Below are 57,671 nucleotides of genomic sequence, written 5' to 3'. Positions count from 1 at the left end.
GGAACGGCGTACAGAATATGCTGAGGAACCGAGACGTACTCCGCAAAAGCTCCCTGTCGTTTGAAATCCGGTGTCGATACACCCACAACTTCCCGGCCATCGCTGAGGTTATAATGCCCCCGGCGGCTGTACCAGTCGTCGAGTGCATACACAGTCGAATCGAAGGTCACCCGGTCTCCTACCGACCAGTCGCGTACATCGGCACCCACCTCGGCAATGATGCCACTGGCTTCGTGTCCCATTACAATGGGCGGAATGCGTCGACCACTGCTGCCATCCATGCCGTGAACATCAGAACCGCAAATACCTACAGCCTGTACGCGAACCAGAACGTCATTAGGCCGAATACCTGGCTTCGGCAGATCCTGCAAATCGAATTGATTGTATTGGGTAAGAACGAGTGCTTTCATGGGTAGAACGGGTGGGAACCCGCTTAAATGATTACTAAAAAGCGGTTTTCCACCCGCTCTACTTATAGTTTTTGATAGATCCTGATAAACGCATCAACAGGCACTTGATCGTAGTTGCCTTGCTGAAGATTTGGGTTGATCTCATAGGTCACTACTTCATCCATTGAATCGGGCAGTTCGCCAAATAACTTACTGGCAGTATTGGCCGTATATTTCTTTTTGGTTCGAACGAGCCGATGATCGGGGTCTTTGCCCCAGGCGATATTGTCGCCTAGAACCAGTTGGATTTTGGCCCAGTCGTTGAAAAAATATTCCTGCAACAACGGGATGATCCGGTCGCGAAATGTCTGGCAAAGATCGGCAAAGGTTTCAATAGTAATTAGATACGCATGGCCAAGCTGATGATCGCGGTCGAGTAAATAGTCGATACGCTCATTTATGGTCCGAAGCAACTGCGCTAAATCGACACCATCGACCGTCGGCAGAAGGGATGGGTCGGGCTGCATTTCCCGAAACGAAAACCGCCGACGGAGCGCAATGTCGAGCAGTGCAATGGATCGGTCGGTGGTGTTCATGGTTCCGATCACAAACAGGTTGATGGGCACACCAAAGCGTTCCTGGGAGTAGGGGAGGGTTAGCCAGAGTTCATGGTCAGCCCCCAGCCGTTTGTCCGATTCGAGCAGCGTGATCAGATCACCAAATACACTGGCAACATTGGCCCGGTTGACCTCGTCGATGAGCAGGTAATGTGCCGGTGCCCGTTTTAGTTTTTTGCTTCGGTTTTCAGCTGAATCATTCAGGCAGTCGGCCAGGGTTCCATAACCTGCCTGCTGAATAGCCGTCAGACAAGCCCGGTGAAAAATACCCCGTCGAATTTTGTAACTGATCTGCCCATTGACAACCTCCGGCCGGATTCCCTCCACAAACTCTTCGTAGCTATACGACGGATGAAAGGTAATCAGACTTGCATTTTTATCGGTCAGGTAGGGTTGTAGAGCAAACGTTTTACCTGTACCCGGCGGGCCAAACAAGATGAGGTTGTGCGGCTGATTGGGTAGTGATGGCTCCGGCTCATACGTCGCTTCCGGCTCTTCGAGCAACTGTCCATTGGTCAGCCGCTCCCCCAAACTAGGGTCATCAGCCAGCCGAATCATGTCGCTCAGGAACGCTTCGTCTTCGGCTGCTTGGTACACATCGGCATTATGCCGGGCCAGGTGAGGGCCTCGTTTGGTACTTTCGACCAGTTCCAGCAGACAGTCTTCCCAGCAGGTACGCAACGTAGGGTTATACAGCAGATGAGCCGTTGATTGCCCAATGATCACCGCCAGGTAATCGGACTTTTCGGTCAAAGGCTCAAAGCCTAGTTCTTCCAGATTCTTAAGCCGGTCCTGACACGATTTCTTGATTGTCAGGTGATACTCAACCTCTCCTCGACGGGGTTTCTGAATTCGTAAAGCCTGAAAAAAGTTGATGTTAGCCGTGATAGACGCTTTATCGGGTTTTACGACAAACGCCAGCCGGGCATCGCCATTGGGCAGGTTGACCATATCGATCAGGTCCTTGAGCAAACCGAAAAACCGACGGATGGCTTCGGCATGGCCAATGTCGCGAATACGATCAATAAGGGCTTGCTGCTGGGAGTCGGCGGTCACAGAAAAGGTGATAAGTATGGCCTACGAAGATACGATTTTTTAGCCGATTTTATAAATAAAGGCTATGTCGTTAAGCCAGATAACTCCCGATACTGACTACATCGGCAAATACGCCAGAAGCGGTAACTTCGGCACCTGCACCAGGCCCTTTCACGACCAATGGCCGATCTTTGTACCGTTCGGTGGTGAACGAAACGATGTTGTCGGCACCCGTTAGTTGATAAAATGGGTGCTCCTGACCCACCGGGCGCAGGCTGATGCTTGCCTTGTTGTTTTCGAAGCTGGCGACAAAACGGAGCTTTTCACCGTTGGCTTCGGCTTCGGAAAGCAGGTTTTCGAAATAGGCGTTGTTTCGTTCCAGCTCGTTAAAAAAGGCGGGAACCGTTGGCGCCAACTGGCAGGCTTCAGGCAGTAGGGGGGTAATCGTGATGTCTTCCGGTTCGAGTGGGAAACCGGCTTCACGAGCCAGGATCAGGATTTTTCGGGCTACATCCAGGCCACTCAGATCGTCGCGAGGATCGGGTTCGGTATACCCTTTTTCCTTCGCTTCGCGCACCACATCGGCAAAAGAGGTTCCAGGGCGGAAGGTGTTGAAAATGAACGATAATGTTCCCGATAGAATCGCTTCGATTTTCAGGAAACGATCCCCTGCCGTCATCAATCCCTGCACGGTGTTGATGATGGGCAATCCTGCCCCCACGTTGGTTTCGTACAGGAATTTAACCCCCCGGTTCAGGGCTGTACGCTGCAAACGCCGATATTCACTATATGGGCCTGAGTTGGCTACTTTGTTTGGGGTTACAACGGAGATGTTGCTATCCAGCAGCGATTCGTAAAACTGCACAATGTCTTTATCCGAGGTACAGTCGATGAAAACAGAGTTGGGCAGGTTGTAATCTTTAATTCGGTCCACAAAGGCGGGCAACGAGGTGGTTACACCTTCGGTCAGGAGCCGTGCGTGCCAGTCTTCCAGCGAAATGCCTTTAGGGTCGAGCAGCATTTTTCGGCTATTCGACATCCCTACCACGCACACTTTCAGCAGCTTTTCGGTCCGCAGAAATTCCGACTGGTCATGGATTTGTTTTAGCAATGTTTTGCCAATCAGGCCCGTACCGACCAGATACAGATTCAGTACGCGGGCTTCGGATTGGAAGAAGATATTATGTAGGGAGTTGAGTGCCTTCGACAGGTTGTTCTTGTTGATGACTACCGAGATGTTGATCTCCGAGGAGCCCTGCGCAACAGCCACAATGTTTACCCCATTTTTACCCAGTACTGAAAACAGTTTTCCGGCAATACCGGAGCTTTTTTTCATGCCTTCGCCTACCGTGGCAATCACCGACAAATCGCGCTCGATAGCGATGCTGTCGATGTGTCCGTGTTCGATTTCGGTGGCAAATTCGGCTTCCAGAATGGCCTTTACGTTGTCGGCTCCGCGTGGGTCGATGGCAAAACAGATGGAGTGCTCCGACGAAGCCTGCGAAATCAGAATGACACTGATCCGGTGAGCAGCCAGTACACCAAATAACTTGGCCGATACACCCGCTACACCGATCATGCCCGAACCTTGTACGTTGACCAGAGCAATGTCATCAATGCTCGAAATACCCGTAATGGTGTACTGCCGCCGTTCGGCTGTCCGGCTCACAATGGTGCCATTATGGGTAGCATTGAACGTATTGAGTACTCGGATGGGTATGTTTCGGGCGAAGGCTGGTTGCAGACTTGGCGGGTAAATAACTTTCGCGCCGAAGTGGCTGAGTTCCATGGCTTCGGCATACGTAATAGTTGGAATGTTGAACGCATTAGGGACTTTGCGGGGATCAGCCGTCATCATTCCATCCACATCCGTCCAGATGTCGATCACTTCCGCATTCAGCGCAGCCCCGATAATGGAGGCCGTATAATCCGAACCGCCCCGGCCGAGTGTGGTCGTTTCGTTTTTCTCTGTAGAGCCGATAAAGCCCGTAATTAACTGTAAATCCGTTGTTTTGGCAAAGTACTCCTGAATCAACTGATTGGTAAGCGTATAGTTGACTTCGGCATGACCAAACTGCGCGTCGGTTTTGATCAGCTTGCGGGCATCACAATATTGTGCTGCTATCCCGCTACTTTTTACACATTCAGTAATAACCGTTGTGGATAAGCGCTCGCCAAAGCTGGTTATCAGGTCATGGGTGCGGGCTGATAGCTCCCGAATGAGCGAAACGCCACGCAGTAGGTCTTCCAGTTCGTTGATGATTCCCCGAATGTGGGCAAACACCTTACTCTGTTCCTTGATAGGAATGAGGGCTTTTACCACGTTGAAGTGTCGGTCTTCTATCCGCCGAACCAGTTCCATATAGTCTGTTTCGCCGGTAGTGGCCATGCGTCCGATTTCGATAAGCTGGTTGGTAACGCCCCCCATTGCCGAAAAAACTACAGCAATCTGGTCGCCGTTTTGGCGGTGGTTATCAATGATTTGGAGAACCAGTTTTATACTCTCTACGGAACCGACGGAGGTGCCACCGAATTTAAGAACCTGCATAAGCGAATGTAAAATGAATAATGTAGAATGAATAATGGTACGGCTGCTCTAGTGCACATTTGTCATTGTGCATTGTCCATTATTCATTTTCAGGAGGCTATTGATGAGGTAATTTTTAAGGACGCAAAGATAATGCCTATCCTAAACATTATAGAATTCTTCGAAAGAAAGCCGTTCTGCCTTGTGGTTGTTATGTATACAATCACTGCTTTCGCAGGCGTATCACCTGCCCTCCACCAGCCGCTAATGTCAGCGACACGACTTCCAGCCGACCGACCGTCTGGGTTTGTTGGATGAGGTGGTTCGGATGTTGGGCTACATCTGGCGCATCTGCGTATAGTTCGGCTGTGTAATTGCCGTCGGACAGGAAATCCAGTTTGACGGATAGCTCGCGGGCGGTTGAGTTGGTAATGCTGCCAATAAACCAGTCGGTCCCTTTGCGACGGGCTACCGTAATGTATTGGCCTACTTCGGCATTCAAAACGCGGGTTTCGTCCCAGGTAGTAGGCACTTGTTGGATGAATGCAAAACCTGGTTGCCCTTTGTAGGCGTCTGGGTAATCGCATACCATATTGAGGTAGCTTTCGAGCACAACGTACATCGCCAACTGGTGGCAGCGGGTGCCGTGCATAAGCGGTCGGGTGTACTGGATTTTGTACTGTTTATCGGGGACAGCCCGAAAGCCACCAAGGTGCATATCCGTCGGGCCAGCCAGCAATCGGGTAAATGGGAAAACAATGTCATGGTCGGGCGTGTCGAGCCCACTCCATTTGTTGGTTTCGTAGTTGAGGGTAGCTTCGCGGGTGAGTTCGTTAGGGTAGGTGCGGTGTATACCCGTCGGTTTATAGGCCCCGTGAAACTGGATGTGCAATTTGTGCCGGGCTGCTGAGCGCAGAATCTCATTCTGAATGTTGACCATCTCCTGGTCGTCGCGGTCCATGAAATCGACCATCAGACCGCTTATCCCCCATTTTTCGTACTGGGTAAAGACTTCTTCCAGTTTTGGATAAAGGGCTGACCAATATACCCATACTCTGATACCAACACCTTTGCTTTTGGCATAATCGCATACCTGTTGCATATCCAGCCCTGGTACGGCTTTGGCGGCATTAACGTTCAGGCCCGGTACGAAACCTGCCCCATCATTGACGTACCATTCGTGTAATCCATATTCGACCACGGAGTGATAATTGATGTGATTAGCGGCACAGAAATCAATGTAATACTTCTGGGTTTCGAAGTTGTTGCCGGGGGCAAAGGTGGTGTCGGGGGTTACGTTTCCGTTCCACCAGGGGAAAGTCGTTTTGCCAGGTTTTAACCAGGAAATGTCGTCGATCTTATTGGGTTCATTGAGACTGGTCAGCATGTTTGATTCGATCAGTGCACCGATGCGGTCGCTGATGAGCATAACCCGCCAGGGCGTTTGATGGGGTAATGTGGCTTTTACCTTTACCGCTGTCTGGTTCGGTAAGGGCGAAAGCTGACTGGTCAATACATTATTCCTTTTCACCAGGTACATGCCTGCATAGTTGACCAGTGCCGCTTCGGTGATAGCCAGATAGGTCTTATTGGGGAACTCAAACAGCGCGGGCATGTCCATCAGGGTATCGTTTGCGATCTTCGCTAATGGAATGGTCGTATAAACTCCCTCGTGCGAGGTGGTAAAGTTGGGCAGAAACAGAGCCCGGACGGTTGGATTCTGTGGTAGCTGAAACGTGGTATGCTCATCGGTGAGTACATACGATTCCCAGTTAGCCTGCTTCGGAAATTCATATCGGAAGGCTACCCCATCGTCGAATACGCGAACCCATAAAATAATCTGTCGACCCGATTTTCCTGCTTTATCCCGTTCAAGCAAGGGTATGGCCGCTTCCCGATAAACCGTATGCACTTTTCTGGCCTTACCCACGACGAGTTCATAAGTATCGTCGATGGTTTCAATAGTCGGCTTTTGCTGAACCAGATTGGGGCCAAACAGGTCATCGTTCTGAAACGTAAGTGTCAGCGTGGAGTTTTCGACCAGAACCTTTTTATTGAATAGAATTCGGTAAGTAGGCGCTGCCTGACTTAGGTTAAAAATAAAATCGATACGACCATTGGGCGACGACACCCGTACCTCACTTTGGGCAACGCGTGTCTGTAATAGCAGAACGATCAGCAGAAAATATAAACTGGGCGATTGCATAAAGGGTGACTTAGCAACGGGAAAATAAGCAAAAGAGACTTAAGAAAAGAATTTTGTCTCAGCCGGTAATCGGAAAATATAACATGGCTGGATAATGCGATTGGGTCTGTTTGACGAGGGAGCTGCTGTAATAGCCTTATTTTCTACGGACTTATCCGTAAATTGAACGCTAATCGAACTAAGTTTCAAAAACTGTCTTTTTTGATGAAAAAGCATAATATATTAGTTTCTTCACTGCTTTTGGGCGGGCTTTTGACGCAATCGGTAGTTGCGCAGGTGGCTACGTTGAACACCCGAATGGATAAAATGGCTGAAAGCCTTGAAAAAAAGGTGGTGACATGGCGTCGGGATTTTCACCAGCATCCTGAATTGGGAAACCGGGAGTTTCAGACAGCCGCCAAAATTGCGGCCCATTTGCAATCGCTAGGCATGGACGTGAAAACGGGTGTGGGCAAAACTGGCGTTGTGGGTTTGCTAAAGGGAGGTAAACCCGGCCCGGTTGTGGCGCTTCGGGCGGATATGGACGGATTGCCGGTAACCGAGCGGGGCGATATTCCTTTTAAGTCGCAGGAGCGGACGGAATACAATGGCCAGCAAACGGGGATTATGCACGCTTGTGGACACGATTCGCACATGGCCATTCTGATGGGTGTAGCCGAAATTCTGACATCCGTTAAGGCTGATCTACGTGGAACGGTTAAGTTTATTTTCCAACCTGCCGAAGAAGGCGCTCCTCAGGGTGAAGAAGGGGGCGCTTACCTGATGGTGAAAGAAGGGGTTCTGGAAAACCCAAAAGTGGATGCCATTTTTGGGTTGCATATCAACTCACAGACCGAAGTAGGAACCATCAAGTACCGTCCGGGCGCTACGATGGCTGCGGTAGACTCGTATGCGATTAAAATTAAAGGAAAGCAGGCGCATGGAGCGGCTCCCTGGTCGAGCGTGGACCCTATTGTAACGTCGGCACAGGTAGTTATAGGCTTGCAAACCATTGTAAGTCGTAACCTTATATTGACTGATAATGCGGCTGTAGTAACAGTCGGCGCATTACATAGCGGTATTCGGCAGAATATCATTCCCGAAGAAGCGAACATGATTGGTACCATTCGTACCTTTAGCCCCGAAGCGCAACAACTGGTGCATCGCCGGATTAACGAGATTGCTACTAATATTGCCGAAAGCGCAGGTGCCAAAGCCGAAGTGAAAATTGATGTGATGTATCCGGTTACGTACAACGATCCGAAACTAACGGACCAGATGATTCCATCGCTCGAAACGGTAGCTGGAAAGAACAATGTGAAAATTACACCCGCACAAACCGGGGCCGAGGATTTCTCCTTCTACCAGCAAAAAGTACCTGGTTTCTTTTTCTTCCTGGGTGGTATGCCGAAAGGGAAAAAAGGAACGGAATTGCCTTCGCACCATACTCCTGATTTCTACATCGACGAGGGTGGCTTTGTGCTGGGTATGAAATCGTTATGCCGCCTGACCACCGATTATATGGAGTTTGCTAACAAAGGCGTTGCTGTTAAGGAATTGACCCTGGGTGGTCAGTAGAAATTTAAACACAGCGTCTCGGCGAACACAAAGCTTTAATCTCTGTGTTCTCCGAGACGCTGTGTTTAAATTCTTTTTCGATTGCGAAGAATTCTGGATAACAAGCTGGGAAAGAAGCGTTTGAGGTAGATGCCGTAGATTTCGGAGCCGCCAATGTAGACTTCCTCTTTTTGTGCATTAACAGCCCGTAACAGCCGCTGGGCAAATACATCGGGAGCCATTCCTTTTTCCTGATTAACATCCATTTTGTTGTGCTTCTGTCCATTGGCTTCCAGGGCATTGAGCGAGATGGCTGTTCGAATGTAGCCAGGACAGACGATGGTTACCCGAAGACCTTCCTCATAGACTTCCGACCGAAGGGCATCAAAAAATCCATGCAGGGCGTGTTTACTGGCGCAGTAGCCGGAGCGTTGTTTGGTGGCTAATTTACCCGCTACACTGCTGGTAACGACAAAATGGCCGTTGCCCTGCGTTAGCATAATCGGCAAAACAGCTTTGGTGAGCGCAACTACCCCGAAAAAATTGACTTCCATAATCTGCCGATAAACCGAAAAGTCGGTATCAGCTACCGTACTCCGCTGGCTGATGCCCGCGTTTTGAAATAGGTAATCAATACGGCCAAATCGCTGGCGTACTGTTTCGACGTGTGCAGCCAGGCTTGCTATATCCGTCATATCCATCGGCACGATTAACACTTGGGAAGCTGGTAGACCCGTTTGGTTAGCGACCCGCTGTAACCCATCGGCACGACGCGCAGACAGCACAAGAGATACGTTTTGTTGCCTGGCGAGTGCTAAGGCAACGGCCTCCCCGATACCGGACGATGCGCCCGTAATCCAGACTACAGAATTGGTAAAGCTCATACGAGTGGTCGATTAAAATTCGATGCGAGCCGTTTGCTCCGTTACAATGAGCTTTATGTCTTTACCAATTGGCAACGCCAGATTGAACGGAACGTGCCCAGCCGGAAAATCAAATAGCACCGGATAGCTGTAGGCCGAAACGGCGTCAGCAATAATCTTGAAGGCGTCCTTACCAAAAGGAAGCGAAGTGTTAGCACGCATATCGGTAAACTGGCCGACGACCAAACCGGCCAGATTGGCCAGCCGCCCGGCCCGCCGAAACTGGGTGAGCATGCGGTCGAGGGAGAAAAATGTTTCGTCGATGTCTTCGATGAACAGAATTTTTCCAGACAAATCCACATCGGTAGGCGTACCAATCGAATTACTCAGCATGGTTAAGTTTCCCCCTACTAAGACACCTGTAGCCTTGCCGAGTCGGTTCAGGGGGTGTACGGGTACGGTGTACTGAGCGGGCGTTTCACCAAATAGCCACTGCCGTACCGATTCCAGTGAAGCGGCCCGGTCAGGATCGCCAAACTGACGGGGCATAAGTCCATGCAGACTCACAATCTGATGATTGGCCAACAGGCTGAGTAATACCGTTACGTCGCTGAAACCGATTAGCCATTTTGGATTAGCCCGTAATCCCGTCAGATCAAGGCCATCAGCAATTCGGTAGCAGCCATACCCACCCCGGGCAGCAAATACAGCCCGGACGTCTGGGTCGTCGAATAATCGTTGGATGTCGGCCCGACGGAGGTCATCTGAACCGGCAAAAGGTCCGTCAATCGCGTACAGACTATCTCCTTCGATTACGTTTAGGTGCCAGTTTTCGCGTAAAATGCGAAGCCCATCGGCCAGTTCTTCATACGGAAACCAACTCGCAGGAGCGACTACGCCAACCGTATCGCCGGGCTGTAAAAAAGGAGGTAGAATCAACGTTAATGTATTGTTTTTTAAGGTACTCAATTCAATGGTACTTCTTCAATGTCGTCGAGTTTATCCAGGTCAAGCAGGACACGACCTGTTTGCGCCCCGTCGTACATGGGCCGGAACTTATATCCCCAGCGTACTTCATCGTGGCGGTATGAGAAACGTCGATGCACGCCCTGCACAAAGGTGTCGTCCAGTGCCTGAAACGAAATCAAAAATTCAGTATCTGTTTTTTTCAGATCTTCAGACGTAAGGCCATACAAGGGACTAGATTCTGTGATGGCGTGTACCAGCGTCCAGTTGGCCGGGAAGAAAGCCACTTTATTTCGTTCGAGGTGGAGGTTGTAGTATTTTCGGGAAAGCGTTCCCTCTGCATTGGTTTCTACCCGTGATAAACTAACGGTGATTTCCAGGTTAATAAGCTGATTTGGCCGTGTGTTGATAATGCGGAACATCCAGGCATTTACATCCAGATATGGGGCCAGCACAGCATGTTTCGAAAAACGGATGTGGGCCACCGGGCGCGAAAACCGCCCGTAGAGCAGTCCCGTAGCGAGGGCAAATGCCAATAGCCCAACCATCGACTCGAAAGCTGAAATACAACTGGTCAGGAAACTATTGGGTGAAATATGTCCATAGCCTACGGTCGTGAGTGTTTGTGAACTAAAGAAGAAACACTTCCAGAAGGGCCCGTAAATGGAGTCATCGTCCATCCCTTCGAGGGTGCCGGCTCCTGCCAGCATATAAATGCCCGCGAAAAGCGTATTGGCTATCAGATAAGCCAGTAAAACCCAGCCAAAAAAATGCGACCAGCTCATAGTAATGAGTCGGTTATAAACATTTAACTGGTCCCATAAACTGGCATTGGCATGAACAATGTTGAAGCTTCCATCCTGGTTGACTAACCGGGCCTGGGCGTCGGTGAGTTTGGTGCCAAAGCCGATGTCGTTGCGTTGTTCTTCCTGTTCAACTAACCGACTGTTTTTGGGCGTTTTCTTAAAAACCTGGCGGGTTGATGAATTCATAATGAGCAGAATTGTTACGCTATCACCAGTTATGGTCTACTGACAAAGTTATAGCAAATTTGTTGGGCTTTGACTGCGAAGCTGCAATCATTCCAATTCTGATCATTCAATGCATCCAATTGAAATTGTAACAGGTCTGCTGGGAGTTACCTCCTTGTTGGTGGTGGTAGCCCGTTGGCTGCGCATATCGTATCCAATTCTGCTGGTTATTGTGGGGCTTTTGATTGGCTGGATTCCGGGTTTACCCCCCGTTATTTTGTCGCCCGATGAAGTTTTCCTGGTTTTCCTGCCGCCCTTGTTATATGCGGCTGCCTGGCAGATCGATAATCTGGAGCTCAAATTATACAGTCGATCAGTATCGTTACTGGCTGTGGGCCTGGTTTTATTTACCTCAACACTGGTTGCTCTGGTCGCCCACGCGTTTATTCCGGGCTTTTCGTTGGCGCAAGGGTATTTACTGGGGGCTATTATTGCACCTCCCGATGCAGTAGCGGCTACGTCTGTTATGCGCGGCCTCAACATACCCAAACAGATTACGACCGTACTGGAAGGCGAAAGCCTGGTAAACGATGCAACCAGCCTGATTATCTACCGGTATGGACTTGTGGCTATACTCACCAATCATTTTGTTCTTTGGGAGGCCAGTTATCAGTTTATCGGTATTGCGCTGATCAGTGTGGCTATTGGGCTGACCATTGGCTGGATTATGATCTGGGTTCATCGAATGATTAGTAAAGATAATGTGACCAGCACGGCCATAACCCTGCTAACACCCTATGGTTCCTACCTGATTGCCGAAAACTTTCACCTATCCGGCGTGTTGGCCGTGGTAACGACGGGTCTGTTTCTGTCGGCCCGAACCTCCCAGATTTTTACGTACCATAGTCGATTGCAGACGAATTCAGTTTGGGAAATCGTCGTTTTTCTACTCAATGGACTTGTCTTTATCCTGATCGGTCTGCAACTACCTATGATTGTGGCCGACCTGAACGGATACACACTTCCCGAAGCGATAAATTATGCCTTACTGATCAGTGTAGTGGCAGTCATTAGCCGACTGATATGGGTATTTCCGGGAGCTTACCTACCGCGCTGGCTCAGTCCACGTATCCGCAAGCGTGAAGAAAAACCAGCCTGGCAGCAGATTATGGTTGTTGGTTGGGCGGGTATGCGTGGGGTTGTCTCGCTGGCTGGTGCTTTAGCGTTACCTAATACCTTACCCAATGGCCAGCCTTTTCCGGCCCGCGACCTGATTTTGTTCATCACGTTTATCGTTATACTTATTACGTTGGTCATACAGGGGCTGACCTTACCCCTGCTGGTAGAGGCTCTTAATGTGCGCGAGGATGTCGACGAGAAACAGGAAGAACGCAAGCTGCGTCGTAAAATGGCACTACAGGTGATTACGCATCTGGAAGAAAACCACTCAGCAGGGTCTGTGCATGATGATGTGCTTAACTACGTGAAAAACACGTATGAACTACGAATCAATGAACTGAATGGGATGCTGCGCGGATCAATCAGTACCCCTCATAAACCAACGGAGCTCTATCAGCAGGCTATCCGCCTGCAACTTGAGCTGATTGATGTGGAACGCACAGTGCTAATCGAGCAACGCCAAAGTACATTACTGGATGGGGAAATTATTCGGAAAATGGAACAGGAGCTGGATCTGGAAGCGGCTCGTTTGAGCCTGGCCCAACCATAGGATTAAATTGGTATATAGGCGCGGAATGGCAAGTGGTTAATAGCTAGGATATTAAATAGCTTTATCAAGGTATTAACGATTATACAACAGTTTTTTTGTTGTGCGTTAGGTAAATATACTTATATTTATACCCAGTTTCTTCGAAACCCCATCCGTAATAATTCCTTACTAATTAGTAACCTATGGCATTTCATCAGGGTATGATCAGTTTGGTTGTGCCCGCTTATAACGAAGAAGAGAATCTTCCCGTACTCGTGCATCGGTTGATGGCAGTGATGGCACAGTACGAATCGTACGAAATCCTGATCGTCGATGATGGTAGCTCCGACCAAACCCGCTACGTATTGCGGCAGTTGAGTCAGGAATATCCGGTTGTGCGGTTCATTTCCTTCTCGCGCAATTTTGGTCATCAGATGGCTTTACGGGCTGGTTACGATAATGCGCGCGGAGATGCTGTTATTTGCCTGGACGCCGACCTTCAGCATCCTCCCGAACTGATTCCAGCTCTAATCGAAAAATGGCGGCAAGGCTTCGAGGTGGTCTATACGGTTCGGCGGCCCGATCCTAAGCTGTCGTGGTTCAAACGTACAACCTCAAAATATTTCTACCGGGTGCTGCGCCGGGTTTCGAACCTGGAAATTGAAGATGGCGCTGCCGATTTCCGGTTGCTCGACCGGAAAGTTGTGGACACCATTAAGCAGTTCAAAGAAGCGGATTTATTTCTGCGGGGCGCTATTTCATGGGTAGGCTTTCGTCAGTGCCGCATTTTGTATGAACCAGCCGCCCGGTATGCGGGTCGTTCAAAATATTCGTTCCGCAAGATGATGCAATTGGCGGCTATGGGCATTACGTCGTTCTCAACGCGTCCGCTCTACCTATCGGTCACCCTTGGCTTTTGCATGTCGCTATTTGCGGTCCTGTTTGGGGCTGAAGCAATTTATGAGCATTACTTTACCAATGAAACCGTATCGGGCTGGACAACCCTGGTGTTGCTGCTGGTGCTGATTGGTGGGGTACAGTTTATCATGATCGGGATTATCGGCGTATATTTGGGCAAAACGTTTGTCGAAGTGAAAGGCCGACCTGCTTATATTATCGGCGACACGAGCGAGATCGAGGAGACAGTAACGCCATGGCAATCCCCAATCGAGGAAGAAATATTTTATTCACCGTTGACGTAGAAGAATTCGATACCGCCGTTGAATTCGGCCACAACATTCCATTGAATGAACAGGTGGCCGTTTCAACGCGTGGTTTAACGCTCCTGGCTGAGCGGTTCGATATGCTTGATGTTCGAACCACGCTGTTTACAACGGCCAATTATGCCCTTCATGAGTCGGCTTTGATGTTGCGTCTGGCCAACAGGCATGAAATAGCGTCGCACGGCTATTATCACACAACCTTCGAACCTGCCGATCTGCTCAAATCCCGACTGGCTTTGGAAGATCTGCTTAAACGCCCGGTTACGGGCTTTCGGCGGGCACGGATGGGATTCGTTGATCCGAACGATGTGAAGCAGGCTGGTTATCAGTATAATTCATCCCTGCACCCAACCTGGCTCCCCGGTCGATATAATCACTGGGGCGAACCCAGGCACCCGTTTCGGGAAGTGGGGGTATGGCAAATTCCGGCATCGGTTACGCCGACACTTCGTTTACCGCTCTTCTGGCTGAGCCTGAAAAATTTTCCGTTTAGCTACTACAAATCACTTTGCCGACAGACTCTCCAGGCGGATGGCTTTCTGAACCTGTATGTACATCCCTGGGAGTTTACGGACTTATCGGCTTACGAAAAAATCCCTGCCTACGTGCGTCGGCATTCGCGCGATGAGTTGCTGGATCGAGTTGAAAAGCTGCTACGGTATTTGAAACCGATGGGTGAGTTTAAGACGATGCAGGAATTTGTAGACGGCTTGTGAACTGTTTCTAGATAAAAATAACATCGTCAATCACATCGCTGCCCATGTCTTTGTTGACAAGTTGAATCAGTTTCTGTTTCGCATTGACCAGTTCATTGCGAAGCGGGGCCGACGCAATTTCAATATGAAGCTTTCGATCGCGAACATAGAGCCGGTTTGTTCTGGAGGCAATCGCTGGACCCATCATTTTCCCCCAGAAGGCTTCTAGATAGGTTTCGTTAAAGCGGGTTTGAAGCTGATAAGCCTTCAGCAGTTGCCCAATGGCGTCCTTCACAGTAGTGGTTCCTGCTACGCGGGTAGCGTTGTCGCGATTGTAGCGGTACGTTTGGTTCATGGGGCGGAAGGTAATTTCATTACAAAAGTAAAGAAGGATTAAACGCCATGTATGACAATTGAGGGCATTATCTAAAAAATAGTTAAACGATTAGAAAAAGCACCCGTTTTTTGGATTCGCACCCGTTGGCTGTTATACTTGCAGTATCAAGTCAATAGTTACGCGGTTTTATCATACCGACGCGCGTTGATTTATATAGAAGCGGGGAGAGATCAGGCTCTGCGAACCGCTGGCAACCTACCACATGGCAAGGTGCTAACTCCTGCCTAAAGTTATTTAGGGACTATAAATCGTTTCTTCACATGCTCTGTCTTCAACGCTGTATGCCCGCCGGGGCCTACTAAGCACAGCCACCTTCTGCCACGAAAACTGGGAGGGTTTGTCGTGTTCGTCCAGTTATCGGTTGCAGCCGGTGCAGGTTCGTACGAAAACAACCTGCTATGGATCGGAAATCATATTTTTTACCAAAACCACGTTAGAACTAAATCATTAATCATGTCAGAACTGCATTTCGAAACACTCCAGCTACACGCAGGCCAAGAGCCAGATCCTACAACCAACGCTCGGGCAGTACCTATTTACCAAACGACATCGTATGTGTTCAACGACTCGGCTCATGGCGCCGATTTGTTTGCCTTAAAAGCATTCGGCAATATTTATACGCGCATCATGAATCCAACCACCGATGTGTTTGAAAAACGCATGGCGGCTTTGGAAGGGGGCGTGGCTGCGCTGGCTGTGTCGTCGGGGCAGGCAGCGCAATTTATTGCCCTGAATAATATTCTGAATGCGGGCGATAACTTCGTGACTACTTCATTCCTGTATGGAGGCACCTACAATCAGTTCAAAGTGTCGTTTAAGCGGTTGGGCATCGACGCTCGTTTTGCGGATGGCGATAAGCCCGAATCATTCGCCAAACTGATTGATGAAAACACGAAAGCCATTTACCTCGAAACCATAGGTAATCCGGGCTTCAACGTTCCCGATTTCGAAGCGTTTGCAGCTTTAGCGAAACAGCACGACATCCCCCTGATTGTCGATAATACGTTTGGTGCAGGTGGATACCTGTTCCGACCGCTCGAACATGGGGCTGCCGTGGTTGTTGAGTCGGCTACAAAATGGGTTGGCGGACATGGTACCAGTATCGGCGGGGTTATTATCGACGGTGGAAATTACAACTGGGGTAATGGTAAATTCCCACAGTTCAGTGAACCGTCGGAAGGGTATCATGGCATGGTATTCAGCGATGTTTTTGGGGTGGGTGGGCCATTTGGCAACATCCAGTTCATCATTCGGGCCCGGGTTGAAGGCTTACGCGATTATGGCCCGGCGCTGAGTCCATTTAATGCCTTTTTACTGATTCAGGGATTGGAAACGCTCTCGCTGCGCGTGGATCGAACTGTCGAGAATGCGCTGGCACTGGCCCAGTGGCTTGAACAGCACGACCAGGTTGAGTTTGTCAATTATCCTGGTCTGGAAAGCAGCTCATACCACGAACTGGCCAAAAAGTATTTGAAAAGAGGCTTTGGGGGCGTATTTACCTTCAAAGTAAAAGGCGACAAAGATGCCGCCGATCGGTTTGTAAACAGCCTGAAATTAGTGAGCCACCTGGCCAATGTAGGCGATTCGAAAACGTTGATCATCCACCCAGCGGCTACCACACACCAGCAACTGAGTGAGCAGGAGCAAGCCAGTGCGGGTGTTGAAGCCGGTGTTCTGCGGGTTTCGGCTGGCATCGAACATATCGACGATATCAAAGCTGATTTCGAACAGGCGTTCGCTCAGATTGCCCAACCAGTGTTAACGTAGTTTATGGTTTTCGGTTTGTAGTATTCTGTTTACGGTAGATTGCCGTTACTATAGGTTGCGTCAGCTCACCGTAAACCGAATACTATAAACCGAATACTGAAAGTACCGTAAACTGTAAACTTTTTTCCATTGACACTACAGTATTTCGATTACAAGTATTCTTTCTCACTCGAATCGGGTGAGAGCCTACCGGGATTTCGGCTGGCCTATACAACGCGCGGTACCTTAAACGAAGATGGGTCGAACGTCGTATGGATATGCCATGCACTGACGGGTAATGCGGATGCGGGCGACTGGTGGGGAGGAATGGTAGGCCCCGGCCGGTATTTTGATCCCGACTCGCCAACAGGAACGGGTCAATTTATTGTTTGTGCTAATGTGCTGGGCTCCTGCTATGGCTCAACCGGGCCGTTATCCGTAAACCCTGCGACTGGGCAGCCGTATTATCATGATTTCCCGGCGATTACCATTCGCGATATGGTAAACGCGCTGGATTTGTTACGGCAGGAGTTGGGTATCGAAAAAATCCGTACCTGTATTGGTGGGTCAGTCGGTGGCGAGCAGGCATTGGAATGGGCGATTCTACAACCCAACCTGATTCAGAATCTGGTCATCATTGCCGCCAGCGCCGTTGCTTCACCCTGGTGCATTGCCTTCAACGAAGCCCAGCGGATGGCTATCGAAGCCGACCCAACCTGGCCCGAACGACGAGCCGATGCAGGTGTAGCGGGTATGAAAGCCGCCCGGGCGATGGCTATGATTTCGTATCGGAATTACGATACCTATGGATTTACACAGGCACTGGATAACAATGAGCAGTTGGACGGCTACAAATCTGCCAGTTATCAGCGGTATCAGGGCGATAAACTGGCCGACCGATTCAATGCTTTTACGTACTGGACGCTTTCGAAGGTGATGGATTCGCATAATGTGGGCCGAAATCGGGGGAGTATTCTGAATGCACTCGGCCAGATTAAAGCCTATACATTAGTAGTTGGTATTCGGTCTGATTTGCTGTTCCCACCTACTGAGCAACAGTTTCTGGCTCGCCATATTCCGAATGCGACCTACGAAGAAATCGATTCATTATATGGTCATGATGGTTTTCTGATTGAATTTCGACCACTGGCAAACATCATTCGAAAATGGATGGCCAGTGCTCCCGTTCATGCTGAAATAGCGAAACTGGAAGAGGTTGTTCGGCAGGTTAAATAACAGCATATGGTTTGGTATGAAGCCGAAGTTCGGCAGTTGGAAACGAAATTGATGACATTACCGCCCGCATCCGACAGGGTGGTTTTTTATGGTAGTTCATCTATCCGGCTCTGGACAACGCTGGCGCAGGACTTTCCACAAATCAACTCCCTGAACCTTGGGTTTGGTGGATCGACGCTGGCGGCATGTTCCTGGTTCTTCGAACGACTACTACTGCCCGCTGCTCCGAAAGCTGTTCTGTTTTATGCAGGCGACAACGATCTGGGCGACGGGCGGCATCCCGAAGAGGTGTATTTGTTCTTCTGCACCTTTGCCGATAAAATGCGTCACCATTTCCCTGATTTGCCGCTTTTCTTTTTATCCATAAAAATTAGCCCGGCTCGCTGGGGCCTTGTTGATCAGATTCGGTACACCAATCAGCTGATTGGCAAAGAGGTTGGAAAAAGGCAAAATGCTCATTACATTGACATGACTGCTCCCTTACTCTGGCCAAATGGACAGCCGCGCCGGGAAGCATTTGAGAATGATGGACTCCATTTGAGCCCAGCCGGGTATCAGGCCTGGAAGCGAACACTTGAGCAGCAAGTCGCGATTTTTTAACGATTTATTTACCTGATGCGTAGCAGTTTTTTGGCTGTACGAGTGTATTTTCATGGGTACTTAACAGATACGGCATGCATCGTGAGTATCATAAATGGTTTAGCCCAAATCTTAACCGGGACATGGAATTGCTTGTTTTTGGCCATGCCGGAGCGAGGATGCTGGTTTTCCCGACTCGGCGCGGGCGATTTCATGAGTATGAAGATTTGGGTCTCATTGAAGCCTTGGCTGACCGTATCGAAAACGGCTGGTTGCAGCTATTTTGCGTAGATAGCGTCGACCGGGAAAGCGTTTATAATCGCTTGGCAAGTCCACAGGACCGTATTCGGCGGCACAATCAGTACGAACAGTACATTTTGAATGAAGTACTAACGTTTTCAAGGCTGATAAACCCCCAACCCTTTATGATTTCGCATGGATGCAGTCTGGGTGCTTACCATGCATTGAATATTGCGTTTCGGCACCCTCAATGGTTCGGGAAAGTAGTTGCGTTCAGTGGGCGTTACAATCTGTCGGAGCCCGTAGCCGAATTTCGTGGGTTGTTTGACGGGTATTACGACGACGATATTTATTTCCATAGCCCCAACCACTTTCTGCCAAATTTACAGGATGAAATGCTACTGGATCACCTTCGTCGGATGGAGATTGTGATGACTATTGGGACCGAAGATCCCTTCCTGCCCAGCAACCTTAGCCTAAGCGAAACCCTTTGGATTAAAAACATATCGCATGAGTTATACCTTTGGGATGGCCGCGCTCATCAGGCTGAAGACTGGCGAAAAATGGTGCAGTTATACTTATAACTTGTTCTGCCAGAATTAACTAAATAGCTCAAGCAGGTTGGAAATAGCTTCAGAGGAATGGAGAGAGTTGGTTTGCTCTAACGTTATTCGGGCTATCTCGGAAGCTCTAAGCCGCATCTGGTTTTCATATGTAGTAATGGCAGATTGTGTATCTGTGAAGGTTTCGTTGGTCAGGCAGTTGCTTAATTCCAGCGCATCGAGCATCGCCATATTTACTCCCTCGCCCGCATATGGTGGCATTAGATGGGCTGCATCGCCCAACATGGTCAGGTTCGGTAAGGTATCCCAAGTCTGGTCTAAAGGCATACAATACTGTGGTCGAATTGTCAGCGGGAAGCTGGCTTTTTCAATTAATTCAAGCCAGGCCGCATCCCATCCGATAAATGTTTCCTGAAACCACGTAAGGGCCTGTTCTCGGTTACTAAAAGCGTTTTCATGGTCATGAATCCAGAATTCATCTGTTTTACTACCCGTGTAAAAGACTAAACTGCCATCGCCTTTCGAACTGACGATCAGTGTTTTCTCATCGCCAAGTGCAAAGATTTTACCCCCGTTCAACAGCGTATGGATAGCAGGCACTGTGGTTTCTGAATCGTATACATTTCCTTCCACAATAGTAACGCCGGAATATAACGGCTTGATGGACGTAATGAGGGGTCGTATTTTGGAATTGGCTCCGTCGGCCCCTATGACTAAATCAGCAAAGGCGGTCGTGTCATTTTTAAAATCAAGTTGCCAGCCGTTGCCGGATGGTGTGAGCCCTATAAGATGGCTGTCCCAAACGACGGTGTTCGGTTGTAGAGAATCGAGCAATAATTTCCGTAATGGACCACGATCAATTTCGGGGCGGAACAGATCATCGCTAGCAGTAAAGCCATCATCGAATAGGATTGTCCCCGCTTTATCCAAAATCCGTATTCGGTCGGCTCCAGGTCGATACGCTGCTTTAAAAGCATTCATTAACCCGGCTTCCTGCAAGGCTAATAAGCCACTATCGTGGTGAAGGTCCAGCGTGGCACCCTGTACCCGAACATGTTCGTTTGTATCGCGTTCGTAGACGTTAACGTTGGCGCCTTTCTGTTGTAAAAGTCGGGTGAGTGTCAGGCCACCAGGGCCACCGCCGATAATGGCTATTTTTTTGTTTGTGATGTTGTTCATTGTCTGTTGTAGTTAATGGGTTTATTTTTTAATGAGTATTCCGCTGATTACCGCTTCGCAGCAGTCGAGCATAAGTTTTTCGGTAATGGGTTGTGCAGGTCTGTCAAGATGTTCGACGTATTCATTGATTAGGTCGAAAAGGGGGGCGAAGAGTAAAGCTCTATGAACCTCAACTGGAAAATGCCGGATGGTGCCAGCGTTGGCATGATGGGCGAGAAAGCGGTGGATAGGGGCGAAGAATTGGCCTTCCTGAATGTCTCTTTCCCGAAATGCCTTGTTCAACAAGGGCGATGATTTACCGTATTGCATCAGCGCGAAAGCCTGGCGATTCTGCTGGAAATAGTGGAAAGTGTTCTGCCAGAGCCTTTTTATCCCTGAAACTAAGTCCATACTTTCGTCGAAGTTCTCCAGTATAGCGGATTCATAAGCGCCTAACACTTCATCAATGAATAGCTTGATGAGCAGATCTTCTTTATTCTCATATTTAATATAAATGGTACGGGGCGACACATTGGCGGCTTTGGCCAGTTTCTGCATACTCAGATTTTCCAGTCCTTCCTCCTGAATGATTTGCAACGCTATTGCCCGGATCGATTCTTCTTTATCAAGATTTCTTGGTCGCATAAGCTTCGAGGTTCCTGTGATTTGAAAGTATAATGATTTTTAATAAATAAACGTTCATTTACTATTAAAATATCTAAAATTCTTTTAGCCTAGGTTTAAGCTTGCCATTTTGTGCGATCCTATGGGGGCATACAAAATGCTTACTTACTAACAAGTAGTTTTAACTGGCTATGGTAGCTTCTCGGTAAGGAATAAGTAGGGTGGATGGAAATGATGGATAAAGATTTTCTCTTTACTATCGGGATATTTGGCGAAATAGCTGCTGTCGGCTAGCAGCACAATGGTATTGCCGGTTCGGACGTAGTCGTTGCTTTTGTAATAATCGGGAGCGACATAGCCGTTCAGGTTTTTCTTCACGGTATTGGCGGCCAGTTTGCCCAGGTATTTCTGATAATTCTTCTGCGCTTTAAGGGCGGGTTTACTCAGGCTGTTGTACACATACTTGAGTGCCATCCGCTTCAGAAATTTCTGTTTTTTGATCATGGCCGGAGCACCCACAAAAGGGTTAGTTGGGTTAAAATCATTGACGGTCTGTACGGTTAGCGGAACCTCAGGTACCCAGTCGGCAGAGTTAACCACGTTGTAAGCCCACCCGGCCTGAGTAGTGGCTTCGTACTCATAAGCGAAATGCAGATTGCCGGGTTTGGGTCCGGCGCTGCAATAGGTTTTAAACTGTATATCGGAAGGAATTCGGGACTGCTTTTTCAATTGGCGGAGGTGGGCCGTTAAAAGGAAACCAATGGCTCCCCCCTGACTATGCCCCATGATCAGCATGTTTTTGATACCAGTCCGATAGCACGAATCGATTTTTGGGAGCATGTCTTTTGATAGAAAGGCTGTACTGACCAACCAACCGACATGCACGGCTGCCAATGGGCTGGCTGCCAGCTCATACGTAAATTTTTCGGTATCGCTGAGCTGGAGTTCGCCTTTAGCCGGAACCATAGCCGCATAGAAATTAGCCAGCCAGCTAACGCTGTTGGCCGTCGTGCCTCGAATACTCAGAACAGCTACGCCCTGGTTGTTAGCCCAAAGATCCCAGCGGTTGTCCAGCCCGACTATGGGCGAACGGTAAACTAGTTTAAATCGCTCAGGTGTTGGAAAAGCCCTGACATAAGTCGAGTCGCCAAACTGGGCCGATACTTTGAGTAGTTCAATATATTCTGCTTTGTCGAAACCGGGTTTTAGGGGTTGGCCGTAAAGGACCGTTGGGAGTAAAACCAGAAAGAGGTAAACAGTCGCTTGTTTCATAGTTGAGAATGGTTAAACCAAACTAATCCGCTCAGTGAGTCACAATAACTTACTGATCAGTCGTTTGGTCTTCTCAAAGATGAAAAAAAACGGTAATCTTACTTCCCCGTGCGTACTGATTTGACTGAATGGCTATAATGCTTTAACCAGTGCGATCACCAATTTGGCGGAATTGCGGGCGGCTGTCGGGTAAAATTTGTCGTAAGCAATGTGGGCTTCGGCGTCGGCCCGGTCGCTGAGGCTGCGGATAATCAGATGAGGCACCTGAATCTGATAGCATACCTGGGCTACAGCCGCCCCTTCCATTTCGGTCGCGTCGGCCCCGAAATCGGTCCGCAAACTTTTTACTTTGTCAACCGAGGCTACGAACACATCACCTGTCACAACTATACCCGTTACCACCTTCACTGGCCGATTTGAAACCCCGCCCGACGCCAGCGGAATTCCCTCCAGAGAAACGGTTTTAACAACGTTTTCGGCTAGGTGCATGAGTGATGAATCGGCTGGGAAATAAACGGGGTTAAATTCTTTGGTGATTGCGTTACGGGTTTGCCGGGTAGGGGTGTTTTTGTCGGTAATGGAGCTGTAATCGTGGTGAGCAGTTCGTCCGGCTATCACAATATCGCCGGGTTGTAGGTCGGGGTTGGTGCCGCCAGCAATGCCCGTAAAGAGAATGCGCGACGGCCGAAAATGATCGAGCATGAGCGAGGTGGTCATGGCCGCATTCACCTTGCCAATACCCGTTTCGGCTACCACAACACGCTGTTTGCCAATCCGTCCGCAGGTAAACGTAATGCCGTCAACAACAACCGTCTTAGGTTTTTGCAACGATTCTTTAACCAAAGCTACTTCGGCTCCAAATGCACCTAGCAAGCCTGTGATGGGTTTGGCTTTATAGCGCTGCGAAAAGGCGAAAGAATGAAAGAGCGAAAGAATGAAGGAAACAAAGAGAATCTGTAGTCGTTTATTCATACTAAATAATCTAAGTTGTATGATACAAGTTTGATTCTAGAGCGTATGCAAGTAGAAATAAGACAAGCTTGATCAGGAAACCCGCTTCGGTAACGGCATGAATCTTTTGAGGAAATCGCAACTTGACTTGACTAAAAGCTTGTTCGATTGCCTGACGACGCATCTTCTTGTAAGCGGCTATCCAAATCGGGTCAGCCCGATGACTATTACTCTTGCGTTGAATCTGTAAGGAAATCTGTTCACAATCAGCGTACAGTTCCTCTTGTTCGTAGTCGGTGTAGGCAGCATCACCAAACACCTCGCTACCTGCGGGCAAATGCAAATGCATCATCTGAAGAGCTGTTATATCCGCGTACGAACCCGGAAGAATAAAAAATTGCACGGGCTGCTTAGTACTGGTGGTCACTACTTGCACCCGATACCCAAAGAAGAACCGTCGTTTGGAAGCAATTTTGCCTCGATACTCTTCCCCCTTGACCAACCGTGAACGGCTGATGCGAATATTATCGCAAACCGATACAGGAAATGAATCAATTAGATACTGACTGCTCACATTCAAGGCTTTAAAGAAGTCGGCCAAATAATAAAATAAGACACTCAAGGTATGAGCGAGTCGATGCAACCGGCGATTAAAGGCCGACTTTTCCAGCATAAGGACACCCTGCTTGTCCGCCATATAGAGCATGGCTGAAGCTTGGTTGCCCCCAAAGAAACGAGCCGATATGATGGCGGTAGTCAACACAATGCTGTCTGTTACTTTAGGTTTAGCTTGTGGTTTGGTCGATCTAGGGTGATTGGTTTCTAGAAAGAAATCATCTAGAAAGCAGTAAATTGCCACTACTTTTTCAGACATAGTCAGAGCGGGTTACTGATGTTTTCGCACCTCAAAGGTACTCTTGCTCTTGGCTATGTCTTTTTTCTTGGTGTCCCATCAAGCTATTTTCATACAACTTAGATTAAATAGGTGGCCATCAATGGCCACTTGTGAGGGCCAGTACACAAAAGATATCGACAATGAGCAGGCTCAACGGGAGATCGGTCGTTTTGCCGATGGCCAGTTTGATAACACTCCAGGACAGAAATCCCCAAATCAGGCCCTGGGTAATGGAGTAACTGAACGGAATCAGCACCAGCGCCAAAAAAGCCGGTAGCGCATCGTCCAACTGCCCCCAATTGATACGAGTAACGGGCTTCATCATAAACGCACCAACCAGCACCAGCGCGGGAGCCGTAGCAATGGCCGGAATAATAGACAATAAGGGCGACAGGAACAGGAACGGAAGAAAACAACAGCCAGCTACGATTGCTGTCAGGCCGGTACGTCCGCCCTGCGCAATCCCTACTGCCGATTCAATATAAGCCGTACCGGGGCTGGTGCCCAGTATGCCAGCCAGGGTTGTCGCCACGGCATCAGTTAGGAGAGATCGGTTCAAATTCCGGGGATTGCCCTGCTCATCCTGCAGAGCACCGGCTTCGGCTACGCCCACAAACGTAGACAGGCTATCGAACAGATCGGTAAAGGCAAAGGCAAAAATGACCGGCCATAATGACCAGGAGAGCGAACCGACTAAATCCAGCTTGCCAAGCAACGAAAAATCGGGAGCAGCCCAAATACTCTGAAAATTGACCAATGTTTTCTGACCAAAATTAATGGCAGATGCATCGCCCCACCACCGTCCGACAGGCCAGGCTGCCAGCGTCGTCAGTACAATCCCGATGATAATAGCCCCCGGTACATTGCGAATGACTAATACGCTGGTGAGCAATAATCCGAAGACAAAGGTGAGAACAATCGGGTCTTTCAGGTGAGCAATGCCAACTAACGTAGCTGGATTGGCAATGATAAACTTGGCGTTTTCAAACCCAATGAGCGTGATAAACAGTCCGATACCCGCCGATACGGCATAGCGTAACGGTTGCGGAATCGCTCGTACAATGGCCGACCGAAGATTCAGTACCGACATCAGGAGAAACAAAACCCCCGCCCAAAAAACGGCTCCCAAGGCTACTTCGGGCCGGATACCCATCCCTTTTACAGCCGTAAAGGTAAAGAAGGCATTCATGCCCATACCCGGTGCTACTACAATAGGGTTACGAGCATATAGGCCCATCATCAGACTGCAAAAGAAAGAAAGCAGTACCGTTGCCGTCAGAACGCCACTGAATGGTAAACCCGCCTGGCTCAAAATCGCCGGATTCACGACGATGATGTACATCGTCGCCAGAAAGGTCGAAATACCCGCCAGAACTTCGGTGCGGTAATTTCGGGTAGTAGTCATTAGATGGTCATTGGTTGTCATCAAAGATGCATTTGGCGCTAGTTGGACAGTATTTCGTACGCAACATACAAGAAATGATAATTAATAACGCAAAGCAAATGACAACCAATGATCACGCTGTAATTAAAGTAATTTCCCAGCCGCTTCGTCAACCCAAACCCGGCCATTGGGGTGCGTTTGCATAATACTGGCTGGTACTTCGTTGGTGATGGGCCCGGTTAGGGCTTCGCGCAGCTTTGACGCTTTCTTTTCGCCACTCACCAGCAAAATTACGTCGCGCGCTTCGGCCAGATGCCGTAGGCCAACGGTGATCCCCTGCGTTAAGGTCGTTTCTTTATCGAAATATTTCTGCCCAACGGTTATTGTGCTTTCGGCTAATTGCGATACGTGACACCCTAAGTTGAATGGGGTGCCGGGTTCATTGAGGGCAATATGACCGTTCATGCCCATACCAACGAGTAGTAAGTCTAATCCGCCATGCGCCCGGATCAGTGCGTCGATTTTAGCACATTCGGCTGAGAGGTCTGCTGATTTGGCATCGAACACATGAATCTGGTCGGGCCGTAGCTGTAGCGGATTGAACAAATCCCGGAATACGTAATACGAGCAGCTGCCGAAGTCATCCGGCCCGAAGCCAACCCATTCGTCCAGCCCCACAAACGTGCATTGGCTAACGTCAACTTTCCCGGCTTTTGCCAGGGCTACCAATCGGTGGTAGGTTTCAATAGGTGTATCGCCAGATGCCAGGCAAAGCAGAGCGTTGGGCTTTTTATTGATCAGCGCGGCAATGTACTCAGCCGTATGTTGCGAAAGGGTGTCGTGGTCAGGGAATTTTTGAATAGTCATGTTTACTTGGTTGTCGGCTTACGGCAGTCCGGCGTAAACCGAACGCTGCAGACCGAGGTGTTACTTTAATTCATTGGCACGTATATCGCGACTCCAGCGTTCGGTGCCTTTCTGATCGAAAATTTTTATGGTCAGTACGCGATCTTTGAGAGGCCCACTTACGCTCAGGAGGCCAAAATTACGTTCGGTAACGAGTGTGCCATCTACATACGTCGGCTGTTTTAACTCGTCGGCGCGGGGTTGGGCTACGGATGAGGTAAGTGGAGAAATCGTCAGGTCGTAAATCGGGTAAGTGCCCGGACGATCCAGTTTATGCAGAATCGAATGGTGTCGGTCGCCGGTGATGAACAGAACACCAGGTATTTTGGCATCGGCAATTGCCTTCAGGAGTCGTTCGCGTTCGGTGCCATAAATGCTGTAATTTTCAAACGCTTTGGTCGGGTTAATGATCTGACCCCCTGTTACGATAAACTTAAACGGAGCCTGGCTAAAGGTCATCGCATCCAGTAACCACTGAATCTGCTTATCACCAAAGTAGGCTTTCTCCGGGCCATCGGGCATCTCGTTTGGCGCGCGGAACGTTCGGTCATCGAGGAGGAAAAACTGACAGTCGTTCCAGAAAAAAGTGCCCGCACATCCTTCCGGGAAAATGAAATTTGGATTGGCCCAGAAGAGCTTGAACGCTTCGAGGGTAACAGGTTTGAGCCAATACGACCGGTCGGCATCGTTGGGGCCGTAATCGTGGTCGTCCCAGGTGGCGTAGTTGTGGGTGCTGGCTAATAAAGGCTGCATTTCGGGTAAAGAGCGCGTGTGGGTATAGCGTCTGAGAACCCCCGTACGGCTGTTCCAGTCGGTTTCGCGGGTGTAGGTGTTGTCGCCCGTCCAGAGCATAAAATCAGGTTTCTGAGCCGCTAGTGCAGTAAAAATCTCGTATCCCCCTCCGTAAGGTTTGCCGGGTCGGTCGGTATCAGGTTCGTTGACGTACGTGCAGCTTCCGACGCCGAAACGAAAAGTCGGTGGGTCGGTCCGCCACTGCCACAGGGATTGGGTTTGAAACTGGGTCGGGTAGGGCAGGCTCACCTTCTGGCCCCCGATTAACACGTCGTATTCGTACGTTTTTCCGGGTTCCACCTGATCGGCGAGCAGGTGGGCGGTAAAAGCCGCTTGCCGGGTTGTTTGTACTTCGTGGGTCAGGTAAACCGGGGCTGTCTTGCCCACTTCATGGTAGCGAATCTGAACTTTGGCGGGTTCTTTGGTCTGCGCCCAAAGCATCACTTCCCGCATGTCGGAATACCCCACCATAGGGCCCGACTGAAGCTTAGAAGCCGATCTGGACGGCTGATTTGTGCTGGACGCACGACTCTTTCCTTTGGTAACGGTAGGTTGCTGAGCAAAAGCCGAATACGTACCAAGCAGGATAAGTATGAACAGATACCTTTGAATTTTGTACATGGGGGAAAGATGGCGTAATTTTGCGATTCGTTTTAGAAGGTATGCAACTAAATAACCAGGTTTATCAGATTCAGGGTGTCGATGTAGTGGCCATAGCCGATGAGTTCGGTCTGCCATTGTACGTGTACGATGCCGACAAAATTATCGAAAAAATTGGCTTACTCCGGTCTGCTTTTGCCGGAGTTAACCTCAAGATAAAATACGCAGCCAAGGCATTGACAAACGTGTCGATTCTGAAACTGATGCGTCAGCAGGGTGTTGAAATGGATTCGGTGTCGGTCAATGAAGCGCGGATGGGTATGCTAGCCGGATTTGCTCCCAACCAGATCATGTTTACGCCCAGTGGGGTTTCGTTCGGCGAAATCCGCGAAGCCATTGAACTGGGTCTGCAATTGAATGTCGATAGCCTGCCTTTGCTCGAATGGGTTGGCCAAAACTACGGCAGTCAGGTTCCGGTAAGTATCCGTATCAATCCGCACATCAGCGAAGGGGGGAACATCAAGATTTCGACTGGCCATGCGGATTCCAAATTTGGTATTTCAATCCTGCAACGGGCCGAAATGCGGGCGTTGGTGGAAAAATACCGGATTTCGGTAACGGGGCTGCACATTCATACAGGGTCGGATTTCAAAAATGCCAATGCCTTTCTAAAAGGCGCTGATGTCCTGTTCGATCTGGCTTCCGACTATCCTGATCTGACATTTATTGATTTTGGCAGTGGCTTTAAGGTGGCCTATAAAGCAGGCGACCATGTTACGGATGTGGTTGAACTGGGGGATCAGGTATCGGCGGCATTCCAGCAATTCTGCCAGCACTATGGTCGTGAGTTAGAGCTTTGGTTCGAGCCGGGTAAGTTTCTGGTCAGCGAAAGTGGGCATCTGCTGGTACGTACCAATATCGTTAAAGAAAACCCAACCCGGACATTTGTGGCGGTCGATTCTGGCCTTAACCACCTGATTCGGCCCATGATGTACGATGCATACCACGACATCAAAAACATCTCGAATCCAACGGGCGAGCCGAAAATGTATACCGTTGTGGGGTACATTTGCGAAACGGATACCTTCGCTACCGACCGGGTTCTGCCTGAAGTACGTCCGGGTGATGTGCTGTCGTTCGAAAATGCAGGAGCCTATGGTTTCAGCATGTCTTCGAATTACAATGCCCGTTTTCGTCCAGCCGAAGTGCTGGTTTATGAGGGTAAACCCTACCTGATCCGTCAGCGTGAAACCTTCGAGGATCTGATGCGCGGGCAGGAAATTATTGAATTTGAATCAACTGTATATAGTCATTAAATCGTCATTCTGTTGTCAGTAGTTGTCTTCATATATTGCTTTCGCATCGAACAACAGCTGGCCATGAAATGACTATGGAATGACCACTTAATGACCACTAACAACAATGGGAAGAGCGTTTGAATACCGGAAGGCGCGCAAAATGAAGCGGTGGGGTCAAATGGCAAAGACCTTTACTCGCATCGGCAAAGATATCGTTATGGCCGTCAAAAGTGCCGGTCCTGATCCAGATACCAACGGACGGCTGCGGGCTATCATCCAAAATGCCAAAGCGGCTAATATGCCGAAAGAAAACGTCGAACGGGCTATCAAAAAAGCCTCATCGAAAGAGCAGGAGGACTATAAGGAGATTGTATACGAAGCCTACGCTCCGCATGGTATTGCGCTCGTTATCGAAACCGCAACGGATAACCACAACCGGACAGTAGCCAACGTTCGAAGTTATTTGAATAAGCTTGGTGGTAGTTTGGGTACACAGGGTATGCTCGATTTTATGTTTGAGCGTAAGTCGGTTTTCCGCATTCCAGCCGAAGGGATTGACCGGGAGGAACTGGAGTTTGAGTTGATTGATTTCGGCGGGGATGAGATCGAGTACGATGACGACACTGATCAACTGGTCATTTACGGTCAGTTCACCGCGTTTGGTAGTATTCAGAAATTCCTGGAAGAAAAAGGGTACGAAATCAAACAGGCTGAGTTCGAGCGAATTCCGAATGATTATAAAGAGCTAACAGACGAGGAAGCTGCCGACGTTGAAAAACTCATCGAACGTATTGAGGAAGACGACGATGTACAGATGGTGTATCACAACATGAAGTGAGAATAAATCCAAAAAACAGAAGGGTGGAAAAGGAAACCGTAGTTGGTCCTTTTCCACCCTTCTGTTTTTTGTGTTCTGCTTAGTTCATGGACACCCCTTCTCGAAGGATCTGTACCCAGCCCTTGAGCACTTGTGGGGGAGCATTCTTGTCCAATAGAGCGTACCGCACCGTTGCCTGATAGTAGTACAGACCCGTGGGCAGCTCCACCCCATCACTGCTGCGACCGTCCCAGCTCAGACTGGGGCCCACACTCTCATACACCTTGGCTCCCCACCGGTTGTAGACCACAAACACCACCTGCTCCACAAACCTCGGGCACTTCAGCGGCTGGAACACATCATTCTTGCCATCCCCATTGGGGGTGAACACATTCGGCAGCAAAAAGCTGGGACACGCATCCACACACACCTTGTTGGAAGGAGCACTCTCCAGTCCCCGCCGGCTCACCGCCGTCACGTAGTAACACCCCGCCACCGTCGTCAGGCTGCTGTGCTCAAACCGGGTGGTGGGCACCGACACCGCGCTGAGCTGGGTGAGCGAGTCGGTGGGGTAGCGGCCGTAGTAGATCCGGTAACCCACCAGGTTGGCATCACAACTGGGACTGCTGGTGGGCTGCCAGCTGAGCTTGTTGGTGAAGCTGCTCTGGTCACAGAGGGCCTCTGCGCTCAGGGCCCCACAGTCCAGAGCCTCCACGCTCAGGGCCGGTGGGCAGGGCTTGGTGGTGTCGGCGGGGGAGGCACAACTGATCTGGCTGTAGTTGAGTAACACCCCCAGGCGGGCCAGCTGAATGTCGGTGTACTGGCCCCTGGTCATCACCCGGTAGCAGTAGCTGCTGTCGGCCGACAGGCTGCGGCTGGTGTTGCCATCGGCCACAAAGCGGTCGGTGCCGTCGTCGGTGAAGGAGTAGGAGCCGGGGCTGGTGACGGGGACCTCGGCGATCTTGTTGAAGGGGCCGTTGGGTCCGGTCCGGGATCGGTAGACATCGTGGGTCTTGTTGTCGTTGGACCAGGGGACGCTGGCCTGCCAGCTCAGGGTGATCTGTCGGTTGACGGGGTTGGCCGTCAGTCGCACCGAGGAGGCCGGTTCGGTCAGATCGAGCCGGGTGAGCTGTCCGTTGAGGGTGTAGTAGAACTCCAGTCGGTAGCGGTAGGCGTTGGCATCGGTGTTGAGGGCGGAGGCTGATGTTCCCTTGTCGATGTAGACCGTATCGGGGGCTGAGGCCAGCAGGCTGGTGTTGATGGCTGCGATGGGGGTGAAGGCGGTGCCATTGAGGCCGGTGGCTCGCTGGAGCCGGTACTGGTAGGGTCCTGGCAGGTCACCGGGCGAGAGTCCCAGGGGTCTGGTCCATCGGACGGTGATCTGTCCGCGGTTGGCGTCGGTGGAGTCGACGGTGACCTGGGTGATGACCGGTGCCAGCAGGGGGAGTTCCATGCAGGCCAGGTTGGAGGCTTTGCTGACTCCCCCGTTGAATCCGCCGTTGATATCGGGGTAGAGGGCGACCATCAGGTAGCCGTAGGAGACGCCCCGTTTGAGGGTGGATGTATCGGTGAAGGTGGTGGCTGAGATGGGCAGTTCGGCGATCTTGGTGTAGCCTGCGGGCACACCTGTCAGGCAGGAGTTACTGGGTGGTGGCGTGCACCCTTCGGTGCGGTAGACGGCGAGTTTGGTGGGGTTACCGGCCTGGGATGGGGAGCAGGTGTAGGGATCCCAGTTGAGCTGGACGGCTCTGCCGTTGGGTCCGGTGACGGCTTTGGCGGTGAGGTTTTTGACCGCTGGTCCGACGAGCTGGATTCGGAAAGTCTGGAATGAGGTGAGAGTGGGGGTTCTGTTGGGTGGCACATCGGTGACCTTGAAGGTGACGTCGTAGGGGGCATCGCGGAGTTGGTTGCAGTTGGTCTGCCAGCGGAAGGTGGCGGTGGCCGGTTGAGCCTGGGCAACGCCACCGTTAATCAGTTGGGCATAAGCGGGTTGAATGAGTTCGCCCGGTGCCAGAGCCGCTCCATCCTGGCCGACGTTAAAGACTCCGCCGAAACCGGTGATAATGACCCGTTGTCCATCGGGATCGGTGGCTGTAACAGGTTGCTGGATGAGGGTACCGGCTTCTGCACACAGGTCAGGGATGGGAGCCAGCAGGGGGCGCTTGTTGGGCGAGTCAACGACGATGATCTGCATATCTCGGGTGATTTCGCCGATGAGTACGCCGTTTCGCCACTCTTCGATGATGAAGGCAAAGTTGAACTGGCCGGCTTCGCCAGGGGCGTCCCAGCACAGCTCCCCGGTGATGGGATTGATCGAAAAGGTCGGCGTCCCTCCACTTTCACTACCCAAACCGCTAAATCGCGTTGGGTCCTGATAGACTGGAATATTTCTTCCCACACAGCCATTATCGGTCAAGGAAGTTTGGGGCACGCTAAGTCGATAGGCGAGGCTATCCCCATCGGCATCGAAAGCGGCCGGGTTATGGCAAAACTTCTGGCCCACTCGTCCTGAATCCAGGGGTGGATTGAGCATGACGGGTGTGGAGTTAGTCAGCAGAGCGGCATTGATCAGAATCGTCGTCGAGACAAAAAAACGAATCTGGTCTGATGATGCGGGTGGTGGTAAGTTTTTAGTATCAGCGTTCCGGTTTGGTACGGTTATCCCGATGGTATAAACGCCTGGACCTGGATAGGTATGGATGGCTGTATACGAGTTGACGGACGAAGTACGGCCATTAATATACCTCCGGCTGGCTCGCTTGACATCCAGGGTTGTACCATCTCCAAAACAGAGGGTGTATGGTTCCGCCTGATCAGCCGCCTGCCGACCTTTTATTTCGTCATAATAGGCAGTAAAGGTAATGATATAAGTGAGTGAAGTTGCTGAAACGCGCTTGGTAGTAATTTCACCTGCCCGCACGTGTGTAGCCTGACTGATCGTAGGACATAATATGGCCCCTAGCAATATGCTCCAAAGTCCAAGACTGTAAACGAACCGCATAAACGTATCCTATTTTCCTCTACAACGATTTGAATTACCAAAAGTGTATTAGAAAATTGGTTCTATCCACTACTTGATTGATTTTAAATTAAAAAATCAGGAGGAAAGAAAGGAACCAATTGCGCATTCCCTTCTTCGCTTCTGATTTTTAACCTTCCTCCTCTATTTCATGGACACCCCTTCTCGAAGGATCTGTACCCAGCCCTTGAGCACTTGTGGGGGAGCATTCTTGTCCAATAGAGCGTACCGCACCGTTGCCTGATAGTAGTACAGACCCGTGGGCAGCTCCACCCCATCACTGCTGCGACCGTCCCAGCTCAGACTGGGGCCCACACTCTCATACACCTTGGCTCCCCACCGGTTGTAGACCACAAACACCACCTGCTCCACAAACCTCGGGCACTTCAGCGGCTGGAACACATCATTCTTGCCATCCCCATTGGGGGTGAACACATTCGGCAGCAAAAAGCTGGGACACGCATCCACACACACCTTGTTGGAAGGAGCACTCTCCAGTCCCCGCCGGCTCACCGCCGTCACGTAGTAACACCCCGCCACCGTCGTCAGGCTGCTGTGCTCAAACCGGGTGGTGGGCACCGACACCGCGCTGAGCTGGGTGAGCGAGTCGGTGGGGTAGCGGCCGTAGTAGATCCGGTAACCCACCAGGTTGGCATCACAACTGGGACTGCTGGTGGGCTGCCAGCTGAGCTTGTTGGTGAAGCTGCTCTGGTCACAGAGGGCCTCTGCGCTCAGGGCCCCACAGTCCAGAGCCTCCACGCTCAGGGCCGGTGGGCAGGGCTTGGTGGTGTCGGCGGGGGAGGCACAACTGATCTGGCTGTAGTTGAGTAACACCCCCAGGCGGGCCAGCTGAATGTCGGTGTACTGGCCCCTGGTCATCACCCGGTAGCAGTAGCTGCTGTCGGCCGACAGGCTGCGGCTGGTGTTGCCATCGGCCACAAAGCGGTCGGTGCCGTCGTCGGTGAAGGAGTAGGAGCCGGGGCTGGTGACGGGGACCTCGGCGATCTTGTTGAAGGGGCCGTTGGGTCCGGTCCGGGATCGGTAGACATCGTGGGTCTTGTTGTCGTTGGACCAGGGGACGCTGGCCTGCCAGCTCAGGGTGATCTGTCGGTTGACGGGGTTGGCCGTCAGTCGCACCGAGGAGGCCGGTTCGGTCAGATCGAGCCGGGTGAGCTGTCCGTTGAGGGTGTAGTAGAACTCCAGTCGGTAGCGGTAGGCGTTGGCATCGGTGTTGAGGGCGGAGGCTGATGTTCCCTTGTCGATGTAGACCGTATCGGGGGCTGAGGCCAGCAGGCTGGTGTTGATGGCTGCGATGGGGGTGAAGGCGGTGCCATTGAGGCCGGTGGCTCGCTGGAGCCGGTACTGGTAGGGTCCTGGCAGGTCACCGGGCGAGAGTCCCAGGGGTCTGGTCCATCGGACGGTGATCTGTCCGCGGTTGGCGTCGGTGGAGTCGACGGTGACCTGGGTGATGACCGGTGCCAGCAGGGGGAGTTCCATGCAGGCCAGGTTGGAGGCTTTGCTGACTCCCCCGTTGAATCCGCCGTTGATATCGGGGTAGAGGGCGACCATCAGGTAGCCGTAGGAGACGCCCCGTTTGAGGGTGGATGTATCGGTGAAGGTGGTGGCTGAGATGGGCAGTTCGGCGATCTTGGTGTAGCCTGCGGGCACACCTGTCAGGCAGGAGTTACTGGGTGGTGGCGTGCACCCTTCGGTGCGGTAGACGGCGAGTTTGGTGGGGTTACCGGCCTGGGATGGGGAGCAGGTGTAGGGATCCCAGTTGAGCTGGACGGCTCTGCCGTTGGGTCCGGTGACGGCTTTGGCGGTGAGGTTTTTGACCGCTGGTCCGACGAGCTGGATTCGGAAAGTCTGGAATGAGGTGAGAGTGGGGGTTCTGTTGGGTGGCACATCGGTGACCTTGAAGGTGACGTCGTAGGGGGCATCGCGGAGTTGGTTGCAGTTGGTCTGCCAGCGGAAGGTGGCGGTGGCTGGTTGAGCCAGCGGAATGTCTCCGTTAATCAGTTGGGCATAGGCAGGTTGAATGAGTTCGCCTGGCGCCAGCGGTTGTCGGTCAGGGCCAATATTGAATACACCGCCAAAGCCCGATATAATAACTTTTTGTCCATCGGGATCGGTGGCTGTAACAGGTTGCTGGATGAGGGTACCGGCTTCTGCACACAGGTCAGGGATGGGAGCCAGCAGGGGGCGCTTGTTGGGCGAGTCAACGATAAAAATTTGCATATCTCGGGTGATTTCGCCGATGAGTACGCCGTTTCGCCACTCTTCGATGATGAAGGCAAAGTTGAACTGGCCGGCTTCGCCAGGGGCGTCCCAGCACAGCTCCCCGGTGATGGGATTGATCGAAAAGGTGGGTGGGCCTCCACTTTCACTTGATGTACTAAATCTGGTTGGGTCTTGGTAACCTGTTATTGCCCTGCCTGTACAGCCATTATCGGTCAAGGAAGTTTGGGGCACGCTAAGTCGATAGGCGAGGCTATCCCCATCGGCATCGAAAGCGGCCGGGTTATGGCAAAACTTCTGGCCCACTCGTCCTGAATCCAGGGGTGGATTGAGCATGACGGGTGTGGAGTTGGTCAGCAGAGCGGCATTGATCAGAATCGTCGTCGAGACAAAAAAACGGATTGCGTCTGAAGGGGCTGGCAGGTTGTTGGTATTTCGGTTCCGAAGGGGTACGGTTATCCCAATAGTATACGTGCCTGGACCTGGATAGGTATGAACAATCGTGTAGGAGTCAATGGAAGATGTGCGCCCATTAATCAGTTGTCGTTGCCATCGTTTTATATCCGATGTGTTCCCATCGCCAAAACAGATTGTATAATTGTCGGCCTGATCGGAAGCTGGTTTACCATTGGCTTCATCAAAATAAGCTGTAAAAGTAATCAGGTAGGTAAGTGACGTTTGCGAAATGCGCTTAGTGGTAATCTCTCCCGCTCGCACGTGGGTAGCCTGACTGATCGTGGGGCATAGCATGGCCCCCAGCAATAGCCCCCAAAGCCCAATACTGTAAACGAATCGCATAGATGTAGATGTTTGCATTCCTCACCTACAACGTTGCAATCGACTAAAAGCGTATTCTTCTGATTCGATTGATTTTGAATGCTATATGCGCTCCAGTTTCTTCGCTCTTCAGATCGTACGAAACGCTGGAAAGGGCGCTGTGAGTAAGCTGTTAGACCTTATAAAAGCCCGGACGGTTAAAGAGCGTTTTCCAGAAGAAACGGAGAAAAATGCCGACATTTTTCGTATACGCCCACTGGCTACTCATTTCGGCCCAGGGCGTACGACGATCCCGGATATTGACAGCCATTTTCCAGATAAAGACAACCGGAATCATCAGGATATAGTGAAGAATAAGGACCAGATAAGCCCCAACGCCATACTGTTTACGAACCCAAAGCAACTGCGACACCTGGACCTGCGGTTTGAATCGGTTGATATGTGTGACCACATGCTGCTGATTGTCTTCACTACTACCATATTCGAGGTGAATGAACTTCTCATTGTGCAGCAAAAGCAACTTCCCCTGCTGGCCAAGCCGATACCCCCATTCGACATCTTCGCCGTACATAAAGAAGCTTTCATCTAATTTGCCAGCCCGTTCAATCACCGACTTTCGCGTCATCAGAAATGCGCCTGATAACCATTCGACCTGATCAGGATCGCTAAATTGTGGATCGGGCATGAGTCGGTAGAGAAATCGTTCAGATGCTACTCCACCCGGCAGGATGTAAAACGCCCGGCGCATCTGGCCGAAAGTGGTGTACAGATTTGGGCGAAACTGTCGGTTCGCCATAAGCTGCATGGCGCTCACCGCAGCTACGTCAGGGCGACTGTCAAGTACCTGAATGCAATGAGCCAGCACGTTGTCGATCAGAAGTGTATCTGAGTTAAGCAGCAGAATGTAGCGGCCGTTCGCTTCGTCAATACCCTTGTTGTTGGCCCGCGAAAAACCTGCGTTATAGCCTGTCTGGAACCAGCGTACATCAGGATAAGCCGACTGGATGATTGCCTGACTGTTATCGTTCGACTGGTTATCGACAATAAGGACTTCAAAACTGACCCCGTTTGTGAACTCATATACTGAGGCTAAACAGTTGAGAATGAGTTGGGGCGTTTTATAATTGACAATGATGATGCTTAAATCAGGCAAAGTGGTTTATGCGCTAGTTGGATCGTAAAGGTAAGAAGTTTACAGTATACTGTTTACGGTTAAAGGTATACGATTTACGGTGGCTAACGCATAAAAATCTAATGCGTCGGCCACCGTAAATCGTAAATAAACGTCTGTAACCAATTAATACAACACCCATGTATCTTTACCCCCACCGCCCTGCGAGGAGTTAACCACCAGCGAACCTTTTCGTAAAGCAACCCGCGTCAGGCCGCCCGGTATCACGTTGACATTGTCGCCGTACAGGATATAGGGGCGCAGGTCGACGTGACGGCCTTCGGCATGATCGCCCACCAGGCAGGGCACGCGTGAAAGCGAAATGGTTGGCTGGGCAATATAATTTCGGGGATTAGCCTTTATTTTCTGCCGAAACAACTCGTGATCTTCAGGAGAGGCTTTGGGACCTATCAGCATACCGTAGCCCCCTGCTTCATTGGCTTCTTTGACAACCAGTTGTTCGATATTGTCCAGCACATACTGACAGTCTTCTTCCTCCCGGCAAATGTAGGTTCGGACGTTTGGAATAATCGGCTCTTCGCCCAGGTAATACTGGATAATCCGGGGTACATAGGCATAAATTACCTTATCGTCGGCTACGCCTGTTCCTGGTGCATTGGCCAGTGCGACCCGGCCCCGTTTATATACCTCGAAAATACCCGGCACCCCAATCATCGATTCAGGATTGAAGGCCAGCGGATCGAGGAAGGTATCATCGATCCGTCGATAAATAACGTCGACAATCTGGAAGCCTTTAGTGGTGCGCATTTTTACATAGCCGCCCGATACGACCAGATCGCGGGCTTCGACCAACTCAACGCCCATTTGCTGAGCCAGATACGAGTGCTCGAAGTAGGCCGAGTTATAAATGCCGGGGGTCAGAACAACAACGGTTGGATTGGGCCGGTCGGCAATGTACTGCAACATCTGGAGCAGCCGGGTCGGGTAATCCGATACGGGCCGAACGCCCGTCTGGGTCAGTACTTCCGGGAAGGTTTGCTTGATAAGTTCCCGATTTTCAAGCATGTATGATACGCCGGATGGGCAGCGGAGGTTATCTTCCAGCACCATAAATTGCCCATCGTCACCCCGGATCAGGTCGGTACCCGTAATATGACACCAGATGCCTTTGGGGGGACGTACACCCAGACAACCCGGCAAAAACGACTTGCTGGACTCGATAAGGTCGCGCGGCACAACACCATCGTTCAGGATACGCTGTTCATTATACACGTCGTCCAGAAACATATTGATGGCCTTAATGCGCTGAATCAGACCGGCTTCGAGCCGATTCCATTCGGCTGATTCAATCACGCGCGGAATAATGTCGATGGGCATAATCCGTTCTGTACCTTCGCCCTGCGAATACACGTTGAAGGTAATACCCATACTCATTAGAGCGCGTTCGGCTGCAAGCTGTCGTCCTATAAAATCTTCGCGGGTCAATTGCTCAACGCGTTGCTGAAAAGGTACATACCCGGCTCGCACCTGCGTTTCGCTGGTGAACATCTCATCAAAAAAATTCTCGGTCTGGTAGTCTGAAAACGAGAAATTGACGCTGGTCTGCCCCTGCGACTGCGTCATTCCATTGAGTGTTTGGGACTGCGATTGGCGGGTATTTTGTTTTTTCATAGAACAATCTATTTATAATCAGGTAGACAGCCAAATAGTATATTGGCAGCTAAAGCATTATGCAAATAAAACGCTTTATACGTAAAAATTAATACGCAAATAGTCACTATTGATAAAGTTCATCGGCTGTTAATGTCCAGGATGTGGCTTCCATCACCTTTTAATCAACCTGAATTAGTGGCCCTGTAAAAAATAATCAAGCACTCCTTTGTGGTCAACTATTTGTAAGCCAATTATTTGTACCAAGGAATTGTATAGTTGCATACTAGCGCTAGGGTTGTGAGCATTAGATTTTTTTATCGGCTTTGCAACGATGAATATACGTTGCACGTACGACAGAATAGTACCGGCAAACGAATCGGGCTGCACCTTATTTTTCAATTTAAATTTTTTAACAAAACCTAATGACTTCCAAGATGAAAACATTGCTTGTATTCAGTTTTGTGGCTGCTTTGGCGGTGGGGATGAGTAGCTGCAACAAGACGTCTGTTGATCCCACCGATACGGACGCATCGGCCCGGACAACCGCAACGACCAGTTCGTCGGCAACGGGACCGCATAGCGTTACGGTGGTCAATGCAGCCAGCTTACCCACTGCCATTACGACCTACATTACGACAAATTATGCCGGAGCAACTATTAAAGAAGCACTAAAGGATTCGAGTGGCAATTATGCCGTAGCCATTGTACAAAATAATATGCTTAAACTGCTGGTATTCCAAGCAGATGGTACGTTCGTGAAAGAAGCTGACGCTCGCAAGCGGGGGCACCGTGACTCAACCCATCACATGCCTGGTGATTCACTGCACCATCCTAAAGGCGATTCGTTGCATCATCCAAAACCAATGGGGCCAATAGCGACTACAGTGGCAGTGTCGAGCCTACCAGCGGCTATTACAACCTACATCAATACTAACTATGCTGGAGCAACGATTGAAAAAGCTGCTCAGGATGCTAAATCCAGCGATTATATCGTAGCCATTCTGACATCAGACAAGAAACATGCATTGCTGTTGTTTGGCTCTGACGGAACGTTTAAGAAAGTCTTGCTAGGCAAACGATAGATAGAATTATAAGTAATGCTGAGGTGTCCTGAACGCTAAAATGGATATCTCGATTAACCACCCTTCTGGTTTTGAGGCTACAGCATTAGCCCAAATCGGAAGGGCGTTTTTTTAGGGCCTATCGCAACCCTCTGAAAATTTTAGTAACACGTTGAACCGATATATCATGATCGGTCTATAAGAACTTTCTAAGATCAGCTTAAGGTCATTCTAAGGGGAAAGGGGCTCCTTTGTCGAAAATCATACCTATATCAACGTTATGAAAAAGACCTCACAATCTATTAGACAGCTGCTTGTGATTTCGTCAATCATCGTTTCCATTGGTTCTATGCAGGGATGTAACACCAATTCCGATCAATCCCGTACAGAAGAAGCGGTAGAGCAAACCAGTGATTCCCTTGATGCTTCTATGCAGGATGGAGCCAGTCAGACGGAGGCTAAGTTTCTTCAGGAACGCGATGAAGTTGTCGCTGATTTGAAAGCTCAACGCGACAAACTGGATCAGGAAATTGATGAGTTACAAAACAAACTGGAGAATAAAAGCGACAAGGCCCAAAAGACGATGAAACAGCAAATAGACAAATTGAAAACCGAACGGGAAGATCTTGACCGGGATATCGATAAAGCACAGAATGCCACTCAGGAAGCCTGGCAGGATATTAAGGCGGGCTTTAAGCAGGCAGGACGCAAAATTGGGAACGCGTTTGACAGAGCTGAAGACCAGCTCGATGACGCTACTAGCAAGCAATAACCTGTTAGAACAGGCTTTTTACCCTAAATCACTGTTTTTGTCATGGATAACACAACAAAAATTAGCTGCAAGGCTTCTCCTAAAGCGGAAGGGTTTGATATCCCTCGGCAAGCTATACAGAACACCGAATGGGTACAGAAACCGGCTGACCCAACGAAACACGGTAGTGGACAGATCAGAAAAGGGGAAATTGCCTGGTTTCAAACCGATTTGTTTGGTAGTGGGCCCGACTGGCAACAGGTTCGCTTGAACGATAATAGCCTGGGGTATGTCAACCCGCATCATTTTTCATCGATTGTTAGTGAATCTGAAACTGGATAGGTGATCAGGCCGTTCAACATTAATCGAGCGGTTCTGGTGGATCCGCCTGAATACGTTATTAGTCGGTTACTGTAGGAGTCGGTCATTACTCAACATCTTGAAAAACAATAGTCTATTATGTTTGATTCTTTATTTGGTGCCCCTCCCATTGCTTTAGACCAACTCTGGCGGCTGGATGAGGGAGCGCCTAATCTAATTTTATGGGCGGTTCCCATTATGGTTGTGCTAACAGCTGCCGAAATGATCATTTCGTATATTCAGGAGAAGCCTTATTACGAAAAATGGGAAACGATCGGGTCAATCTTAGTCGGACTAGGATCGGTAGCTATCGGTGTAGTAATTAAGCTTGCTCTGCTATATGGTGTGGTGTGGCTGTATAATCAATTGCCCTGGCGGATGACACTGCAATGGTGGACGCTCATTCCCTGTTACATTATCTTTGACTTCTTTAGTTACTGGGCGCATCGGGTATCACATGGGCAGCGTTTCTGGTGGGCTACGCACGTCGTTCATCATTCGGGGGAACACTATAATCTGAGTGTTTCATTTCGGCTGAGCTGGATTCAGTATCTGAAAATTATCTTTCTTCTGCCCGTTGCACTGCTCGGTTTTCATCCGATTATTTTTTTTCTGACGAATCAACTAGCTGTCTTGTTTCAGTTCTGGGTGCATACCGAATACATCCGTCGGTTGCCGGCCTGGGTAGAATATATTTTTGCCACGCCATCGAATCACCGGGTGCATCATGGATCGCAGGAAAAATACATCGATAAAAACTTTGGGGCTACGTTCATTATCTGGGATCGTCTGTTGGGTACCTACCAGCCTGAGGAAGAGCCACCTATTTATGGTATTACGACCAATATTGGTCAGAAAGCCAATCCATTGCACATCAATTTTCATGAGGTGCTGGATATTATTCGCGATGTTAAATCGGCTAGAGGTTTTCGACGAAAGTGGTTTTTTATTTTCGGTAGCCCCGTCGATGTTGATCAATACAAAAAACAGGTGGCCCAAAAACAGAACCCCTGACCTGCCGATGTTACTTGCCAGCTGCCTAGTCAGGAAATTTTTTTCAATGAATGGATGGTAACTTATTGATTTGTAGACTATTATGTCTACTGTATAAGCAGAGTTGTTACTAGAACGATACAAATTTGCAACCAAATTGCAGATTAGTTAGTCATGGTATTACAATACAAACGTATATATACCATGAAAGCTTTTTTTATCACACTTACACTGCTGGTTGTTGGCTTATCGAGTGCAATGGCCCAAACCGAACGCGGTGGCCGACTGATGGGCGTTAATGTAGGAAATATTACCATTCCAACATCGGGCGGATCGGGTACGATTATCAGTCTTCAGCCAACCTATGGCTGGTTTGTAGGAGATGGATTGGCGTTAGGAGCTGGTATCCCATTTCTGAACATCAGTTCAAACGGCACACGGGCCACTCAGATCGGGATAGCCCCATTTTTGCGGTATTACATGGGCTCCTCCCAGATTAAACCCTTTTTGGGCGCATCGGTTGGAGTCATTAACTCATCGGCGTCAATAAATGGAGGGACCTCCGATTCAAGTACGGATGCAATCTATAGTTTTACGGGTGGCGTTGCCTTTTTCATCAATCGGTCAGTCAGCTTCGATCTGGGGCTAACGTATACCGGGGGAGCAGGGGGAGCCTTAAATACACTGCTGGTGGGTGCGCCTAACGCCTTGACACCCAACGTTCCAAAAGCCTTAAATATTAGTCTGGGCTTTCAGGTTTATTTCGGGAAATAGTTTTCGTATGGGGTTTACGGCTGGCGAAGGTAGTGTATGCATCGCCAGTCGTAAACCTCAGAATCGGTTATTACCACAGATAATGGACTGGATTTTTGATCCATTCATCGTAAATCCGTTTTACAGCCGCCATCTGTTCAGGTGTTGGAGCTGGGCGATCCAGCGCCTGTAAATTGGACGTTAGATGGGCTGGTTTAGAAGCTCCTGGAATAATGCAGCTTACCGCATCGAAGGTTAAAATCCAACGTAGCGCATCAGGAGCTAGGTTGGCTTCACCCGGAAAAACAGTCTTTAGTTCATCGACGGCGGCTAAACCCGTTTCATAGGCTACTCCAGAGAACGTTTCCCCTTTGTCGAATGCGGCCCCTTCCCGGTTAAATGTACGGTGATCGGTAGGCGAGAAAGCGGTATTGGTGCTGTAGGTGCCCGTCAATAGCCCACTGGCAAGTGGTACCCGAACAATGATGCCTATATTCCGTCGGCTGGCTTCCCGAAAAAACAGTTCGGCCGGACGCTGGCGGAACATATTGAAAATAATCTGGACGGTAGTTACGTTCGGAAACTCAATTGCTTTCAGGGCTTCTTCAACCTTTTCCACACTCACACCCAGGTTCTGAATCTTTCCCTCGTCTTTGAGTCGATCGAACAACTCAAAAATTTCGGGACGGTAGAAAACGTCGGTTGGCGGACAATGCAACTGAATCAGGTCGAGGGTGTCAAGGTCCATATTTTGCAGGCTATCCTCAACAAATTTCCGCAGTGCCTTTGGCTGATAAGCTTCAGTAGTATGGGGTTGGAGTCGTCGGCCACATTTGGTCGCTACATAAATTCGCTCCGACCGTGAACGGACTAGTCGACCAACGGCTTTCTCACTTTCGCCATCGCCATACACATCGGCCGTGTCGATGAAATTGACCCCAGCGTCGACGGCGGCATTCAAAATCTGGTCGGCATTGTCGTGGCTAAACGGATCACCCCATTTGCCCCCTACCTGCCAGGTTCCCAGACTGATTTCAGAAATGCTATAACCGGTTTTTCCTAATTTTCGATAGTTCATAGTAACGCGGACATCCTGCCCGATTTATTAAACACTAACTGTGCGGATGACATGTCGACCTGTAGCATCACCGCCTTACAATTTCACGCCAAATCGGCCGCCGATTTCTTCCAGACTTTTAATGACGGGTTCCAACACAGGAATGCCGTTTGCCAGCCGTTCCGCTTCCATCAACCGTTCGGGGTCGCCGGGAATCAGAACCTGCTGCCCTTCAACAGCTTTGGCCTGCCGGAATCGTTGAATCCAGGTATCCATATGGGCTTTGAACTCATCGGCGGGCCGGAACGCGTCGATCCGCATAGCGCCGAAAAAGTGGCCCGTTCCCATACCTACACCTTCGTTGGCCTGCATAAAGCCAGCCGTAGCAAACGGTGGTACCCAAGGCCCATAATTAGCCCCCGACAGTACGCCCGAAAAAATATCGACAACAGCCCCCAGTCCATACCCTTTGTGTGAACCATGCTCGCGATCGGTACCCAGTGGGAGTAGAGCCCCGCCATTGCGAATAGCATTGGCATCGGTAGTCGGTTGCCCTTCGGCGTTCTGTGCCCAGCCCAGGGGAATATCTTTGCCTTTGCGCTGCAAAATTTCGAGCTTTCCATAGGCAACGGCCGTAGAGGCAAAATCGGCCAGAAATGTCGGTTCGGTAGCCGCCGGAATAGCGACTGCAATTGGGTTGGTTCCCAGGAGTTTGTCCAGCGAAAACGTCGGAGCTACCAGCGGGGCTGCGTGGGTCATGGCTTGTCCAATCATGTCATGTTCAGTAGCTAACAAGGCATGATAACCAGCTATACCGAAGTGGTTGGAATTTCGTACCGCTACCCAGCCCGTTCCGGCGGTGCGGGCCTTTTCGATGGCTACCCGCATAGCCCAGGGCCCAACGACAAGGCCAAGCCCCCGATCTCCATCGACAACAGCAGTTGAGGGCGTTTCGTGGACAACATGGATGTGCGGTTTTGGGTTTATACGCCCATGATCGTACAGGCGCACGTAACCCGGCAAACGAGCCACCCCGTGTGAATCGACACCCCGTAAATCGGCACTGACCAGTACGTCGGCGGCTAATCGGGCATCGGTTTCGGAACAGCCAATGGCAATAAAAACTTGTTCGGTAAATGTTCGGAGTTGAGGGGCAGTAATCATGGCCGCAAAGTTGAGGAAAAGTCAGGAGTAGTCAAGGGAGAGCCGAAATGGTCAGGCAGTTTACGGCGAAATTGCCCCAACCGTTCTTACCACTTTCGACTGGGATTTAAACGGTTGTTCGGTTTCAGGGCTCTATGCCACCAAAGCATCAGAGATGTTTATTGGTTCATCTTAACTATTTTTTAAGAAACAAAACCAGTAGTTTGCGTTTTATTACGTAACCACCTGATTTGTTTCGATACTGCTATGCTGCTCCGTTATTGTCTGCTCCTGGCTTTGGGTCTGTCAACATCGATGGCCTTTGCCCAGCCACAGGATACCCTCACGACTGAACAACTCTTACAGCGAAGAGGGACTTCTTATTCGGCATTGATCCGTCCTTCGCGCTATCTGGCGTTCGATGTCAATCATGCAATCGGTGGCTTCCGGCGCTACCGCTATTTCATTGGTGATGAGCTGCATTTTAAGGCCAGGGGAGAAAAATACCGAGAGGAGCTATACGACGTTACCGACAGTACGTTCAGTATTTTAATGGCCAATGAGGTAATGAATCGGGATGAGCCCGTAACGTTTCGGCTCGATGAAGTGAAGACTATTTTGCTACACCGTCGGATTCCATTCATAACCGCTGCCGGGACCCTGTTTCCGATTGCCGGAGGGGTTTATCTGCTAGCGGATGTTGTCAATAACCGAGGATTCTACAGCAATACCTTGCCCGTTGTGGGCTCGCTGGTATTGAGTGGGATCTTATTTCACCTGATTAGCAATCCGCACATACGTGTCAATAAAAACCATCGGCTAAAAGTATTACGGACATATTAAATAGGCTTGACCTGAAAACAACCCTATACGCGTAACCGAGTACGTACAAAAAGTACTGCTACGTGTCTTTTTGACACAAACAATCGGCATTTGGTTTTCAAAAAAGTGCGTTTACATTTGCCCTATGCCGAACACAATCGCCACTAGTCAAGCTCGCTGGGAACAGCAGTATAGGTTGTATACTGACGCCTATGAGTCTGGGCGTATGTCGTTTATTTCAAGTTTGTTACCACAGACGGCTGTCCAGTTTTCAGTGTATCAGACCCTCGATATACTGCACAAACGATTAGGAAACGACACCCTACGGCGGGCGTTAAATCCGAACGAAACCATTGATAGTCCTGCCAGGGGAAACACGGATGGCTCATGGCTCAAACGGAGCAATATGATTGGCGTCAATGTGCGTACCATTGGCTCGTTCTGGAAGCTGATCAACTACACATTGACGCTATCTGCCAGCCACGACAGTATCCATTTGTTGCCGATCTGGGAACCTGGTGTGGTGGGTAGTTTGTATGGCATGGTGAGTTGGGAAATCAATCCCGAATTTTTCGATATTGAACTGGCTCGGCTGGTTCCTGCCCTCGATTCGGTTGAAAAACAGCTTAAGATTGTCGTCAACCTGCTTCATGCCATGGGCCGTACGGTGGGCATGGATGTGATTCCCCATACCGACCGATTTTCGGAGATGGTGCTTGCCTGTCCAAGCTTGTTTGAATGGGTACAGCGCGACGTAAAAGGAGGCCATCCCGATTCACTTGCCGATCATTCGGGCTTCATTCATCGTTGTGTGGAAGAGTCGATCTGGCAGTACCTGAAATTTCATGGCTCGGCCGACGGCTCTCCGCTGGCGTTTGCCAAAGATGCCTTTTTCTCGACCGATCTGGCAATTCTGATGGACAACCAACGGCTGAGAATGCTATTCGGTTATCCACACGATTACGGCGGACGACTCCGGCGACGACTGGCGCTGATTAAACATCTGGTTGCACAGGGATATGAGACGTTGCCGATGACTATGGCTCCACCTTACCGAGGCATACATATTGATCCCAATGACTACGTGATTGACGATTTCGGACAAACCTGGTATCAGTACGCATTCGATAAACCCGAAGCGATGTCGCGCGTGTTTGGGCCCTTGGCCCGGTATCGGTTTTATGAGTCAAAGGATAACAATCAGCACTGGGAGCTGGACTTCGACCAGCCGAACAAACCGGCCTGGGACTACATCTGTCGGAAAGTGTACGATTGCCAGCGGACGTACAATTTTGATTTCATGCGGGGCGATATGGCTCACGTACAGATGCGCCCTACGGGTGTTCCGGCCGAAGTGGATGCGTATTATGACCCCCTGCGAGCCATCAAAAAATACGTGCAGGCCAATGGAGTACCCTATTACGGGTTCTTTGCCGAAACGTTTCTGGCACCCCCCGATACAATGGGGTATGGTAACGAACTTGATCACCTTGAAGCCATCGAAGCCGACTCGACGCTGGGTGATTTGCAGTCGATGGTTGTTGGGTCAGCGGAGTTCAGGCGCCAATTTTCCGACTACTATACCTACCTGAAAACCCGTCGGTTCGCTCCCAATTTTACCGTTATGACAGCGGATAAGGACGACCCCCGTTTCGATGAGTTTTATCGGACCGGCAATCTGTTTCGCTATTTCACGGCCCTGTTTCTGACCGATATGCCAAGTTATGTCGGCATGGGGTTTGAGGTACGGAATCTGCACGAGCAACGGGGCGAAAACGAAGAGTACAGTAAGTTGTACGTTTTCCAGATTGGTGATGACCGGCAAACCGATAAAGTAACGCACGCGCCATTCAGATGGGGGCAAAACGCCGACCAGTTTGAGGCCATTCTACGCATACGTGAATTTGCCGAAAGCATTTGGGCAGAGATTGTGGGTAGAGAAACAGAATGGCTGATTGCTCCTGGCGAGTCTGACTTTATTGTCTGGAAGCAGACCAGGGTGATTGATGAATCCACCCCATCAGAATACATTTTCGCGGCTTCTATGACTGGCAAGCTACCTGACGAAATACCAGAATTGCCTGAAAGCGAAGTGGTTTTTGACGAAGCGGGGTGCCGGATCTGGCGAGTGGCAAGTGCTTGATCGAAACCGTTGCGGTTGGTATATTGCAGAAGGCAGTGTTGACTAATCCGGTTAGATCAGTGCTAATTGAGTAAGTAGGCAAATTAGTGAAATTGGTCGCTTTGATGGGCTTGATTTATTGTATCTTTCACGCAAGAATATGTCACAAATTATGGAAGCGGTTATAGCAGAACAGGTAGAAGAGGACGTCACCCGCTCAACCTATGAAATCGAGCGCGGAAAGCCTATGCCTAGTAAAAACCATTCAAGACTGCAAATCAGACTTGGCTCAGAGATACTTGTCCATTACGAAGACCAATTTGATGTTCGGAGCGAACAGTCGCTTGCTCCTCCCAATCCGCCATTGGTGCCCGATTTAAGCATTTTTCCGGCCGAAGTCTCCAACTGGCAGGAGGATGAGATAAAGGAAAGTGACGTACCACTGGCCGTAATCGAAATCGTTTCACCATCGCAATCCGATACTGAGTTGACGGCAAAAGCGAAGGAATATTTTGCTGCGGGAACGAAGTCATACTGGCTTGTGCAGCCTTTATTTCGGACAGTAGTTATTCTCCAGCCTAATGCCGACGAACTGGTATTTCATAACGCTATACTCACAGACCCGACCAACGGTATTTCAATTGATCTAAAAAAAGTCTTTCGGTAAACTCTTTCCGTTTTACAGTGAACTATCAACTTTCATCAACCGCCAGTAACGGCAGCTTCGACCTCATCGACAACAAAGAGGTATTGATTACACACTTTCAATACGAAAACTGGTTTTCGAGCAGTGGTACCGCCAGCTTTCAACAGGATCAGATTACAATTAAGTCGCGAAATTTCTGGCATTCGGCCTTCGATGTGCTGATCAATGGGGTCGATAAAGGTGATATTACCTTTAACTGGCAGGGGCATATCCTGATTCGTTTAGAGGAGCAATCAGGGATCACGAAAAATTACCGACTAAAAAGCAAAGGATTCTGGGACTTTCGATTTGTGCTCGAAGACGAACAGCATATGGAGTTGATACAACTGATTCCCAAATTTCGGTGGAACAAACTGGCTTATAATTACGGTGTTGACTTTGCTGAAACCTTTACTCCGGCCATAAATACTGACTTGATTGCACTTCTGTTAGCCTGTGGATACGGTGCCAACTTATACATGACCATGATGGCATCTGCAGCCTGATTGTTGGCAGGGGAGTTGTACCTTTACTACATGAATCGCAACCTGATCGACGGCTTTAATTTTGCCTCCAAGCTCACACCCAAGCGGGTGGCCAATGCGCTTAAGGTATTGTCGAGTTATTATATCGCCCGGAAAACCGGCCGACCACAGCAACAAGGCCTGCCCATGTCGGTGTCCTTTGAACCGACTACATCCTGTAATCTGCGTTGTCCTGAATGCCCTAGCGGCCTACGTTCGTTTACCCGTCCGACAGGGATGCTCGGTGAAGACCTTTACAAACGAACCATCGACGAATTGCACGAAACCCTGCTTTATCTGATCTTTTACTTTCAGGGCGAACCGTATCTGCATCCGCAATTTCTGGATCTGGTGCGGTATGCCACCGAGCGAAACATTTATACGGCTACCAGTACCAATGCCCATTACCTGACGGATGCTAATGCCCGTAAAACCGTCGAATCGGGGCTGGACCGGCTAATTATTTCCATTGATGGCACCACGCAGGAAGTGTATCAGCAGTATCGGGTTGGGGGAAAGCTGGAAAAAGTACTGGAAGGTACAAAGAACATCCTGCGTTGGAAGAAAGAGCTGAAATCACGCACGCCACACGTCGTGTTTCAATTTCTGGTCGTAAAACCCAATGAACATCAGATTGCCGAAGTTAAAAAACTTGCCCGTGAGTTGGGCGTAGACGAAGTTGGCCTGAAAACGGCTCAGATTTATGATTACGAGCAAGGTTCTGATCTTATTCCAACGCTGGATCAATACAGTCGGTATGCACAACAAACCGATGGCTCGTATCGTATCAAAAATGGGTTTGGAGACCATTGCTGGAAAATGTGGCATTCCTGCGTCATAACCTGGGATGGGCTCGTCGTGCCTTGTTGTTTCGACAAAGATGCGCACCACCGACTTGGCGATCTGCAAACGCAATCCTTCGCCGATCTCTGGCAGGGACCAGCCTATCAGGATTTTCGCCAGACACTGCTTCGCTCCCGTTCCGAAATCGATATGTGCCGAAACTGCACCGAAGGCACAAAAGTGTGGGCGTAAATTAATGTTGAATGATTGAATGATTGAATTGTTGAATGGGATTGTGTCAATAATTCAACAATTCAATCATTCAACAATTCAATCATTCAATCATTACTTGGCTAGGTCCTTATAGCTAATGAGCTGGATTCCTTTGGTTTTGATCAGGGCTTTTATGCGTGGGTCAGTCCAGGTATCGGTTACGCCCTGGCGGTCGATGGCTACCTGTTCATAGCCGATGTGGTGAATGGCTCGTACTTCGGGCGTATCGAGTCCGGGGTGGTCGACAAATAAATAGGTTTTACCCCCTTCCAGACTCTCGAGCATTTTGCTAAAGCTGTCGATTTTCTCCTGAGAAGTGGCGTGTGGGCCAATATAGCCTACGTTCTGGACGCCGAAATCCTTGGGAACGATGCTAATCCTATACTCTTTGGCTAGTTTCTGGGTCAATGCACTTACTTCAGCGCTCATATCCGAACAGCCCATATGGCTGGAAAAATGGCTGATACGGGGTATTTTCTTTAGCGCTAATTCGATCTGGGCCCGAAACTCTTTCTCGATGTCGGCCAACTGCCAGTCGTTTTCGACAATCGAACGTTTGGGATAATTTTTATTCGGTCGGACCATCGGATAGAAATACCCGTCGGCATCGCGCAGACTCGGACAATCGGATACAGGCCGCCATTTGACGTTATCCCACTCGCTGGTGATGGCCAGGTGAATGCCTACATCCACCGTTGGGTTTTCGGCCAGCATCTTAACGGCTTCCGGAAACCAGGGCGACGGAACAATAACCTCAATCGACGTCTCTATACCCTCTTTGACGCATTTGATCAGTGCTTCGTTACCCGCATGTGAATAACCCATATCGTCGCCACGAACAATGAGTCGCGGGGGAGCTGTCTGGGCAAAAGCTGACTGTAGTAGTAGCGCGAAAAGGCTGGAATAGAGTAGTTTCATATGTAATTTGGGTGGCCACCCGCGATTTTTAGCCAGGATCGCGGGTTACTCCCGCACTACGGCAAATAGTTCATTAAATCTTTTCAGCAATACGTAATTTGGCGCTACGAGCGCGTGGATTACGGGCAATTTCGTCGGGGGTGGCTTCAACAGGTTTGCGGGTAACAGATTGCAACGGCTTGATCTCATTTCCAAATAAATCCTTCTCCACCTCGCCCTGAAATTTTCCCTTGTTGATGAAATTCTTCACCAGTCGGTCTTCCAGTGAATGATACGACATAACGACCAGCCGACCGCCCGGTTTCAAAATTTCCGGAACCTGCTCCAGAAATTCCTCCAGCACCTGTAGTTCTTCGTTTACTTCGATTCGTAAGGCCTGAAAAACCTGCGCAAAATACTTGTTCTCTTTACCGCGTGGCACCAGTCGCTGCAAGGCTGCTTTCAGATCATTTACCGTTTTCAGAGGTCGGTTTGATCGGGCCGACACAATCGCACTGGCTGCTGTACGGGCGTTGGTAATCTCGCCATACATACCCAGAATGCGGTGAAGGTCAGCTTCTGGATACGTGTTGACCACATCACGGGCCGTTCGGTCGGCATGCTGGTTCATTCGCATATCAAGGTCGGCGTCGAAACGGGTGGAGAAACCGCGTTCGGGCGTGTCGATCTGATGTGATGAGATGCCCAGATCGGCCAGAATCCCATCGACCTGTTCGGCTTTGTAAAGGCGGAGATAACGCTTGATATTACGGAAATTAGCGGCTACAAACGTTAGTCGTGGATCATTAAGCGCCTGGGCATTGGTGCGGGCGTCTGGGTCTTGGTCAAATCCAAACAGACGGCCTCCTTCGAGTTGCTGTAAAATGGCACGGCTGTGTCCACCACCCCCAAAGGTGACGTCGACATAGGTGCCGTTGGGTTGTAAATTCAGCCCGTCGATACAAGCTTGCAATAAAACAGGTTCGTGGTAATTTGTCATTTATAATCCCTGGTTGATCAGGGCTACTAATGGTTCGATTAGTTGGTTCAACGACTAAGCGGAACAACTGCCCTCAAGTTAATCAGCGGAGTTACCTGAAGAAAGCTGTCGTAAATCTTGTTCATTAAAGGGGAGTACCGAATTTCGGCCGAAAGTATTTTCTTATAGCTTATTCCTGCCCCCGTATCGAATAAGCCTAAAACGGTGGATAAACCTGTATAAAGTTTAGCCTGAATCGCTTTTTTGCCAAAATAACGCCCAGCGTAGAGTCCAATTTGGTAAACATTTTCGTCGCCGGTAAACGTCGTCTGGCGGACGTTGCCCAGATCAATTACGGCAAAGACATTATGAAATTGCCTTGGGAAAAGAATTTGAGCGGTTAAGCCATAGCCAATGGTATGTTGATACTTCGTTTGCCAGATTGAGCCAAACCCACCGACGCCGATAATGGGTTTGCTCCATTTTTTTTGTTCCAGGTATATTTTAGAATCTATCCGGCAAAATGTCAGGTACTCTTTAAGAAGCTTAATAATGCTGGACTCTGTGTACTGAACGGCATCTGTACGTAGCGTTGGACATTCATATAAGAGCTCCCGAAGTTGTTTTCGATAGGCCGGATCGTTGTAGGTGTAAAGCGTTGGTCCTTTAATTAATGGGATCGTCATGTTGTGCAACAGTGCCAGCGAGTCATACTTGGCTATCACAAATCGAACGGTAGCATTCGCATCAAAGATTCGGTATAGTTTTATCGACTGACTATCCAGCAGCAGTTCTGACAAATAATAGGTGGAATCGACACGCTCATATATACGTTCGCCCACGCTTATCGGGGTCTTAACATAGTAAGGCATTTTTAAGTACAAGCCTTCATAAACAGGACCATCGTTAATCGTCAGTCTTTGTATGTCTTTGGCCTGAATTCGAGTGTAGGAACTCAGCGAGTCGCGCCCAAACTCAATGTAGCCGGGGCTTTTATCCCAGTCGTAAAAATGGATAAAGCCCGTTGTTGTTTTATCATTTCTATCCGTTAGCGATACGGAACGATTTTGATATTGGCCAAATAACGTTCCAGACAAAATACAGGATAAAAAAGTGAAAAGAAAACGCATTTCAAGGAATTTGGTGTGAACGCAGCCCGATAACAACTATTTTAGAGGATAACACGTTGCGAGGAATGACAACGTACAAAGCTATCAAACAGGAGCTATCTCACAAATTCTATGAATCACAAAGCTGGTAGAATTGGAATCATAGTCTGCTTATTCATCTCGCTTATTACGGTCGGTTTCGGACAGGTATCTTCCGTCAAACCGGGCCAATATCGGGCTGTGCTCAAAACCAAAGGTGGCGATCTGCCATTTGGATTGTCGATTCAGCCTGGTTCTGCTACCAATACATACACCGTGTTCGCTCTAAACGGCAATGAACGATTACCGCTCGATGCGGCTACCGTACAGGGCGATTCGATCCGCATCCCGAATGCCCTGTTTGAGTCGGAACTGGTCGCAAAGATAAATGGTAATACGCTCCGGGGTACATATCGTCGGAAACGAGTCGGACAACCTCTACAAACCTTGCCGTTCGAAGCCGAGTATGGAAAGACGTATCGGTTTGTACCAGACGGCGAGTCAGGAGGTCGGTCGGCATCGACAAACGTTACGGGCAAATGGGCTACGGATTTCGGCAGCGAAACGGGCAACGTCGACACTGTTAACGCGGTCGGTATTTTCGATCAGAAGGGAAATCGGCTGACAGGTACATTCCTGACGCCCACGGGCGATTATCGGTATCTGGAAGGCAATGTAGTGGGCGATAGTCTGTTTTTGTCCTGTTTCGATGGGTCGCACGTGTATTTGTTTAAAGCGAAACATGATCCAGCTACTAAAACCCTCAAGGGCGGCTTATGGGCTGGTATTTCGGGCTATGAAGCCTGGGTAGCTCGTTTCGATCCCAAAGCAGACTTACCCGACCCCGCTAAATTAACCTATTTGAAACCTGGCTCAAAAACACTTAAGGCCTCGTTCCCCGAACCGAATGGAAATGTCGTTTCGCTGACAGATCCACGTTTTAAAGGCAAAGTGACCATCGTACAGATTATGGGTTCGTGGTGCCCCAACTGTATGGACGAGACGAACTTTATGAGCCCCTGGTTTAAAAAGAACAAATCCCGTGGGGTTGAAATTCTGGGATTATCGTTCGAGCGTTCGCCGGATATGGCTGTGTCGGGGCCAAAACTTGAGCGGATGAAGCAACGATTCAAAATTGATTATCCGATTGTATTGGCCGGGACCAACGATAAAGCACAGGCTTCCAAAGCATTACCTGATCTGAATGCCGTTGTGGCCTTTCCTACAACGATCTTCATCGACAAAAAAGGCCAGGTACGCCATATCCATACGGGTTTCTCAGGGCCCGGTACCGGCAAATACTACGATCAGTACGTCGAAGAGTTTAATCGGCTTGTTGATAAGCTGCTGGCAGAGTAGTTGACTGATCCATTCGTGGAATCGTATAGCTAGTTTGAGCGGCTACACGACTCCACGAATGCATTAGCAGGCTGGCATCTATTTTATAAAATCCGTATGCATGCATACTATTTTTGGTAAAAAATGGTAGATTTACGTCCAGAAGGGATAGGACGACATCGACCATGAAGAAGGAGAAAACCGTTGATTTTCATATAAAATGGGGTTGGCATGCCATTTCACGCATGTATAACGCCTATGCAGCCCGCTACGACATCACTATGGCGATAGGGTATGTGCTGCTCAACATCGACCTGGAAGAAGGTACGCCCGCCACTAAAATTGGACCGACACTAGGCATGGAACCCCGTTCGCTGGTACGAATGCTGAAAAGTCTGGAAGAACGGGGCCTGATTCGTCGGGAAGTGGACGAAACCGATAAGCGGTTTGTCCGAATATTTCTGACTGAAGAAGGTAAAGCCAAACGCGAACTCGCCCGCGATGGCGTAATCCTGTTCAATAATATGGTTCGGGAGAAAATCCCATTGGATAAACTGGTCATCTTTTTTGAGGTCATGAAAGACATTATCCAGATGGTGGAAGACGAAAATGCCCGCATCAAAACAACTGAATCCGAAGAACTTTCTCTGGACTAACATACTGTCAATTAAGGCTGAACGCGTTCTGTTAGATGGGTTCAGCCTGTTCTATTTGCGTTAAACTAAACCATGGAAGCTACCTTAGAAAAACCCAAATCGGAGGGCTGGTCTTTTCAGACCAAAAATCGTACGATCCGGCGCGTGGCTGTGCTGGGGTCAGGTATTATGGGCTCACGCATTGCGGCTCATTTTGCCAATATTGGCGTTGATGTACTCCTGTTAGACATCGTGCCGAAAGAACCTAGCGAAGTAGAACAGGCCAAAGGCTTAACTACGGCTAGTCCGGCCGTTCGGAACCGAATCGTGAACGACTCGTTTCAGGCGATGCTGAAAGCCAGCCCCGCTTCGCTGTATAGCCCCAAATTTGCCGACCGGATCAAATTGGGTAATTTTGATGATAACCTGAAAGAAATAGGGGCCTACGACTGGGTGATTGAAGTGGTTGTAGAACGGCTGGATATTAAACGGTCGGTCTACGAACGTGTTGAACAGTTTCGGAAACCAGGTACCCTAATTACATCCAACACATCCGGGATTCCGATGCACCTGCTGGCCGAAGGGCGTAGCGACGATTTTCGTCGGAATTTCTGTGGTACTCACTTCTTTAACCCGCCCCGGTATTTACGGTTACTGGAAATCATCCCCGGTCCTGATACCGACCCCGCAGTGGTTGATTTTCTGATGAACTACGGCGACTTGTATCTGGGCAAGACAACCGTTCTCTGTAAAGATACCCCCGGATTCATTGCCAATCGGCTCGGGATTCAATCATTGATTCAAGCCATTCGGGTCGCTGAAGAACTGGGCCTGTCGGTCGAAGAGGTTGATAAACTGACTGGGCCGGTGGTGGGACGCCCAAAATCGGGAACGTTCCGTCTGTCGGATGTAGTAGGGCTGGATACGACCGTCAACGTAGCCAGTAATCTCGTCAAAATGGAGCACGACGAGTCGAGAGCGTCGTTCGAATTGCCCGCATCGGTGAAGAAACTGATGGAAAATAAGTGGCTTGGCGACAAAACCGGGCAGGGGTATTATAAGAAGACAAAAGACGAAAAAGGGCAGACGTTGATTCTGGCGCTCGATCTGAAAACTTTTGAGTACAAGCCCTCGGAAAAGGTCAAATTTGCGACGCTCGAAAGCACCAAGGCTATCGATAATCTAAAGAATCGGTTTCCGGTTCTGATTGCTGGGAAAGATAAAGCAGGCGAATTTTACCGGCGTACTTTTGCCGATGGATTCCGCTATGCCACCTACCGTATCCCCGAAATTTCGGACGAACTCTACCGCATCGATGCCGCCATTACCGCCGGATTTGGCTGGCAAATGGGCTTGTTTGAAACCTGGGATGCCATTGGCGTGAAGAAGGGCGTCGAACTGATCGAATCGTTTGGTCAGAAGCCTGCCCAATGGGTGTACGACATGCTCGATGCGGGTTTCGATCAATTCTACAAAGTAGAAAACGGCAAACGCAAGTATTACGACATTCCGACGAAAAGCTATAAGGTAATTCCGGGTACCGAAGCGTTTACCATCCTGGAAAACCTCAGTAACAATATCGTCTGGAAAAATGCCGGAGCGAATATTGTTGATCTGGGCGATGGTATTCTGAATGTCGAATTCCGGAGCAAGATGAACACCTTTGGGCAGGAGGTTTCTGAAGCGCTGAACAAAGGTATTTCCTTGGCTGAGAAAGACTTCCGGGGGCTGGTTGTAGGGAACGATTCGACGGAAGCATTCTCGGCAGGAGCCAACCTGGCTACGCTGTTCATGTTTGCCGTCGAGCAGGAGTTCGATGAAGTCAATCTGATGATTGCGCAGTTCCAGAAGCTCATTACCCGGCTTCGGTATTCCTCCATTCCGGTTGTTGTAGCTCCCCATACCTTAACCCTGGGCGGTGGCTGCGAAGCCGTACTGCATGCCGACCGGGTAGTGGCCCATGCCGAAAGTTATATTGGATTGGTTGAAGTGGGTGTTGGTCTGATTCCGGCTGGTGGTGGGACTAAAGAAATGGCCGCCCGCGCGTCGGATTTGTATCAGACCGGTGATCCAGAGTTAAACATTGTGCAAAATGTGTTCATGAACATCGCAACGGCAAAAGTGTCGACTTCGGCACAGGAGGCCCGCGAAATGAATTACCTCCGCTCGACGGATCAGATTGTGCTGAACCGGAGTCGTTTGCTGGCTGAAGCTAAACAGGCCGCTATTGAACTGGCCGAGAATGGATATACGCAGCCCAAGCCTCGAACGGATATTAAGGTACAGGGAAAAACAGGTATTGCCTTGTTTAAAGCAGGAATTACGGCCATGCAC

Annotated in this window: 48 protein-coding genes and 1 riboswitch (2 of these 49 only partly in view); of the genes, 23 read left to right on the top strand and 25 right to left on the bottom strand. The window is 49.7% G+C overall.

The features are described from left to right. The 4 genes from B5M13_RS27440 to B5M13_RS27425 all read right to left on the bottom strand — a co-directional run. Positions 1–410, bottom strand: partial view of a galactitol-1-phosphate 5-dehydrogenase gene (locus B5M13_RS27440; RefSeq protein WP_080058712.1) — the start only. Its footprint begins 622 nt before the window's first position; only the first 410 of its 1,032 coding nucleotides appear in the window; its start codon is at positions 408–410; its stop codon lies beyond the left edge, outside the window. 62 nt (positions 411–472) lie between these two features. After that, positions 473–2,062, bottom strand: coding sequence for an McrB family protein (locus B5M13_RS27435; RefSeq protein ID WP_080058711.1), 1,590 nt, complete (start codon positions 2,060–2,062; stop codon positions 473–475). Between the two features lie 70 nt (positions 2,063–2,132). After that, positions 2,133–4,589: a bifunctional aspartate kinase/homoserine dehydrogenase I gene (thrA, locus tag B5M13_RS27430; RefSeq protein ID WP_080058710.1), complete on the bottom strand. Its 2,457-nt coding sequence runs from the start codon at positions 4,587–4,589 to the stop codon at positions 2,133–2,135. A gap of 202 nt (positions 4,590–4,791) precedes the next feature. Next, positions 4,792–6,774, bottom strand: coding sequence for a glycoside hydrolase family 97 protein (locus B5M13_RS27425; protein WP_080058709.1), 1,983 nt, complete (start codon positions 6,772–6,774; stop codon positions 4,792–4,794). Between the two features lie 204 nt (positions 6,775–6,978). On the opposite strand from B5M13_RS27425, the gene B5M13_RS27420 reads away from it, so the two are divergent. Beyond that, positions 6,979–8,331, top strand: coding sequence for an amidohydrolase (locus tag B5M13_RS27420; protein ID WP_080058708.1), 1,353 nt, complete (start codon positions 6,979–6,981; stop codon positions 8,329–8,331). A 65-nt stretch (positions 8,332–8,396) separates the two neighbouring features. Here the strand turns inward: B5M13_RS27420 and B5M13_RS27415 are convergent, their stop codons facing one another. Genes B5M13_RS27415 through B5M13_RS27405 form a run of 3 tightly spaced genes read right to left on the bottom strand, consistent with a single transcriptional unit; the run spans position 8,397 to position 11,131 of the window. After that, complete coding sequence (locus B5M13_RS27415) at positions 8,397–9,194, bottom strand: SDR family oxidoreductase (RefSeq protein ID WP_080058707.1); 798 nt, start codon at positions 9,192–9,194, stop codon at positions 8,397–8,399. 12 nt (positions 9,195–9,206) lie between these two features. Then, a complete protein-coding gene (locus tag B5M13_RS27410) occupies positions 9,207–10,112 on the bottom strand; it encodes a S66 peptidase family protein (RefSeq protein ID WP_080060100.1) in 906 nt (301 codons plus the stop codon). 26 nt (positions 10,113–10,138) lie between these two features. Next, a complete protein-coding gene (locus B5M13_RS27405) occupies positions 10,139–11,131 on the bottom strand; it encodes an ion channel (protein WP_080058706.1) in 993 nt (330 codons plus the stop codon). Between the two features lie 109 nt (positions 11,132–11,240). Here B5M13_RS27405 and B5M13_RS27400 point away from each other — a divergent pair, with 109 nt between their 5' ends. From B5M13_RS27400 to B5M13_RS27390, 3 genes are all read left to right on the top strand, one after another. After that, positions 11,241–12,839: a Na+/H+ antiporter gene (locus B5M13_RS27400; RefSeq protein ID WP_080058705.1), complete on the top strand. Its 1,599-nt coding sequence runs from the start codon at positions 11,241–11,243 to the stop codon at positions 12,837–12,839. A 182-nt stretch (positions 12,840–13,021) separates the two neighbouring features. Then, the gene (locus B5M13_RS27395; RefSeq protein WP_080058704.1) at positions 13,022–14,020 is read left to right on the top strand and encodes a glycosyltransferase family 2 protein; all 999 of its coding nucleotides are present in this window, start codon (positions 13,022–13,024) and stop codon (positions 14,018–14,020) included. Next, positions 13,972–14,757, top strand: a complete 786-nt coding sequence (locus tag B5M13_RS27390) for a polysaccharide deacetylase family protein (RefSeq protein WP_080058703.1) — start codon at positions 13,972–13,974, stop codon at positions 14,755–14,757. The genes B5M13_RS27395 and B5M13_RS27390 overlap by 49 nt, the downstream gene beginning before the upstream one ends. Before the next feature lie 7 nt (positions 14,758–14,764). Here B5M13_RS27390 and B5M13_RS27385 read toward each other — a convergent pair whose 3' ends face one another. Then, a complete protein-coding gene (locus B5M13_RS27385; RefSeq protein WP_020598119.1) occupies positions 14,765–15,091 on the bottom strand; it encodes a DUF721 domain-containing protein in 327 nt (108 codons plus the stop codon). A gap of 188 nt (positions 15,092–15,279) precedes the next feature. Beyond that, positions 15,280–15,383, top strand: a riboswitch (SAM riboswitch). A 203-nt stretch (positions 15,384–15,586) separates the two neighbouring features. Here B5M13_RS27385 and B5M13_RS27380 point away from each other — a divergent pair. The 4 genes from B5M13_RS27380 (at position 15,587) to B5M13_RS27365 (ending at position 19,518) form a co-directional block, all read left to right on the top strand. Then, positions 15,587–16,900 (top strand): O-acetylhomoserine aminocarboxypropyltransferase/cysteine synthase family protein, encoded by a 1,314-nt coding sequence (locus tag B5M13_RS27380; protein ID WP_080058702.1) that lies wholly within the window; start codon positions 15,587–15,589, stop codon positions 16,898–16,900. Between the two features lie 129 nt (positions 16,901–17,029). Beyond that, positions 17,030–18,115, top strand: a complete 1,086-nt coding sequence (locus B5M13_RS27375; protein ID WP_080058701.1) for a homoserine O-acetyltransferase family protein — start codon at positions 17,030–17,032, stop codon at positions 18,113–18,115. Between the two features lie 6 nt (positions 18,116–18,121). Continuing rightward, positions 18,122–18,715, top strand: coding sequence for a GDSL-type esterase/lipase family protein (locus tag B5M13_RS27370; protein WP_080058700.1), 594 nt, complete (start codon positions 18,122–18,124; stop codon positions 18,713–18,715). A 74-nt stretch (positions 18,716–18,789) separates the two neighbouring features. Continuing rightward, positions 18,790–19,518, top strand: coding sequence for an esterase family protein (locus B5M13_RS27365; protein ID WP_080058699.1), 729 nt, complete (start codon positions 18,790–18,792; stop codon positions 19,516–19,518). A gap of 15 nt (positions 19,519–19,533) precedes the next feature. Here B5M13_RS27365 and B5M13_RS27360 read toward each other — a convergent pair whose 3' ends face one another. From B5M13_RS27360 to B5M13_RS27325, 8 genes are all read right to left on the bottom strand, one after another. Beyond that, positions 19,534–20,676, bottom strand: coding sequence for an FAD-dependent oxidoreductase (locus tag B5M13_RS27360; protein ID WP_080058698.1), 1,143 nt, complete (start codon positions 20,674–20,676; stop codon positions 19,534–19,536). Between the two features lie 21 nt (positions 20,677–20,697). After that, the gene (locus B5M13_RS27355; RefSeq protein WP_080058697.1) at positions 20,698–21,300 is read right to left on the bottom strand and encodes a TetR/AcrR family transcriptional regulator; all 603 of its coding nucleotides are present in this window, start codon (positions 21,298–21,300) and stop codon (positions 20,698–20,700) included. Positions 21,301–21,468: 168 nt separating this feature from the next. After that, positions 21,469–22,551, bottom strand: a complete 1,083-nt coding sequence (locus tag B5M13_RS27350; protein ID WP_080058696.1) for a lipase family protein — start codon at positions 22,549–22,551, stop codon at positions 21,469–21,471. A 132-nt stretch (positions 22,552–22,683) separates the two neighbouring features. Next, a complete protein-coding gene (locus B5M13_RS27345; RefSeq protein ID WP_080058695.1) occupies positions 22,684–23,523 on the bottom strand; it encodes a 5'-methylthioadenosine/adenosylhomocysteine nucleosidase in 840 nt (279 codons plus the stop codon). 10 nt (positions 23,524–23,533) lie between these two features. Next, complete coding sequence (locus B5M13_RS27340; protein ID WP_080054324.1) at positions 23,534–24,376, bottom strand: IS982 family transposase; 843 nt, start codon at positions 24,374–24,376, stop codon at positions 23,534–23,536. Between the two features lie 118 nt (positions 24,377–24,494). Then, entirely contained in the window at positions 24,495–25,802 is a 1,308-nt protein-coding gene (locus tag B5M13_RS27335) for an NCS2 family permease (RefSeq protein ID WP_155297338.1), read from the bottom strand. Between the two features lie 123 nt (positions 25,803–25,925). After that, a complete protein-coding gene (locus B5M13_RS27330; protein WP_080058693.1) occupies positions 25,926–26,648 on the bottom strand; it encodes a glucosamine-6-phosphate deaminase in 723 nt (240 codons plus the stop codon). Between the two features lie 60 nt (positions 26,649–26,708). Continuing rightward, positions 26,709–28,100: an alkaline phosphatase D family protein gene (locus tag B5M13_RS27325; protein ID WP_080058692.1), complete on the bottom strand. Its 1,392-nt coding sequence runs from the start codon at positions 28,098–28,100 to the stop codon at positions 26,709–26,711. 41 nt (positions 28,101–28,141) lie between these two features. Between B5M13_RS27325 and lysA the strand changes: the two genes are divergently transcribed. Next, the gene (gene lysA / locus B5M13_RS27320) at positions 28,142–29,395 is read left to right on the top strand and encodes a diaminopimelate decarboxylase (RefSeq protein ID WP_080058691.1); all 1,254 of its coding nucleotides are present in this window, start codon (positions 28,142–28,144) and stop codon (positions 29,393–29,395) included. A gap of 106 nt (positions 29,396–29,501) precedes the next feature. Continuing rightward, entirely contained in the window at positions 29,502–30,215 is a 714-nt protein-coding gene (locus B5M13_RS27315) for a YebC/PmpR family DNA-binding transcriptional regulator (RefSeq protein WP_080058690.1), read from the top strand. Positions 30,216–30,294: 79 nt separating this feature from the next. Here B5M13_RS27315 and B5M13_RS27310 read toward each other — a convergent pair whose 3' ends face one another. The 4 genes from B5M13_RS27310 to B5M13_RS27295 form a co-directional block, all read right to left on the bottom strand. Beyond that, on the bottom strand, positions 30,295–33,195 hold the full coding sequence (locus B5M13_RS27310; RefSeq protein ID WP_080058689.1) for a T9SS type B sorting domain-containing protein: 2,901 nt from the start codon (positions 33,193–33,195) through the stop codon (positions 30,295–30,297). A 162-nt stretch (positions 33,196–33,357) separates the two neighbouring features. After that, on the bottom strand, positions 33,358–36,249 hold the full coding sequence (locus tag B5M13_RS27305; RefSeq protein ID WP_080058688.1) for a T9SS type B sorting domain-containing protein: 2,892 nt from the start codon (positions 36,247–36,249) through the stop codon (positions 33,358–33,360). Positions 36,250–36,400: 151 nt separating this feature from the next. Beyond that, positions 36,401–37,381 carry a glycosyltransferase family 2 protein gene (locus B5M13_RS27300; protein WP_080058687.1) on the bottom strand — a complete coding sequence of 327 codons (981 nt, stop codon included), beginning with the start codon at positions 37,379–37,381 and terminating at the stop codon, positions 36,401–36,403. A 144-nt stretch (positions 37,382–37,525) separates the two neighbouring features. After that, positions 37,526–39,031: a circularly permuted type 2 ATP-grasp protein gene (locus B5M13_RS27295; RefSeq protein WP_080058686.1), complete on the bottom strand. Its 1,506-nt coding sequence runs from the start codon at positions 39,029–39,031 to the stop codon at positions 37,526–37,528. Between the two features lie 416 nt (positions 39,032–39,447). Here B5M13_RS27295 and B5M13_RS27290 point away from each other — a divergent pair, with 416 nt between their 5' ends. From B5M13_RS27290 to B5M13_RS27270, 5 genes are all read left to right on the top strand, one after another. Further along, entirely contained in the window at positions 39,448–40,095 is a 648-nt protein-coding gene (locus B5M13_RS27290) for a PepSY-like domain-containing protein (protein WP_080058685.1), read from the top strand. A 259-nt stretch (positions 40,096–40,354) separates the two neighbouring features. Beyond that, entirely contained in the window at positions 40,355–40,846 is a 492-nt protein-coding gene (locus tag B5M13_RS27285; RefSeq protein WP_080058684.1) for a sll1863 family stress response protein, read from the top strand. A gap of 42 nt (positions 40,847–40,888) precedes the next feature. Then, positions 40,889–41,167, top strand: coding sequence for a hypothetical protein (locus B5M13_RS27280; protein WP_080058683.1), 279 nt, complete (start codon positions 40,889–40,891; stop codon positions 41,165–41,167). A 117-nt stretch (positions 41,168–41,284) separates the two neighbouring features. Then, positions 41,285–42,199, top strand: a complete 915-nt coding sequence (locus B5M13_RS27275) for a sterol desaturase family protein (RefSeq protein WP_080058682.1) — start codon at positions 41,285–41,287, stop codon at positions 42,197–42,199. A 183-nt stretch (positions 42,200–42,382) separates the two neighbouring features. Further along, entirely contained in the window at positions 42,383–42,952 is a 570-nt protein-coding gene (locus B5M13_RS27270; protein ID WP_170061202.1) for an outer membrane beta-barrel protein, read from the top strand. 70 nt (positions 42,953–43,022) lie between these two features. Here B5M13_RS27270 and B5M13_RS27265 read toward each other — a convergent pair whose 3' ends face one another. Next, positions 43,023–44,009, bottom strand: a complete 987-nt coding sequence (locus B5M13_RS27265) for an aldo/keto reductase (protein ID WP_080058680.1) — start codon at positions 44,007–44,009, stop codon at positions 43,023–43,025. Between the two features lie 75 nt (positions 44,010–44,084). After that, positions 44,085–45,152 carry an Ldh family oxidoreductase gene (locus B5M13_RS27260; RefSeq protein WP_080058679.1) on the bottom strand — a complete coding sequence of 356 codons (1,068 nt, stop codon included), beginning with the start codon at positions 45,150–45,152 and terminating at the stop codon, positions 44,085–44,087. 246 nt (positions 45,153–45,398) lie between these two features. Here B5M13_RS27260 and B5M13_RS27255 point away from each other — a divergent pair, with 246 nt between their 5' ends. The 5 genes from B5M13_RS27255 to B5M13_RS27235 all read left to right on the top strand — a co-directional run bounded on the left by B5M13_RS27255 (position 45,399) and on the right by B5M13_RS27235 (position 50,319). After that, entirely contained in the window at positions 45,399–45,974 is a 576-nt protein-coding gene (locus tag B5M13_RS27255; RefSeq protein WP_080058678.1) for a hypothetical protein, read from the top strand. Positions 45,975–46,098: 124 nt separating this feature from the next. Further along, positions 46,099–48,096, top strand: coding sequence for an alpha-amylase family protein (locus B5M13_RS27250; RefSeq protein ID WP_080058677.1), 1,998 nt, complete (start codon positions 46,099–46,101; stop codon positions 48,094–48,096). A gap of 139 nt (positions 48,097–48,235) precedes the next feature. Continuing rightward, complete coding sequence (locus B5M13_RS27245) at positions 48,236–48,742, top strand: Uma2 family endonuclease (RefSeq protein ID WP_080058676.1); 507 nt, start codon at positions 48,236–48,238, stop codon at positions 48,740–48,742. 17 nt (positions 48,743–48,759) lie between these two features. Then, a complete protein-coding gene (locus tag B5M13_RS27240) occupies positions 48,760–49,266 on the top strand; it encodes a hypothetical protein (RefSeq protein ID WP_080058675.1) in 507 nt (168 codons plus the stop codon). 30 nt (positions 49,267–49,296) lie between these two features. Next, positions 49,297–50,319 (top strand): SPASM domain-containing protein, encoded by a 1,023-nt coding sequence (locus tag B5M13_RS27235; protein ID WP_080060099.1) that lies wholly within the window; start codon positions 49,297–49,299, stop codon positions 50,317–50,319. A 93-nt stretch (positions 50,320–50,412) separates the two neighbouring features. Here the strand turns inward: B5M13_RS27235 and B5M13_RS27230 are convergent, their stop codons facing one another. From B5M13_RS27230 to B5M13_RS27220, 3 genes are all read right to left on the bottom strand, one after another. Continuing rightward, the gene (locus B5M13_RS27230) at positions 50,413–51,258 is read right to left on the bottom strand and encodes a polysaccharide deacetylase family protein (protein WP_080058674.1); all 846 of its coding nucleotides are present in this window, start codon (positions 51,256–51,258) and stop codon (positions 50,413–50,415) included. A 73-nt stretch (positions 51,259–51,331) separates the two neighbouring features. Then, positions 51,332–52,237 carry a 16S rRNA (cytosine(1402)-N(4))-methyltransferase RsmH gene (gene rsmH, locus B5M13_RS27225; RefSeq protein ID WP_080058673.1) on the bottom strand — a complete coding sequence of 302 codons (906 nt, stop codon included), beginning with the start codon at positions 52,235–52,237 and terminating at the stop codon, positions 51,332–51,334. A 47-nt stretch (positions 52,238–52,284) separates the two neighbouring features. Beyond that, positions 52,285–53,346, bottom strand: coding sequence for a hypothetical protein (locus B5M13_RS27220; protein WP_080058672.1), 1,062 nt, complete (start codon positions 53,344–53,346; stop codon positions 52,285–52,287). A gap of 111 nt (positions 53,347–53,457) precedes the next feature. Here B5M13_RS27220 and B5M13_RS27215 point away from each other — a divergent pair, with 111 nt between their 5' ends. From B5M13_RS27215 to B5M13_RS27205, 3 genes are all read left to right on the top strand, one after another. After that, on the top strand, positions 53,458–54,723 hold the full coding sequence (locus B5M13_RS27215) for a peroxiredoxin family protein (protein ID WP_080058671.1): 1,266 nt from the start codon (positions 53,458–53,460) through the stop codon (positions 54,721–54,723). A gap of 164 nt (positions 54,724–54,887) precedes the next feature. Further along, positions 54,888–55,358, top strand: a complete 471-nt coding sequence (locus B5M13_RS27210) for a MarR family winged helix-turn-helix transcriptional regulator (RefSeq protein ID WP_080058670.1) — start codon at positions 54,888–54,890, stop codon at positions 55,356–55,358. Between the two features lie 72 nt (positions 55,359–55,430). After that, positions 55,431–57,671 carry the 5' portion of a 3-hydroxyacyl-CoA dehydrogenase/enoyl-CoA hydratase family protein gene (locus tag B5M13_RS27205; protein WP_080058669.1) on the top strand. Its footprint extends 210 nt past the window's final position, so only the first 2,241 of its 2,451 coding nucleotides appear in the window; the start codon lies at positions 55,431–55,433; the stop codon falls past the right edge of the window.

It is taken from the genome of Spirosoma aerolatum, assembly GCF_002056795.1.
GTDB lineage: Bacteria > Bacteroidota > Bacteroidia > Cytophagales > Spirosomataceae > Spirosoma > Spirosoma aerolatum.
The sequence above is the reverse complement of the archived record's forward strand: the minus strand, read 5'-3'. Positions and strand labels throughout refer to the sequence as shown.

Coding starts and splice junctions, on each gene's coding strand:
- thrA (WP_080058710.1), bottom strand. CDS start 4,589: ATGCAGGTTCTTAAATTCGGTGGCACCTCCGTCGGTTCCGTAGAGAGT.
- B5M13_RS27425 (WP_080058709.1), bottom strand. CDS start 6,774: ATGCAATCGCCCAGTTTATATTTTCTGCTGATCGTTCTGCTATTACAG.
- B5M13_RS27420 (WP_080058708.1), top strand. CDS start 6,979: ATGAAAAAGCATAATATATTAGTTTCTTCACTGCTTTTGGGCGGGCTT.
- B5M13_RS27415 (WP_080058707.1), bottom strand. CDS start 9,194: ATGAGCTTTACCAATTCTGTAGTCTGGATTACGGGCGCATCGTCCGGT.
- B5M13_RS27405 (WP_080058706.1), bottom strand. CDS start 11,131: ATGAATTCATCAACCCGCCAGGTTTTTAAGAAAACGCCCAAAAACAGT.
- B5M13_RS27400 (WP_080058705.1), top strand. CDS start 11,241: ATGCATCCAATTGAAATTGTAACAGGTCTGCTGGGAGTTACCTCCTTG.
- B5M13_RS27395 (WP_080058704.1), top strand. CDS start 13,022: ATGGCATTTCATCAGGGTATGATCAGTTTGGTTGTGCCCGCTTATAAC.
- B5M13_RS27390 (WP_080058703.1), top strand. CDS start 13,972: ATGGCAATCCCCAATCGAGGAAGAAATATTTTATTCACCGTTGACGTA.
- B5M13_RS27385 (WP_020598119.1), bottom strand. CDS start 15,091: ATGAACCAAACGTACCGCTACAATCGCGACAACGCTACCCGCGTAGCA.
- B5M13_RS27380 (WP_080058702.1), top strand. CDS start 15,587: ATGTCAGAACTGCATTTCGAAACACTCCAGCTACACGCAGGCCAAGAG.
- B5M13_RS27370 (WP_080058700.1), top strand. CDS start 18,122: ATGGTTTGGTATGAAGCCGAAGTTCGGCAGTTGGAAACGAAATTGATG.
- B5M13_RS27365 (WP_080058699.1), top strand. CDS start 18,790: ATGCATCGTGAGTATCATAAATGGTTTAGCCCAAATCTTAACCGGGAC.
- B5M13_RS27360 (WP_080058698.1), bottom strand. CDS start 20,676: ATGAACAACATCACAAACAAAAAAATAGCCATTATCGGCGGTGGCCCT.
- B5M13_RS27355 (WP_080058697.1), bottom strand. CDS start 21,300: ATGCGACCAAGAAATCTTGATAAAGAAGAATCGATCCGGGCAATAGCG.
- B5M13_RS27350 (WP_080058696.1), bottom strand. CDS start 22,551: ATGAAACAAGCGACTGTTTACCTCTTTCTGGTTTTACTCCCAACGGTC.
- B5M13_RS27345 (WP_080058695.1), bottom strand. CDS start 23,523: ATGAATAAACGACTACAGATTCTCTTTGTTTCCTTCATTCTTTCGCTC.
- B5M13_RS27340 (WP_080054324.1), bottom strand. CDS start 24,376: ATGTCTGAAAAAGTAGTGGCAATTTACTGCTTTCTAGATGATTTCTTT.
- B5M13_RS27335 (WP_155297338.1), bottom strand. CDS start 25,802: ATGACTACTACCCGAAATTACCGCACCGAAGTTCTGGCGGGTATTTCG.
- B5M13_RS27330 (WP_080058693.1), bottom strand. CDS start 26,648: ATGACTATTCAAAAATTCCCTGACCACGACACCCTTTCGCAACATACG.
- B5M13_RS27325 (WP_080058692.1), bottom strand. CDS start 28,100: ATGTACAAAATTCAAAGGTATCTGTTCATACTTATCCTGCTTGGTACG.
- lysA (WP_080058691.1), top strand. CDS start 28,142: ATGCAACTAAATAACCAGGTTTATCAGATTCAGGGTGTCGATGTAGTG.
- B5M13_RS27315 (WP_080058690.1), top strand. CDS start 29,502: ATGGGAAGAGCGTTTGAATACCGGAAGGCGCGCAAAATGAAGCGGTGG.
- B5M13_RS27310 (WP_080058689.1), bottom strand. CDS start 33,195: ATGCGGTTCGTTTACAGTCTTGGACTTTGGAGCATATTGCTAGGGGCC.
- B5M13_RS27305 (WP_080058688.1), bottom strand. CDS start 36,249: ATGCGATTCGTTTACAGTATTGGGCTTTGGGGGCTATTGCTGGGGGCC.
- B5M13_RS27295 (WP_080058686.1), bottom strand. CDS start 39,031: ATGAAAAAACAAAATACCCGCCAATCGCAGTCCCAAACACTCAATGGA.
- B5M13_RS27290 (WP_080058685.1), top strand. CDS start 39,448: ATGAAAACATTGCTTGTATTCAGTTTTGTGGCTGCTTTGGCGGTGGGG.
- B5M13_RS27285 (WP_080058684.1), top strand. CDS start 40,355: ATGAAAAAGACCTCACAATCTATTAGACAGCTGCTTGTGATTTCGTCA.
- B5M13_RS27280 (WP_080058683.1), top strand. CDS start 40,889: ATGGATAACACAACAAAAATTAGCTGCAAGGCTTCTCCTAAAGCGGAA.
- B5M13_RS27275 (WP_080058682.1), top strand. CDS start 41,285: ATGTTTGATTCTTTATTTGGTGCCCCTCCCATTGCTTTAGACCAACTC.
- B5M13_RS27270 (WP_170061202.1), top strand. CDS start 42,383: ATGAAAGCTTTTTTTATCACACTTACACTGCTGGTTGTTGGCTTATCG.
- B5M13_RS27265 (WP_080058680.1), bottom strand. CDS start 44,009: ATGAACTATCGAAAATTAGGAAAAACCGGTTATAGCATTTCTGAAATC.
- B5M13_RS27260 (WP_080058679.1), bottom strand. CDS start 45,152: ATGATTACTGCCCCTCAACTCCGAACATTTACCGAACAAGTTTTTATT.
- B5M13_RS27255 (WP_080058678.1), top strand. CDS start 45,399: ATGCTGCTCCGTTATTGTCTGCTCCTGGCTTTGGGTCTGTCAACATCG.
- B5M13_RS27250 (WP_080058677.1), top strand. CDS start 46,099: ATGCCGAACACAATCGCCACTAGTCAAGCTCGCTGGGAACAGCAGTAT.
- B5M13_RS27245 (WP_080058676.1), top strand. CDS start 48,236: ATGTCACAAATTATGGAAGCGGTTATAGCAGAACAGGTAGAAGAGGAC.
- B5M13_RS27235 (WP_080060099.1), top strand. CDS start 49,297: ATGAATCGCAACCTGATCGACGGCTTTAATTTTGCCTCCAAGCTCACA.
- B5M13_RS27230 (WP_080058674.1), bottom strand. CDS start 51,258: ATGAAACTACTCTATTCCAGCCTTTTCGCGCTACTACTACAGTCAGCT.
- rsmH (WP_080058673.1), bottom strand. CDS start 52,237: ATGACAAATTACCACGAACCTGTTTTATTGCAAGCTTGTATCGACGGG.
- B5M13_RS27220 (WP_080058672.1), bottom strand. CDS start 53,346: ATGCGTTTTCTTTTCACTTTTTTATCCTGTATTTTGTCTGGAACGTTA.
- B5M13_RS27215 (WP_080058671.1), top strand. CDS start 53,458: ATGAATCACAAAGCTGGTAGAATTGGAATCATAGTCTGCTTATTCATC.
- B5M13_RS27210 (WP_080058670.1), top strand. CDS start 54,888: ATGAAGAAGGAGAAAACCGTTGATTTTCATATAAAATGGGGTTGGCAT.